The 57,671-nt window shown below is 58.6% G+C and carries 42 protein-coding genes (1 of these 42 running past the window's edge); 9 read left to right on the top strand and 33 right to left on the bottom strand.

Annotated elements, in window-relative coordinates; genetic code table 11:
* The 9 genes from ybiX to DEU53_RS22025 all read right to left on the bottom strand — a co-directional run.
* Positions 1-586, bottom strand: the 5' portion of a protein-coding gene (ybiX, locus tag DEU53_RS22060; RefSeq protein WP_110868364.1) for a PKHD-type hydroxylase YbiX. It extends 92 nt beyond the left edge of the window; the window shows 586 of its 678 coding nt (coding positions 1-586); the start codon lies at positions 584-586; its stop codon lies off the left edge, out of view.
* A 50-nt stretch (positions 587-636) separates the two neighbouring features.
* Positions 637-2,922 (bottom strand): catecholate siderophore receptor Fiu, encoded by a 2,286-nt coding sequence (locus DEU53_RS22055; protein ID WP_110868363.1) that lies wholly within the window; start codon positions 2,920-2,922, stop codon positions 637-639.
* Positions 2,923-3,277: 355 nt separating this feature from the next.
* Positions 3,278-3,445 (bottom strand): hypothetical protein, encoded by a 168-nt coding sequence (locus DEU53_RS23105; RefSeq protein ID WP_167391193.1) that lies wholly within the window; start codon positions 3,443-3,445, stop codon positions 3,278-3,280.
* Positions 3,446-3,577: 132 nt separating this feature from the next.
* The gene (locus tag DEU53_RS22050; protein ID WP_110868362.1) at positions 3,578-4,990 is read right to left on the bottom strand and encodes an EmmdR/YeeO family multidrug/toxin efflux MATE transporter; all 1,413 of its coding nucleotides are present in this window, start codon (positions 4,988-4,990) and stop codon (positions 3,578-3,580) included.
* 120 nt (positions 4,991-5,110) lie between these two features.
* Positions 5,111-5,860, bottom strand: coding sequence for an ABC transporter ATP-binding protein (locus DEU53_RS22045; protein WP_110868361.1), 750 nt, complete (start codon positions 5,858-5,860; stop codon positions 5,111-5,113).
* The gene (locus DEU53_RS22040; RefSeq protein ID WP_110868360.1) at positions 5,853-6,728 is read right to left on the bottom strand and encodes an ABC transporter ATP-binding protein; all 876 of its coding nucleotides are present in this window, start codon (positions 6,726-6,728) and stop codon (positions 5,853-5,855) included. Before DEU53_RS22040 ends, DEU53_RS22045 begins: the two co-directional genes overlap by 8 nt.
* Entirely contained in the window at positions 6,721-8,001 is a 1,281-nt protein-coding gene (livM, locus tag DEU53_RS22035) for a high-affinity branched-chain amino acid ABC transporter permease LivM (RefSeq protein WP_101762800.1), read from the bottom strand. The genes DEU53_RS22040 and livM overlap by 8 nt, the downstream gene beginning before the upstream one ends.
* 10 nt (positions 8,002-8,011) lie before the next feature.
* The gene (locus DEU53_RS22030) at positions 8,012-8,926 is read right to left on the bottom strand and encodes a branched-chain amino acid ABC transporter permease LivH (RefSeq protein ID WP_110868359.1); all 915 of its coding nucleotides are present in this window, start codon (positions 8,924-8,926) and stop codon (positions 8,012-8,014) included.
* 82 nt (positions 8,927-9,008) lie between these two features.
* Positions 9,009-10,124, bottom strand: coding sequence for a branched-chain amino acid ABC transporter substrate-binding protein (locus tag DEU53_RS22025; protein ID WP_101762802.1), 1,116 nt, complete (start codon positions 10,122-10,124; stop codon positions 9,009-9,011).
* A 400-nt stretch (positions 10,125-10,524) separates the two neighbouring features.
* Between DEU53_RS22025 and DEU53_RS22020 the strand changes: the two genes are divergently transcribed.
* Positions 10,525-11,973 (top strand): AMP nucleosidase, encoded by a 1,449-nt coding sequence (locus DEU53_RS22020; RefSeq protein WP_110868358.1) that lies wholly within the window; start codon positions 10,525-10,527, stop codon positions 11,971-11,973.
* A gap of 50 nt (positions 11,974-12,023) precedes the next feature.
* On the opposite strand, the gene DEU53_RS22015 is transcribed toward DEU53_RS22020, so the two are convergent.
* From DEU53_RS22015 to DEU53_RS22970, 3 genes are all read right to left on the bottom strand, one after another.
* The gene (locus DEU53_RS22015) at positions 12,024-12,560 is read right to left on the bottom strand and encodes a hypothetical protein (RefSeq protein ID WP_233501835.1); all 537 of its coding nucleotides are present in this window, start codon (positions 12,558-12,560) and stop codon (positions 12,024-12,026) included.
* A gap of 261 nt (positions 12,561-12,821) precedes the next feature.
* Complete coding sequence (locus DEU53_RS22010) at positions 12,822-14,120, bottom strand: NCS2 family permease (RefSeq protein ID WP_008105472.1); 1,299 nt, start codon at positions 14,118-14,120, stop codon at positions 12,822-12,824.
* Between the two features lie 61 nt (positions 14,121-14,181).
* A complete protein-coding gene (locus tag DEU53_RS22970; RefSeq protein WP_137386057.1) occupies positions 14,182-14,451 on the bottom strand; it encodes a hypothetical protein in 270 nt (89 codons plus the stop codon).
* A gap of 80 nt (positions 14,452-14,531) precedes the next feature.
* Between DEU53_RS22970 and DEU53_RS22005 the strand changes: the two genes are divergently transcribed.
* Positions 14,532-15,278 carry a response regulator gene (locus DEU53_RS22005; RefSeq protein WP_110868357.1) on the top strand — a complete coding sequence of 249 codons (747 nt, stop codon included), beginning with the start codon at positions 14,532-14,534 and terminating at the stop codon, positions 15,276-15,278.
* Here the strand turns inward: DEU53_RS22005 and DEU53_RS22000 are convergent.
* The 6 genes from DEU53_RS22000 to DEU53_RS21975 form a co-directional block, all read right to left on the bottom strand.
* Positions 15,215-16,264 (bottom strand): carbohydrate kinase family protein, encoded by a 1,050-nt coding sequence (locus tag DEU53_RS22000; protein ID WP_110868356.1) that lies wholly within the window; start codon positions 16,262-16,264, stop codon positions 15,215-15,217. The genes DEU53_RS22005 and DEU53_RS22000 overlap by 64 nt on opposite strands.
* Positions 16,265-16,268: 4 nt before the next feature.
* Entirely contained in the window at positions 16,269-17,129 is an 861-nt protein-coding gene (locus tag DEU53_RS21995) for a ketose 1,6-bisphosphate aldolase (RefSeq protein WP_101762806.1), read from the bottom strand.
* Positions 17,130-17,140: 11 nt separating this feature from the next.
* Positions 17,141-17,824, bottom strand: coding sequence for a D-lyxose/D-mannose family sugar isomerase (locus DEU53_RS21990; RefSeq protein WP_110868355.1), 684 nt, complete (start codon positions 17,822-17,824; stop codon positions 17,141-17,143).
* Positions 17,825-17,940: 116 nt separating this feature from the next.
* Positions 17,941-18,879, bottom strand: a complete 939-nt coding sequence (locus tag DEU53_RS21985) for an ABC transporter substrate-binding protein (protein ID WP_101762808.1) — start codon at positions 18,877-18,879, stop codon at positions 17,941-17,943.
* 221 nt (positions 18,880-19,100) lie between these two features.
* Positions 19,101-20,084, bottom strand: coding sequence for a ribose ABC transporter permease (locus DEU53_RS21980; protein WP_101762809.1), 984 nt, complete (start codon positions 20,082-20,084; stop codon positions 19,101-19,103).
* A gap of 10 nt (positions 20,085-20,094) precedes the next feature.
* Positions 20,095-21,600 carry a sugar ABC transporter ATP-binding protein gene (locus DEU53_RS21975; RefSeq protein WP_101762810.1) on the bottom strand — a complete coding sequence of 502 codons (1,506 nt, stop codon included), beginning with the start codon at positions 21,598-21,600 and terminating at the stop codon, positions 20,095-20,097.
* A 144-nt stretch (positions 21,601-21,744) separates the two neighbouring features.
* Here DEU53_RS21975 and DEU53_RS21970 point away from each other — a divergent pair, with 144 nt between their 5' ends.
* Positions 21,745-24,333 carry an ATP-binding protein gene (locus DEU53_RS21970; protein ID WP_110868354.1) on the top strand — a complete coding sequence of 863 codons (2,589 nt, stop codon included), beginning with the start codon at positions 21,745-21,747 and terminating at the stop codon, positions 24,331-24,333.
* Here the strand turns inward: DEU53_RS21970 and phnE (DEU53_RS21965) are convergent.
* The 13 genes from phnE (DEU53_RS21965) to phnF form a co-directional block, all read right to left on the bottom strand.
* Entirely contained in the window at positions 24,287-25,171 is an 885-nt protein-coding gene (gene phnE, locus DEU53_RS21965; protein WP_110868353.1) for a phosphonate ABC transporter, permease protein PhnE, read from the bottom strand. The two genes, DEU53_RS21970 and phnE (DEU53_RS21965), sit on opposite strands and share 47 nt — an antisense overlap.
* Positions 25,168-26,031 carry a phosphonate ABC transporter, permease protein PhnE gene (phnE, locus tag DEU53_RS21960; protein WP_110868352.1) on the bottom strand — a complete coding sequence of 288 codons (864 nt, stop codon included), beginning with the start codon at positions 26,029-26,031 and terminating at the stop codon, positions 25,168-25,170. Before phnE (DEU53_RS21960) ends, phnE (DEU53_RS21965) begins: the two co-directional genes overlap by 4 nt.
* A 237-nt stretch (positions 26,032-26,268) precedes the next feature.
* Complete coding sequence (gene phnD, locus DEU53_RS21955) at positions 26,269-27,195, bottom strand: phosphonate ABC transporter substrate-binding protein (RefSeq protein ID WP_110868351.1); 927 nt, start codon at positions 27,193-27,195, stop codon at positions 26,269-26,271.
* A 26-nt stretch (positions 27,196-27,221) separates the two neighbouring features.
* Positions 27,222-28,052, bottom strand: a complete 831-nt coding sequence (gene phnC / locus DEU53_RS21950) for a phosphonate ABC transporter ATP-binding protein (RefSeq protein ID WP_110868350.1) — start codon at positions 28,050-28,052, stop codon at positions 27,222-27,224.
* Positions 28,053-28,132: 80 nt separating this feature from the next.
* The gene (phnN, locus tag DEU53_RS21945; protein WP_110868349.1) at positions 28,133-28,681 is read right to left on the bottom strand and encodes a ribose 1,5-bisphosphokinase; all 549 of its coding nucleotides are present in this window, start codon (positions 28,679-28,681) and stop codon (positions 28,133-28,135) included.
* On the bottom strand, positions 28,681-29,817 hold the full coding sequence (phnM, locus tag DEU53_RS21940) for an alpha-D-ribose 1-methylphosphonate 5-triphosphate diphosphatase (protein WP_110868348.1): 1,137 nt from the start codon (positions 29,815-29,817) through the stop codon (positions 28,681-28,683). Before phnM ends, phnN begins: the two co-directional genes overlap by 1 nt.
* Positions 29,814-30,518: a phosphonate C-P lyase system protein PhnL gene (gene phnL / locus DEU53_RS21935; protein ID WP_222233639.1), complete on the bottom strand. Its 705-nt coding sequence runs from the start codon at positions 30,516-30,518 to the stop codon at positions 29,814-29,816. The genes phnM and phnL overlap by 4 nt, the downstream gene beginning before the upstream one ends.
* 14 nt (positions 30,519-30,532) lie before the next feature.
* A complete protein-coding gene (gene phnK, locus DEU53_RS21930; RefSeq protein WP_110868346.1) occupies positions 30,533-31,294 on the bottom strand; it encodes a phosphonate C-P lyase system protein PhnK in 762 nt (253 codons plus the stop codon).
* Positions 31,284-32,132 (bottom strand): alpha-D-ribose 1-methylphosphonate 5-phosphate C-P-lyase PhnJ, encoded by an 849-nt coding sequence (locus DEU53_RS21925; protein ID WP_110868345.1) that lies wholly within the window; start codon positions 32,130-32,132, stop codon positions 31,284-31,286. Before DEU53_RS21925 ends, phnK begins: the two co-directional genes overlap by 11 nt.
* Positions 32,125-33,201, bottom strand: a complete 1,077-nt coding sequence (locus DEU53_RS21920; protein ID WP_101762820.1) for a carbon-phosphorus lyase complex subunit PhnI — start codon at positions 33,199-33,201, stop codon at positions 32,125-32,127. The genes DEU53_RS21925 and DEU53_RS21920 overlap by 8 nt, the downstream gene beginning before the upstream one ends.
* Entirely contained in the window at positions 33,201-33,776 is a 576-nt protein-coding gene (gene phnH, locus DEU53_RS21915) for a phosphonate C-P lyase system protein PhnH (RefSeq protein WP_110868344.1), read from the bottom strand. The genes DEU53_RS21920 and phnH overlap by 1 nt, the downstream gene beginning before the upstream one ends.
* Positions 33,776-34,222, bottom strand: coding sequence for a phosphonate C-P lyase system protein PhnG (gene phnG / locus DEU53_RS21910; RefSeq protein ID WP_110868343.1), 447 nt, complete (start codon positions 34,220-34,222; stop codon positions 33,776-33,778). The genes phnH and phnG overlap by 1 nt, the downstream gene beginning before the upstream one ends.
* A complete protein-coding gene (gene phnF / locus DEU53_RS21905; RefSeq protein ID WP_110868342.1) occupies positions 34,219-34,935 on the bottom strand; it encodes a phosphonate metabolism transcriptional regulator PhnF in 717 nt (238 codons plus the stop codon). Before phnF ends, phnG begins: the two co-directional genes overlap by 4 nt.
* Before the next feature lie 311 nt (positions 34,936-35,246).
* On the opposite strand from phnF, the gene DEU53_RS21900 reads away from it, so the two are divergent.
* From DEU53_RS21900 to DEU53_RS23015, 6 genes are all read left to right on the top strand, one after another.
* Complete coding sequence (locus DEU53_RS21900) at positions 35,247-37,430, top strand: EAL domain-containing protein (protein ID WP_110868341.1); 2,184 nt, start codon at positions 35,247-35,249, stop codon at positions 37,428-37,430.
* 213 nt (positions 37,431-37,643) lie between these two features.
* A complete protein-coding gene (locus DEU53_RS21895; RefSeq protein WP_110868340.1) occupies positions 37,644-39,071 on the top strand; it encodes an Ig-like domain-containing protein in 1,428 nt (475 codons plus the stop codon).
* A 424-nt stretch (positions 39,072-39,495) separates the two neighbouring features.
* Positions 39,496-45,225 carry an Ig-like domain-containing protein gene (locus DEU53_RS21890; RefSeq protein ID WP_110868339.1) on the top strand — a complete coding sequence of 1,910 codons (5,730 nt, stop codon included), beginning with the start codon at positions 39,496-39,498 and terminating at the stop codon, positions 45,223-45,225.
* Positions 45,226-45,324: 99 nt separating this feature from the next.
* Positions 45,325-46,626: an Ig-like domain-containing protein gene (locus DEU53_RS21885; protein ID WP_110868338.1), complete on the top strand. Its 1,302-nt coding sequence runs from the start codon at positions 45,325-45,327 to the stop codon at positions 46,624-46,626.
* Positions 46,627-46,947: 321 nt separating this feature from the next.
* Positions 46,948-49,662: an Ig-like domain-containing protein gene (locus DEU53_RS21880; RefSeq protein ID WP_110868337.1), complete on the top strand. Its 2,715-nt coding sequence runs from the start codon at positions 46,948-46,950 to the stop codon at positions 49,660-49,662.
* A 323-nt stretch (positions 49,663-49,985) separates the two neighbouring features.
* Complete coding sequence (locus DEU53_RS23015; RefSeq protein ID WP_158527646.1) at positions 49,986-55,328, top strand: Ig-like domain-containing protein; 5,343 nt, start codon at positions 49,986-49,988, stop codon at positions 55,326-55,328.
* A gap of 197 nt (positions 55,329-55,525) precedes the next feature.
* Here DEU53_RS23015 and DEU53_RS21870 read toward each other — a convergent pair whose 3' ends face one another.
* A complete protein-coding gene (locus DEU53_RS21870; protein ID WP_110868336.1) occupies positions 55,526-56,371 on the bottom strand; it encodes a GNAT family N-acetyltransferase in 846 nt (281 codons plus the stop codon).
* 114 nt (positions 56,372-56,485) lie between these two features.
* Entirely contained in the window at positions 56,486-57,445 is a 960-nt protein-coding gene (gene cbl, locus DEU53_RS21865) for an HTH-type transcriptional regulator Cbl (protein WP_101762578.1), read from the bottom strand.
* Positions 57,446-57,671: the final 226 nt, after the last annotated feature.

Raw genomic sequence — 57,671 nt, 5'->3', positions numbered from 1 at the left:
GAATATTGCGATCCAGCTCGAACAGCATGGCACGCTGTTTATCGTCGCGCACCATCGACTGAATCCACAGGAATGAAGCGACGCGCGCACCCTGGGTAACCGGCGTGACGCAATGCAGGCTGCTCGACGGATACAGCACCAGATGGCCCGCTGGCAGTTTCACCTTGTGCTGACCATACGTGTCTTCAATCACCAACTCACCACCTTGGTAGCTTTCAGGTTCGCTGAGGAACAGCGTGGCGGAGAGATCGGTTCGCATCCAGCCCGCCGCGCCGTTATGGCGTACCGCGCCATCGACATGAAAACCGTAGGTTTCGCCCTGCTCATAACGGTTAAACAGCGGTGTGGAAATCGATCGTGGTAATGCAGCGGAAAAGAACAGCGGGTTGTTGTTCAGGGCCTGCATCACCGCGGTTTGCAGCTGATCGTACAGTGGCGTGCGGGTATCGATCTGCTGATTGTTTTTCACCGTCGCGCCCTGGCTGCCGACCGTCGCCCTTCCGTCGATCCATTCGGCCTGTTGCAGCAGCGTGCTAAAACTCGCTACCTCTTCCGGCGTCAGTACAGCAGGAATGTGATACATCATCGCGTTGTTCTCTCAAAAATTGTGGGGCGCGCACGCCCCACGACGTTAACTTAGAAATGCACGTTTGCCGTCAGCAGGAAAGTCCGTGGCTCGCCTGGATGGTAGCGATAACCGCTCTTATTGATTGACGCAACATAGTTGGTATCAAACAGGTTGTACACGTTGAGCTGCAGATCGAGGTTGTTGTTCACCTTGTAGCCCAATTTGGCATCGGCGACCCAATAACCTTCGGTGTGATCCGGCGTACCGACCGCACCATCGCTGCCGCGACGCAGGCTGCCCACATAACGCGCACCGGCACCGACTGAAATCGCATCGGTTGCCTGATAGTTGGTCCACAGCGTAAAGGCGTGCTTCGGCGTGTAAGCCAGCGCAGAAGATCCATCCTGCGATACGCTATCCCCTTCGGTCACTGACGCATGCTGCAGGGTATAGCCGGCGATCACTTCCCAATCTGGCGTGATGTTGCCAGTGGCTGAGAGCTCATAGCCTTCCACACGTTTTTTACCGGCTTGCGAATAGGTGCCGTCGTCGTTAGCGGTGACTTCATTTTCAATATCGGTACGGAACAGCGCCGCGTTCAGCAACAGACGTTTATCCAGCACCTGCCATTTGGTGCCCACTTCGCTGGACTTGGCTTTCTGCGGTTTGAAGTCGGTGCGGTTCGCGCTGTTGCCGGTGCCGCCCGCGGCCAGTGCAAAGCTGCTGCCACCTGGCGGTTGCTGAGAAATGGCATAGTTAACATACACGTTGCCCTGCTCGGTCAGACGATAAAGCGCACCGGCTTTCCAGTTCACCAGATTGCCCGATTTCGCGGTATCCACGGTGGTAACCGGCGTATTGCGCGGCACGCCAGCTGGGCACGTCAACGCACCGCGTCCGGTGCCGCCACAGGCGGTCGCGCTGTCATACTCAGTGTGATAGTTATCGAGACGAATGCCGCCGTTTAGTTCAAAACTTTTGGTTATCGCGAGCGTATCAAAGGCGTAAATGCCTGCGGTATCGGTTTGCCCGTTAGCATTGGCACCATTCCTGTCCAATCCACCCACCGAAATGCTGCTGATGGGATGGTAGATATTAACCGATGGCGGCGTGATCGCATTGACGCCGTAGTTGGTTTGATTTTCACGCGTAAACTCCACGCCCGCGCTGACATCGTGCCCAACCGAACCGGTGTAAAACTTCGAGGTGATGTTGGTTTGGTTGGAGAGAATGCGGTTGCTGATGTCTTTGGTGTTCGCCAGGCGCGACCAGCTCCAGCTATTCACATCGTTCCGGTTCGGGGCAGTGATATTGGTGGCGCCGCCCATCACCGCCGTCAGCAGATATTCCTGCTTCACGCGTGACCAACGCGTGGTGTTGCGGATGGTGGTGCTGTCGTTAATATCGTGCTCGAAGCGTATGGTGGCGCTGTCGGTGGTCGATTTATCAAAGTCAGAATCGGTGCCGTAATAGTTACTGGTCGCGACTTTGCCAGAATTGTTCAGTGCCGATGTCGCCGCATTCGGCGCCGAATAGCCCGGCAGGCCAATGGTTGGAATGCCGCCATCGGGCGTATTATTTTGATGCACATGCAGATAGTTGAGGTACAAGCGCGTTGCAGTATCCAGACCCAACGCCAGCGATGGCGCTACGCCATAACGCTCGTTCTGCACGTTATCACGCGCCGCATCGTGAGTTTTCTCACCCATCAGATTGAGGCGGAACGCGGCGTTGTCATTGATCGCCTGGTTGTAATCCAGCGTGCCGCGACGCATCCACGCGCTGCCAACGCTGACTGAGGCGTCGAGCCCGCTATCGAGGCGCGGCTGTTTGCTGATCATATTGATCGAACCTGACGGCGCGCTGCGTCCGTAATCGGTGCCCGATGGCCCTTTAATCACTTCAACCTGCTGAGTGTTGAAGGTATCGCGCGTCACGCTACCAATATCGCGAATACCATCAACGTAAATGCTGTTGGAGGTATCAATGCCGCGCATATACACCGCATCACCGGTTGTAGAACTGCCGTTTTCCCCCGCATAGAACGCGCCCACGCCCGGCACGTTTTTCAGCGCGTCGGTAAGATTGGTTACGCCCTGATCTTTAATCACCTGATCCGGAATCACCGTCATGGTGCGGGTGGTATCCACCAGCGGACGATTGAATTTCGGATCGGCAGATGCGTTGGGGGCATACAGCGATGGCGTATGCGCTTCAACCACTAAGGTATCGTCAGATTTTTTGTTGGCATTTTCTGCCGCTAATGCGGCAGCAGGAGAAATACCAATGCAAAGCCCGGTGAACAAGGTCAGGGAATTGAAGCTGCCAAACGGCAGGTTGCGATTTTTATCCATTTTTAAGGGAGTGAGTTTCTTGTAATGATTGACGCGCACATCACATCAGCGGATGGCCTGGCGCAGAAGCATTCCGGCGGCAAGGCGTTGAGCTGGCGTGACACCTAAATGATAACGCCAATGGTTATCATTTACTTTTCTATCTTACACGCACGCCGCGAGTTAGGAATACATTTCTTTACGAGAAAATTACGGAATCAAGACAATTGATAGAGAGTGTGAAAATCTGATGAATTTTTTTGAACGAAGGGTCAAATTTCAGGCATAAAAAAACCCGCTGGCCTGGAGCGGGTTCTTTTATTCAACAGCGCACAGCTCATTCCAGTAGCTGTAGCGAATCACATGATGCAGGCACTCATCTCTCATAATAGCGATACACCGAAGGATGGAACTCAACACCGTACAGCTGGCTGATGGGAATCAGCAGGTCGATATGATTACTGAGATCGAATTCGCGCTCTTCTGCGGGTCCAGTCTCGCCATTGATCAGTTGGTTAAACCACTGCTGCAAGAGGTGTTTCATTGTCAGCTTCTCCACAAATGATTGACGCTGACAGTAAACCGTATTCTCTCCTATAACCAAACCGATTAGTTGTGCGCTTCATTGCCAATTAATGCATATACGTAGAGCCCACAATGGGCACCAGCCAATGCCCTATCCCCTGCTCTTCGCCATCATCTTGCGGTAATTGTTCAGCCATTTGCCGCTGTTGAGTCGCCACCAGAAAAATACGCCGCGCACCGTCCAGTCGAGGAACATGCCGAGCCACACGCCTATCACGCCCATTCCCAACACAATCCCAAGGAAATAACCGGCTACGACGCGGGCGCCCCACATGCTAAACATTGACACATACATGGTGTAACGCGCATCGCGCGCGCCTTTCAGGCTGGCGGGCAGCACCCATGAAGCGGTCCAGATCGGCATAAAGGCGGCATTCAGCCAAATCAAATGCTTGGTAACTGAAATGACTTCCGGATCGCGGCTGTAAAACTGCGCGAGTGTTCCGGCGAGCGGCACGGTGATCAGCGCCAGCGAACACAATCCAATCATCGCCAGCCAGAACACGTGTTTGATTTGCCGTTCAGCCTGCATCACCTGATTCAGCCCCAGCCTGCGGCCGGTAATGATGGTCGACGCCGATCCCAGCGCGTTACCCGGCAGGTTAATCAGCGAAGCAATCGAGAAGGCGATAAAGTTACCGGCGATCTCATTGGTACCCATGCCAGCAACAAAAATCTGCGTCAGCAACTTACCGCCGTTAAACAGCACCGATTCAATACTGGCGGGCACGCCAATGCCCAACACTTCCATCAGAATATTGCGGTCCCAGCGCCGGAAATAGCTGGCGATGGAGATTTTCAGGGCTGGCGTAATGCCGCGATACAGCACATAAATCGCCGCTGCTGCACCGATGTAGCGCGAGATGGTTAAGCCCAATCCAGCACCAACAAAACCCATGCCTTCCCATCCCAGGCAGCCGTAAATCAGCACGCTACTGATCACGATGTTGAGAATGTTCATGCCGCCGTTGATCAGCATCGGGATTTTAGTATTGCCCGCACCACGCAGCGCGCCGCTGCCTATCAGCGCAATCGCCGCTGCGGGATAGCTCCACGCCGAGGTTTGCAGATAGCTCAGCGCCAGCTCTTTCACTTTGGGATCGGCGCTGCCGGCAATCACATCAATGATCAAATGCCCCCAAAACTCGATGGCGATCACCAGCACAAACGCCAGCGCGGTCATCAATCCCAGCGACTGTCTGGTAGCGGCTCGCGCCCGTTTGCCGTTGCGTTTCGCCAGGCTGAACGCCACCACCACCGTGGTGCCGAGATCGATGGCGGCAAAGAAGGAGATGATCACCATGTTGAAGCTGTCGGCCAAACCGACGCCCGCCATCGCTTCTTTACCCAGCCAGCTCACCAAAAAGGTACTGAGGACGCCCATCAGCATCACGCAGAGGTTTTCGATAAAGATGGGCACGGCTAATGGGGTGATTTCTCGCCAGAACAACGTACGGTAAGCGCGGCGCTTGGGATACCACGCCGTGTTTCTGACCGCCCGCATCACTGCTACGTCAGGATTTTGCAAGGGATTACCAAATCACTTTGGAGAGGAAGAAGAGTAATAATGATGATAGGCCACTGAGAATTATGCAAAGTGTTTCCCCTCACCATTTAATCATTATTACAAACTTTTTGTCGCCACCACCGCAGGATCGGCTGCGCCGCCCAAATAGGCGCTGCGCACGTCGTCATTATTGAGCAGCTCTGCGCCGCTGCCGCTCAGGCGAATCTCACCGTTCACCATCACATAGCCGCGATCGGCTAGCTGCAATGCATGGCGGGCATTCTGCTCCACCAGAAACAGCGTCATGCCTTGCTGGGTCAACTCGCGCAGAATGCCAAAGATCTGCTTCACCACAATCGGCGCGAGGCCAAGACTGGGTTCGTCGAGCAGCAACAGCTTAGGTCGACTCATCAGCGCGCGGGCAATCGCCAGCATCTGCTGCTCGCCGCCCGAGAGCGTCATGGCGCGCTGCTTACGCCGCTCCAGCAGACGCGGGAACAGCTGATACATGCGATCTTTGTCCTCTTTAACAAAACGTTCGCCGATAGCGATGGTGCCCATCAGCAGGTTCTCTTCCACCGTCATATCAGGGAAGATGCGTCGTCCTTCCGGGGCCTGCGCAATGCCGCTGGCCGCGATGAAGTGCGTCGAACGCTGGCTGATCGCTTCGCCGCGCAAGCGGATCTCGCCGCTGGCAATGCGCGGCTGACCAAAGATCGACATCAGCAGCGTGGATTTTCCCGCGCCGTTAGCGCCAATCAGCGCCACGGTTTCGCCCTGATTCACCGTCAACGACACCTGTTTCAACGCCTGCAAAGGACCGTAAAACACATCGACTTGCTCAAAAGCCAGCATCGGTTCAGCCATGATCGCTCTCCTCTTCTGCGCCGAGATAGGCGGCAATCACTTTGGGATCGTGACGAATTTGCTGCGGCGTGCCCTGGGCAATCACATCGCCATGATCGAGCACTACGATGTGATCGGAAATGCGCATCACCATGGGCATGTCGTGTTCAATCAGTAACACGCTGATGCGATGGTCGGCGCGCAGACGATGCAAAATCGCGCTCAACGCCTCGGTTTCCACCGGATTCAGCCCAGCCGCCGGTTCATCCAGACAAATCAGTTCCGGTCGCGTACACATGGCGCGCGCGATCTCCAGCCGCCGTTGCTGACCGTAAGAGAGCGTGCCCGCCAGGCGGTTGGCGCTGGCGACCAAATCGACGTTTTCCAGCCAGTAAAAAGCGCGATCCAGCGCGCGATTTTCTGCTTCGCGGTAGCCGCGCGTGTTCAGCACGCCCGCCAGCAGCTGACGATTGACCTGCATATGCTGTGCCACCAGCAGATTCTCAATCACCGACATTTCGCGGAACAGCCGGATATTTTGAAAGGTACGCGCCAGCCCGGCGCGGTTCACCAAATGCGCGCCGCCAAACATCTTGTACCAGAGCCGCGAGCCGAGCCGTGTAGGATTGATCCAGTCACCTGCATGAATTTTTTGCCCCAGCACCTGAATCACATCGGTGCTGCGCTGATTGGCGTTGAGCACAATGCGTCCGCCAGTGGCGCGATAAAAACCGGTCAGGCAGTTGAATACCGTGGTTTTACCGGCACCGTTAGGACCAATTAATGAGGTCACCGAACCGCGCTCCACCGCCAGGCTGACGTCATTCAGCGCCTTGATGCCGCCAAAGCGCATCATCAGGTTGTCCACTTGCAGGATGGCATCACTCATGGCGCACTCCTTTTCGCAGTGGCACGCCAACGCGTGCGGTGCGCACCAGCCCACGTGGCCGCCAGATCATCATCAGCACCATTAGCATGCCGAACAGCAGCACGCGGTATTCGGCAAAGCTGCGCAGCAGTTCCGGTGCCACCGTCAGCACAAACGCTGCCAGCACCACGCCGAGCGTCGATCCCATCCCACCAAGCACCACAATGGCGAGAATCAGCGCCGACTCAAAAAAGGTAAACGAGGTGGGATTAACGAAGCCCTGATAGCTGGCAAAAAACACCCCGGCGATGCCCGCCGTTGACGCGCCCAACATAAAGGCTGAAAGCTTTACCAACACATGATTAAGGCCCATCGCGCGGCAGGCAATCTCATCTTCACGCAGCGCTTCCCAGGCGCGGCCAATCGGCATACGCGTCAGGCGATGCTTGATCCACAGCACCAGCAACACCACCAGAACCAGCACAACATAGATAAAGATAAATTTCATATTCGGGTTGTAAGTGACGTGCAGAAACTCGTGATACGGCACGCCGCCATCGCGCGCGCGGCGGGCAAACTCGAGGCCAAAGAAGGTCGGCGACGGCACGGAAACCCCGTTCGGGCCGCCGGTAAAGGCGACCCAATTGGTCAGCACCAGACGAATGATTTCACCAAAGCCGAGCGTGACAATCGCCAGATAATCGCCGTGCATGCGCAGCACCGGGAACCCGAGCAGCGCGCCAGCAAAAGCTGCCAGCAGCGCCGCCAGCGGCAGCATGCTCCAGAAACCCAATCCGAGATATTGATAGCCAAGCGCCAGGCCGTACGCTCCGATGGCATAAAAAGCCACGTAGCCGAGATCAAGTAATCCGGCGAGCCCAACCACAATATTCAAGCCCAACCCGAGCAGCACATAAATCAGGCCGAGAATCGCCACCGTCAGCAGATATTTACTGGAGAGAAACGGAAAGGCCAGCGCCACGATCAGCAGCAGCGGCAATATCCAGCGCAAACGCGAACGATAGCCGGGCTCGCGCACGTAAACCCCGTCATCGCTGCTGGCAAACTTGCGCATGATGCGCTGACCAACAGGCGCGTGCAGAAACAAACTGAACAGCAAACGCCCCGCCATCACCACCGCCACCAGCAGCGCCACGCGCTGTGGCGACAGTTTGAAGCTGTAACCGTCGAGCACCACGCCAACAATCGGACCAAATACCACCAGCGCTACTAACCCCGCCAGCAGCGTATCGAGCAGCGCCTGGCGCACAGGATTTTGCGTCATTGCATTCATCGGGGCTTCCTCACACTTTAGCGACCAGCGGACGTCCCAGCAGTCCTTGCGGGCGGAAGATCAAAATCACCACCAGCAGCGAAAACGAGAACACATCTTTGTAGTCAGAATTCACCATCCCGGCGAACTGCGCTTCCGCGACGCCCAGCAGCAATCCTCCAAGCATCGCGCCCGGCAGCGAACCGATGCCGCCGAGCACCGCAGCGGTGAACGCTTTGATGCCAATGATAAATCCGGCGTAAAAATCAAAGGTGCCGTAATTCATGGTCACCAGCACGCCGGCCAATCCCGCCATCGCCGCACCAATCACAAACACCAGCGAGATAACGCGATCGGTATTGATGCCGAGAATGGAAGCCATGCGTCGATCCTGCTGCACTGCACGGCAAATACGCCCGAGTTTGGTGTACTGGATAATCCAGGTCAGCAGCGCCATGCCGCATAACGCCGCGATCAGGATGAAGATTTTGGTCCAGGTGATTTGCACCACGCCACCATCAAATTCCATGCGCAACACGCCGGTCAGCAACGTCGGAATGCCCTGCTGATTTGGCCCCTGACTGAGCTGCACATAGTTCTGCAAAATCAGTGACATGCCAATTGCTGAAATCAGCGGCGCGAGGCGCGTCGAATTGCGCAGCGGTCGATAGGCGATGCGCTCAATCGCCCAGCCGTAAGCCGAGGTGACGATAATGGTGAAGATTAAGGTGCCGAATATCAGTAGCGGGAAGGAGTGAATGCCAAAAAAGCTGAGTAGCGATAAGCCAATGGCACACAGATAGGCGGAGATCATATACACCTCGCCGTGGGCGAAGTTGATCATGCCGATAATGCCGTAAACCATGGTGTAACCGATGGCGATCAGGCCATACACGGCACCGAGCGTTAAACCGTTGATCAGCTGCTGTAAGAAAAAGGCGTCCATAATGTCGTCTCGTACTCAATGGGAGCGCACACCTCGCGCGCAATCGCGAATGGCCCCGCACTGTACGGGGCCGCGTGGCACATTACAGCTGGTGATACTTGCCTTTGTCGTCCCATTGATACACGACGTAATCCGACACCTTGAGATCGCCTTTACTATCCCAGCCTTTTTTGCCCATGACGGTATCGACGCTGTTGGCTTTCAGCCAGTCGCTGGCCTTGGCGTTGTCTTTACCGGCTGCTTTGTAAGCGGCGGCCAGCGTCTGCACGGAGGCGTAGGCATACAGGGTGTAACCTTCTGGCTCAAATCCGCTGGCGCGGAATTTGTCGATGACCGCTTTGCCATCGGCGATGGTGCGCGGATCGTTGCCGAAGGTCATGTAGACGCCTTTGGTGTATTGCGGGCCGCCTGCTGCCGTCACCATCTCTTCCGTCACAATGCAGTCACCGGAGAAGAAAGCCGCATTAACGCCCTGCTCACGCATCTGACGCACCAGCGGACCGGCTTCGGGATGACATCCGCCGAAATAGACCACGTCCGGTTTCAGCGCGCCGATCTTGGTTACCAGCGCATTGAAATCTTTCTCACCGCGCGACAACCCTTCATACAGCACTTCTTTTACGCCGCGCTTCTCAAGTGAGGCTTTGGTGGCATCCGCCAAACCCTGGCCGTAAGTGTCTTTGTCATGAATGATGACCACTTTCTTCGCTTTCAGCTTGTCGATGATGTAATCCGCGGCGATAGCGCCTTGCTGGTCATCACGCCCACACATGCGGAATAGGGTTTTCATGCCGCGTTCGGTAATTTTCGGGTTGGTGGATCCGGGCGTGATCGCTAAAACGCCGGCCTCATCATAGACTTCCGAAGCGGGCATGGTGGATGAGGAGCAGAAGTGGCCGACCACCGCCATCACTTTATCCTGATCGACCAATCGGTTAGCGACGGATACCGCCTGCTTCGGTTCACACGCGTCGTCGCCCTGCACCAGCACGATTTTCTCGCCGTTGATGCCGCCTGCCGCATTGATATCCTCCGCGGCCTGGCTTGCGCCTTTCCAGTATTGCGCGCCGTACGTCGCATTAGGCCCAGAGAACGGACCCGCCACACCAATTTTAATATCTGCCTGAGCGTAAAAGGCCACGCTTAAACAACCTGCAATCGCCACCTTCATTGGGTGTTTTATGAATTTCAAAGACATGCTTTCAATCCTCAACGGGTCAGGAACGGAGCCATACCACGGCCTGGGAGAAATCAATTTCTGAAACTTCGGCAGAACAGAGTGCGGCCTCCAACACCCGAAGAGTCGCCATTTATGGCAACCTGCTTTAAGAACGGGATAGATTCATTAAGGCCACGGTTGAAAACTAAGCAATAAGCTCGCCAATACCGCGAAGGTGGACGATTTATTACTCGGGCATCGCTCCAGAACAGGAGACACGCGATGTAACATCCCTGCTGATCATAAACATAGCCGCGGTTACGCCACGCACCAGCACCGTGATGGTGCAGAATGCGGTCGATCACAGATTCTTCATCGTAGCGCAGGGTTTATCCGCTATGCTCTGGTGAAAACGGTCCATGTTTCTGAAGGAGAACCCATGAATACACAACGGAACGGATTGAGCAGCCAGCAAGCGCTGGACGAACTAGAACGCCTGTACGACGCAGCCGTTGACGCGCTGCGCAACGCCATTCGCGATTTCACTGCCACCGGACAGTTGCCGGATGAGGCCGCGCGTCAGCAAGGGCTGTTTGTTTATCCGCAGCTGCGCATCACCTGGCTGGGTGAAGGTCCGCAGCAAAATCGCACCCGCGCGTGGGGACGTTTTACCCATACCGGCAGCTACAGCACCACCATCACGCGCCCGGCGCTACTGCGGCACTATCTCAGCGAGCAGCTGCAGATGCTGGAGAAGGAGTACGACGTGCTGATTGAGGTCGCGCCTTCACAGCAGGAAATTCCTTATCCTTATGTGATTGACGGCTTGTCACTGGACCGCTCAATGAGCGCCAGCATCGCACGCCATTTCCCCACCACCGAACTGTCGCAAATCGGTGATGAAACCGCCGACGGCCTGTTCCACGCCAATGCGATTTTCCCGCTGTCGCACTTTGACGCCCTGCGCACCGATTTCTCACTGGCACGCCTGCGCCACTACACCGGCACGAGCGTAGAGCACTTTCAGCCGTTCGTGCTGTTTACCAACTACACGCGCTACGTCGATGAGTTCGTGCGCTGGGCGATTGAGCAGGTGCAGGATCCCACCACGCCTTACGACAGCCTGGCCTGCGCCGGTGAAGTGGTGATCACCGCCGATACGCAAGACCCGACGGCGATGATGTCCGATCTGGCGTGGAAGAAGCACCAAATGCCGGCATGGCACCTGACATCACCGAATCGTCGCGGCATTACGCTGGTGAACATTGGCGTGGGCCCATCCAATGCCAAAACCATCTGTGACCACCTGGCGGTGATTCGTCCGCACGCCTGGCTGATGATTGGCCACTGCGGTGGACTGCGCGAAAGCCAGACCATCGGCGACTATGTGCTGGCGCATGCCTACCTGCGCGACGACCACGTACTGGATAGCGTACTGCCGCCAGATATCCCAATCCCCAGCATCGCCGAAGTGCAGCGCGCACTGTATGACGCCACCAAAGCGGTCAGCGGCATGCCCGGCGAAGAAGTTAAACAGCGCCTGCGCACCGGCACCGTGGTCACCACCGATGACCGTAACTGGGAGCTGCGCTACTCCGCTTCGGCGCTGCGCTTCAACCTGAGCCGCGCCGTAGCGGTTGATATGGAGAGCGCCACCATAGCCGCGCAGGGTTATCGCTTCCGCGTGCCTTACGGCACCTTGCTATGCGTATCCGATAAACCGCTGCATGGCGAGATCAAGCTACCGGGCCAGGCAAACCGCTTCTATGAGGGCGCAATCTCTGAGCACCTGCAGATTGGCATCTGCGCGGTAGAACTGCTGCGAGCTGAAGGCGACAAGCTGCATTCGAGGAAGCTGAGAACCTTCAACGAGCCGCCGTTTAGGTAATCATGATGAGTTCTGGCCCATGAAGGGCCGGAACCGTGCAGTAAAGCGCGTCATGACATTTTCAAAACGATATTCTGCACAAACCACGCCAGCACCAGAAGGCCGGTCGGTATCATGATTTTCCAGGTGATGCTGTTGTTGAAGGCAGATATTCTATCTTCCAGCTGATTGAATCTCTGATCAACTCTTTCGAACTTCTCATCAATCCTTTCAAACTTCTCATCAATCCTTTCGAACTTCTCATCTATCTTTCCAAACTTCTCATCTATCTTTTCGAACTTTTTATCGAATTTGTCTTCCATCCGCTCAAACTTTTTATCGAGACGTTGTTCAAGCGCCCCCAGCTCGCCCATAATCTCCACACGCATCACGCCCTGCTCGGCCCTGACCTTTTCGATATCCGCTTTAGTCGCAAAATGCTCTGAACGCGCAGTTAGCACAGCAACATCCATCTGAATCTGCTGCGTGGTTTTTTCCAGCTCTTCAACTCGTTTGGTGAGTTGTTCCATTTGATGATCTCCTTTGTTACCAACGTCAAAAATAAGCGGTGGGAACACACGAGTTGTATTGCTAATGGGGTAATCCATCACCGAATCCTCTTCCATCGCGCAGCTCAATCTTTCCACCACACTGTTAGTGAAACAGATTTGCGCAGCGTTAACATTCCACGATCCCGCCATTCACAGCACATTTTTTGCGGGCAGGTTCAAATAACACGCACAGCCTGGGCTGTTTTGAGAGGTAAGGAAAGTGAGCATCAAAAAGGATTGCGAAGTGTCACGCAGAAAATAAACGAAGGGATGCAACAGCAGACACGGAAGCCCGAGCGGGCTTCCGTTAAGCAACATTTACGCGCTCAGCCAGCCCAGTTTGATAACAAACAGAATCGACAAAATGATCAGCGCCGGGTTGACCTCTTTGGTGCGGCCGCTCAGCAGTTTCACCACCGTCCAGGTGATGAAGCCGAACGCAATACCGTTGGCGATCGAGTAGGTCAGCGGCATGGTCAGCGCGGTCACGGTTACCGGCGCGGCGGTGGTGATATCTTTCCAGTCAATATCCGCCAGGCCAGACGCCATCAGCACCGCCACAAACAGCAGCGCTGGTGCGGTGGCATAAACCGGTACGCTGCCCGCCAGCGGCGAGAAGAACAGGCTCAGCAGAAACAGAATCGCCACCACAATCGCCGTCAGGCCGGTGCGGCCACCGGCGCTGACGCCGGCAGCAGATTCCACATAGCTGGTGGTGGTTGAAGTACCAAGCAGCGAGCCGAACAGCGCGGCGGCGCTATCTGCGATCAACGCACGGCCCATTTTCGGCACGTTGCCCTGCTCATCCGCCAGACCGGCGCGCTTGGTCACACCCAGCAAGGTGCCGGTGTTATCGAACACGTCCACGAACAGGAAGGCGAAGATTACGCTCACCAAACCGACGTTAAAGGCACCGGCGATATCCAGCTGCATAAAGGTTGGCGCGATAGAGGGCGGAGCGGAGAACACGCCGCCAAACGGTGTCAGGCCAATGCCCATAGAAATGAAGGTCACCACCAGAATGCCGATCAGCACCGCACCGGTAACGCGACGCGCTTCCAGCACCACAATGATGAAGAAGCCGAGCAGCGCCAGCAGCGGACCCGGTTTGGTCAGGTCGCCCAGGCCAACCAGCGTTGCTGGGTTATCCACCACGATACCCGCGCCTTCCAGCGCGATAATCGCCAGGAACAGACCGATACCGGCACCAATACCGGCACGCAGCGGCAGCGGAATACTGTTAATAATCCACTCACGGATTTTGAAAAGCGACATGGCAAAGAAGATCACCGCCGACAAGAACACCGCGCCCAGCGCGACTTGCCAGGTGTAACCCATATGCAGCACCACGGTGTAGGTGAAGAAGGCGTTGAGGCCCATGCCCGGTGCAAGTGCAATCGGATAGTTAGCGATCAGGCCCATTAACACACAGCCAATCGCCGCCGCCAGACAGGTCGCCACGAAGACCGCACCTTTATCCATGCCGGTTGCGCCGAGAATGCTCGGGTTAACAAACAGGATGTAAGCCATTGCCAGGAAGGTGGTGATACCCGCAATGATTTCGGTGCGAACCGTGGTGTTGTGCGCTTTTAGTTTGAAGAGTTTTTCTAACATCATCATCTCTCATGAGCGGAGTCGGCACGAATGCGCGCGCTCCTTGCCAATGTGGTTTACATGCTTATTGTTGTTTTGAAAGCGAAGCAAACTGGACAACAGGTTGTGAAACCTTGCGCTTTCCCCTGTCCATATAGCAATAGCTATGCCACTCCCCTACGCAATCGATTACGTTTTCATTTGCGGCTGCGGCTAAGATTATTCTGAACCAGAATGAGGCGCGATTATGGTGCATTGCACCAGCGCCGCGCAATCGTTTTCCTACCTGACGATGGTTTGGCAAAAAGAGTGCGGCACTGCACGCTTCCGCACTCTGCCAGGCGATGGCGCTCACGTTTCTGTTGCCTTAATCAGCAGGTAAAAAACATCGGGTTACACTGCTTTTAACCCTTTCGTAACAAAAGAGGCGCATCCATGAAGCCCGCGATTCTGGTGGTCGATGATGATCGTGCAGTGTGCGAATTGCTGCACGATGTGTTGAATGAACATGTATTTACCGTTTATTGCTGCCATCAGGGTAAAGATGCGCTAGCCCTGCTCACGCTACACCCGGAAATTTCACTGGTGATGCTGGATATGATGCTGCCAGACACCAACGGCTTGCTGGTGCTGCAACAGATGCAGCGGCAGCGTCCCGATCTGCTGGTGATCATGTTGACCGGCATGGGTTCGGAAGCGGATATGGTGGTGGGGCTGGAGATGGGCGCGGATGATTACATCGCCAAGCCGTTCAACCCGCGCGTGGTAGTGGCTCGGGCACGCGCGGCGCTGCGACGCTGCGGACGGCTGGCGCAGCCGGAAGCGTTAGCAGATGAAGGTTGGCAATTTAACGGCTGGCGCCTCGACGATGCGCGCTGCCAACTGTTCAATCCGCAGCGTGAAAGCGTGCCGCTAACGCAAGGTGAATACACGCTGCTGCGCGCGCTGGTGGCGCATGCGCGCAAAGTATTAACCCGCGATCAACTGCTCGAACTGACGCACAGCGAAAGCCTTGAGGTGTTTGATCGCACTATTGATGTACTGATTATGCGGCTTCGACGCAAGATAGAAATCAATCCGCATCAACCGAACCTGATCCGCACCATTCGCGGTCTCGGCTATGTTTTCTCCGCCGACGTGATGCGTCCGGCTTCTTCGGCACGTGAAACGCAAATCGCCTGATCCATCCAGCGCTGCATCTCGGCTAATGGCCGCGTGCCGTCCAGCGCGTTGGCAGCATGCAGATTAAAACAGGCGCAGGTGTGCGCCAGCTTCAGCGTTTCCGTCAGCGACCAGCCTTCATGGCTGGCATAGAGCACACCGGCGCAAAACGCATCGCCCGCCCCCACGCTGCCAACGATCTCTTCTGGCGCTAAGCACCACGCCGGTTGCCAGCGCTCTTCGCCGTCCGCTTGCTGGCCCCACGCGCCTTCGGGTGCGTGGATCACCACCCGCTGACGTACGCCTTGCTGCATTAGCCAGGTAGCCGCCTCGGCAAAAGCTTCGGGGGCGGCAAGCCCGTGCGGCGTGCGCAAACTGATGCCGGTGAGTGATTGCGCCTCCAGTTCGTTGATCACCAGATAATCGAGCCAGCGCAGCGCAGGCACCACCAGCGGTCGATATTCGCCCACGCGCGATACCAAATCGAGGGAGGTGAGATAGCCGCGCTGCTGCATCTGCGCCAGCAGCCGTGCGCTGCGCGTGCCGTATTGATCGTCCGGCACATCAAGGCTATCCAGCAGCAGTAAATACCCGAGATGGAAGATGCGATGGGACGTGAAGACGTCGGCGAAGTGCGCCAGATCGAGCTTGCCATTGGCGCCGCGCGCATGGAAGAAGGTGCGCTGGCCATCCGGCGTGGTCATCACCTGCGTCATCGCCGTATTGATGCTTGCGATGCGCTGCACAAACTGGCGGTCAATGTGATGATCGTCCAGCAGTTGCAGAATGTAGTCGCCGTCGCTGTCCTCGCCCACCATGCCGACGCCCGCCAGCGGCAGATTCAGCTGCATGCGCGCCAGCGTAAACAGTACGTTGAGCGCCGCGCCGCCGCTGCACTTCTCGCTGTGCTGAATCTCGGTTAGCCAACCTTGTTCCGGCCAATGGCTGATGCGCTGCACGTGATCCACCAGCATGCTGCCGGCACCGATGATTCCGTTACGCACCATGCGGTTATGCCCTCCCGGCGCTGCCGAATACCTGCATCTGCTGCGCCACCACGTTGGCGATGTCGCGCTCTACCGCCATCAACAACTCAGCAAAGGCGTCGTAGCGCGCATCGCGTTGGGCGATCTGCGCTTCAATCGCCCCAAGCGCCGCCTGCGACATGCCGGTATAAAAATTGATTTTGTTGATGCCAAGGCTGACGGCGCGGCGGAAATCCGCGTCGCTAATGCCGGAACCGCCATGCAGCACCAGCGGAATGCCGGCCGTCGCGCGAATCGCTGCCAGCCGGTCGAAGTCGAGTTTGGGTTCGCCTTTGTATTTGCCGTGCGCATTGCCAATCGCCACCGCCAGGCAATCAATGCCGGTGGAGTGCACAAAATCAGCGGCCTGCGCCGGATCGGTAAATTTATCGCTGTCGGCCTCGCCAAACAGCGCACCGCCTTCATCGCCGCCCACCGCACCGAGTTCGGCCTCCACCGACACGCCGAGCGCGTGACACATCTTCACCACCTCGCGCGTCTGGCGCACGTTCTCCTCGTAGCTGAGCGTCGATCCATCGAACATGACCGAGGTGAAGCCAAGGCGAATCGCCTGCATCACCGCCTCAAAATGCAGGCCATGATCGAGATGCAGCACCACCGGAATAGCGTGCAGCGCCGCTTCGGTGCGCACCGCGGCGACCAAATGCTCGAGGCTGACATACTTAAAATGCACTTCAGCGATGCTGATAATAAACGGCGAGCGCTGCCGCTCAGCGGCCTGATAGAGCGCGCGCAGGAAATGGGTGTCGAGGACGTTAAACGCGCCAAGCGCGTAGCCGTTCTGTTGCGCATGGGCCAAACCCTGCGCCAGTGAAATCAGTGCCATATCAGGCTCCTTTAGGCCAGCCAGCGGTGATATTCGTTACACAGCAGCCAGCGTGGTGCTTCATCTTCATCCAGCGGATTGAAGCGCGCCAGCGGCGTGAGAAACACGTTGTCATGTTCGTCGTCATTGGGCATCGAGACTTCACCCACCAGCACATCGCCGTAGCCCTCTTCGCCCCAAAAGCTGTGCCAGATGCCCGGCAACAAGGTAACGCTTTCGCCCGGCGATAAACGCAGCTGCGAACCGGCGGCGTGGGTTTGGCGGATGCCATCGAGTGTGACGTTAACCGCCGTATCAGCCAGCTGATTGCCCGCACGGTTATGCAGCGTGACGATCAGATTGCCGCCGCCGCGATTGATAATGTCTTCCATCTTTTGCGGGTGATAATGCAACGGCGTGACCTGCCCTTCGCGCACATGCATGATTTTTTCGGCATAAGGTTTGGCCCACGGCTGGCCACCCCGCGAACCGTTGCGCAGTGTGAACAGGGTTAAACCGGTTTGATTGAAATCGTCAGCGCCGAAGCTGGTGACATCCCAGCCAAGATGCAGCGCCAGCAGTTCATCGGCGTCATGTTTATCGAGCGCGCGCCACTGGCTGAGGCCGTAATCGGCCCACGGCGGCAGATGCACATCCTGACGCATAAAGAATTCGCGGGTGCGTTGTAAGATCGCATTCACTTCTGAGCGTTGCATCTTCTCCTCCTTTCCACGCTGTCCCTCACCCCAGCCTTCTCCCGCAAGCAGGAGAGGGCGCTATTTGTCCCCTCTCCCATTTATGAGAGAGGGTTAGGGTGAGGGACAGCGGCTGCTTACTTCACCGTCCAGCCTTTGTAGCTGCTGACGCTGTTACGATCGATCATCGTCACCGGAATCAGTACCGGCTTATCTGGCGCGGGCTTGCCCTGCAGGATGTCATAGCCGATCTCCACCGCTTTCGCCGCCATCACCTGCGGGTCCTGCGCTGGCGTGGCCACGAACAGCGAGCCTTTGCGTTTCAGCGCCTCTTCACCGTCTGGCGATCCATCGACGCCGACAATAAAGAACTCATTGCGTTGCGCCTGTTTCGCCGCCAGATCGGCACCAATTGCCGTTGGGTCGTTAATCGCGAACACTGCATCGATCTTCGGATTGGCCGACAGCAGGCCGGTCATCACTTCGAGGCCACCTTCGCGGCTGCCTTTGGCGTTCTGGTTGTAGGAGAGCAGCTTGATGTCCGGATGGGTTTTCAGCTCGGTCATGCAGCCTTCGACACGGTTCTGCACCGCAGAAACCGGCGGTCCATTGATGATCACCACGTTGCCTTTGGCCTTCAGGCGGTCGGAGATGTATTTACACGCCATGGCACCGGCGGCGGTGTTGTCAGAGGTGATAGTGGCGTTAGCGCCGTCTGCCGCCACGTCGACCGCCACCACCACAATCCCGGCATCACGCGCACGTTTTACCGCGGGCGCGATACCTTTGGAATCGGCGGCGTTAAGGATGATCATGTCCACTTTAGCGGCGATGAAGTTGTCAATCTGCCCCACCTGCTGGCCGAGATCGTAGCCGCTGGAGACCAGCGTTACGTTGACTTTGTCGCCCGCCAGTTCACGCGCTTTCAGCTCGGCACCTTTGGTGATCTGCACGAAGAACGGGTTGGCGAGATCGCCGACGGTCACACCAATGGATTTCAGCTCTTTGGCCTGCACCAATGGCGCGCTCAAAAGCGTAGCCGCCAGCAGTCCGGTTAGAATCGGATTAAAACGCATAGTCGATGTTCTCCTGCTTTTTGGTTTTTATGATTAGTGCTCGCTGTCCCCCATCCCGGCCTTCCCCCGCAAGCGGGGGAAGGAGACGTTGCCACATGCAGCTTCAGTACGAGCATGTGGCAGCATCTTCCTCCCCCATTAATGGGGGAGGACCGAGGAGGGGGACAGCCAGCACAGTCTGGGACAGCCAGCACCTTCTAAAACAGCCAGCACCTTGTAACTCAACCCACGTGATGCCGCGTCCGGTACTTATCGATCAACACCGCGATAATGATCACCGCGCCCTTAATCACTAACTGCCAGAAATAGGAGACGCCCATCAGCGTCATCCCGTTATTCAGCGTGGCGATAATCAGCGCACCAATCAGCGTGCCGGTGATGGTGCCGATGCCGCCGACAAAGCTGGTGCCACCGAGGATCACCGCCGCTATCGCATCCAGCTCGTAACCGACGCCAAGGTTGCCGTTGGCGCTGTAGAGCCGCGAGGCGCTCATCAATCCGGCCAGCCCCGACAGCAAGCCGCTCATGGCGTAGACAAACAGCAGCACCACGCTGACTTTGATGCCGGTCAGGCGCGCCGCCTGCACGTTGCCGCCAACGGCATAAATGTGTACGCCTAAGGTAGTGCGGCGCAGAATGAACCAGCACAGCGCGATCACCGCAAAGGCGATGATGATCAGCCACGGCACCGGCCCGAGATAGCCGTTGCCTATCCATTCAAAGTTGATGTCGGAGTTGATCACCGTGGTGCCGTTCGCTAGCAGATAAGCCGCGCCGCGCATCGCGGTGTAGGTGCCGAGCGTGACAATAAAGGGCGGCAGCCCCGCCCACGCCACCAGAATGCCGTTGAACAACCCCATAATCAGCCCGGCACCTAACGCCGCCGGGATCGTCAGTGACGCAAATGCCGGATCGAGCGACACCGCCATCGCCACCACCGCCGTGGTGCCGAGCATCGATCCCACCGACAAATCGATGCCGCCGGTGAGAATGACAAAGGTCATGCCCGCCGCCAGCACGATGTTGATCGAGGCCTGACGCGTAATGTTGAGCAGATTGCCCTCGGTGAAGAAGTTCGGCGTGACAAAGCCGAACACCGCCACGATCAGGATCAGAATCGGCAGGATGCCGACGGTTTGCAGCAGGTCACTCATTAACGCGCGCTTGAGGGTGGGACTTTTTACGCGTGCGGATTCACTGGTCATTGCGCTCTCCTCAGGCCTGAACCGGCTGCGCGCCGGTGGCCAGTGTCATAATGTTTTCCTGGCTAATCTCTGCCCCACTCAACTCACCGGCGATGGCGCCTTCACGCATCACATAAACGCGGTCGCTCATGCCCACCACTTCCGGTAACTCGCTGGAGATCATTAAAATCGCCACGCCCTGCTGCGCCATCTGCTGCATCATGCGGTAGATTTCGCTCTTGGCGCCGACATCAACGCCGCGCGTCGGCTCATCGAGAATCAGGATGCGCGGTGCAATCGCCACCCAGCGTGAAATCAGCAGCTTCTGCTGATTACCGCCGGACAAGCCGCCCGCGCGTACCTGCGCATGCGGCACGCGGATGTTCAGCGCATCAATCGCCTCGCTGGCAATCTTCTGCCCTTTGCGCCGATTGAGCAGGCCGTAGCTGGCGTCGCGTTCCAGCGTCGCCATCACAATGTTGTCCTGCGCCGCCAGTTCAAGGAACAAGCCCTGCTCTTTGCGGTTCTCGGTGAGAAAACCGATGCCGCGTGCGATGGCGTCGCGCGGCGAGTGAATCTGCACTTTCACGCCGTCGATCCAGATCTCACCGCCGCTCGGTTGATGCACGCCAAAAATCAGCTGCGCCAGTTCGCTGCGCCCGGCACCGACCAGCCCCGCCAGCCCGACAATCTCGCCGGCACGCACCGACAGGCTGCTGGGACGCACTTTGTGTTTATCGCACAGGTGATTGACGGCGAGACGGATGTCGCCGAGCGGAATATCGCGGTCTTTGTTGAACAGATCGCTGAGCGGCCGCCCGACCATCATGCGCACCAGCTCGCTGGCGTTAAGCTGCTCGCGCGTCAGGCTACCGACGTACTGCCCGTCACGCAGCACGCTCACGCGATCCGATAGCTCATATACTTCCGCCATGCGATGGCTGATGTAGATGATCGCCATGCCTTCACTGCGCAGCCGTTTAATCAGCGCAAACAGCTGCTCGGTTTCACGGTTGGAGAGTGCGGCAGTCGGCTCATCCATCACCAGAATGCGGCTGTTGCGGTGCAGCGCGCGGGCGATTTCCACCTGCTGCTGCTCGGCAATACTCAGGCGGCTCACCAGATCGGTGGCGCTGAACTGCGCACCCAGGCGATCAATCACCCGCTGCGCCTCTTCCGCCATCTGGCGACGCTTCACCAGGCCTCCACGCGTGATTTCACTGCCGAGAAAGATGTTCTCCGCCACCGTCAAATTGGGTGCCAGATTGATCTCCTGATAAATCAGGGTGATGCCTGCCGCCAACGCCTCTTTTGGGCCTTTTATGACATACGGCTGGCCGTCGATAAGAATTTCCCCGCTGCTGGCGGTATAGGCGCCGGCCAGAATTTTCATCAAAGTACTTTTGCCCGCGCCGTTTTCGCCCATCAGCGCATGCACTTCACCGGGCCAGACCGTGAGATCCACGCCCTTGAGCGCATAGAAGTTGCCGAAGCGTCGGGTGATTCCCCGCATGGAGAGTATCGGTGTGGCATCCATTTACAGACTCCTGCTGGCGAAGGTTGCAGCGAGTAAAACCTGCTTAGATAAATGGAAAATGTCAGCGGCCATTCATATTTGTCATATTTCGCCCCGATCGCGCTTCTATACTCGCCAGCAGTTGAGCGGTAAGGAGTGGCAGCCATGAGTCACAGTCTGCACTGGCACGCGGGCGCGCGCAGTCGCCTGCTGCTGTTTAATCTGCTGGTGATGTCGGTGACACTGGCGGTGAGCCTGGTCGCGATTTTTGGATTTCGCCACGCAGGTCACATTCAGGAACAGGCGCAGGCACAAACGCTGGCCGATATGAACGGCAGCCTGGCGCTGGCGCGCGACACCGCCAATGTGGCCATTGCGGCGGTGCGGTTATCGCAGGTGGTCGGTGCGCTGGAGTATCAGAGTGAATCGGCGCGCCTGCAGCAAACGCAGCGGGAACTGCAACAGTCGCTGAGCTTGCTGGCAAGTGCGCCGCTGGCGGCACAGCAGCCGCAGCTGCTAGCGCGTATTCGTGAGCGCAGCCAGACGCTGGAACAAACCATTAATCAATTGCTGCGCGCCGGGCATCAGCGCCATCTGCAGCGCAACGTGATGCTGAGCGGCTTGTGGCAATCGCAGCTGTTACTCAATCGCATTGACCTGCTTACGCGCACCGATTCCCCTTCTGCCGCGCTGCGTCAGCAAACCCACAGCTTATTCAGCGTGGCGATTCAATCCAGCGCGCCGCAGGCCGCAGTGCAGCAATTGCCTTCCGTGCTGCGCCAGTGGCAAACGTTAAGGCTTAACGGTGTGCTGAATACCCAGGTGCAGCGGCTGATCGCCACCAGCACGGATTTGCAGCCGGTGGCGCAGCAGCTGGAGCAAAGCGATATCGCCATCGCCTACGCGACTTATCGCATCAAAGCGCTGGTGGCGATGCTCAACGACGACATCACCCATTACGTGCAGCTGGTGGCGCAACAGAGTGACGCCCGCAGCGCGGTGACGCATGAAGAGCTGGATTCGATCATCGGCTTTATCGGCCTGTTTATGTTGCTGGCGCTGCTGATCACCGGTTACGCCGGTTACTACATCTACCGCAATCTCGGTTCGAGTCTGACCGCCATCGCCCACGCCATGACGCGGCTGGCGCAGGGTGAAAAGAGCGTCAACGTGCCGGGCCTGGCGCGGCGCGATGAGCTGGGCGATCTGGCGCGCGCCTTTAACGTGTTTGCGCGCAATACCGCGTCGCTGGCGCACACTTCGCGCCTGCTAAAAGAGAAAAGCAACCAGCTGGAATCGACCTTTCTCGCCATGCGCGACGGCTTTGCGCTGTTCGATAACAGCGGTCAGCTGGTGGTATGGAATGCGCAATATGCCGAGCTGCTCGGCATCGCGCCGCGCGAACTGCATCGCGGTTTGCACTATCAGCAGCTATTAAAACGCGTTGATGTCGAGCTCAACGGATTAGCTGATGCGCAGGAAGTGCGGCTGGCGGATGGCCGCACGCTGGAGTTGCGCTTCAGTCCGGTGCCACGGCGCGGCATGGTGAATACCGTGCTGGAGCGCACCACACGCAAGGCGCTGGAGGAAGCGCTGCTGCACAGCCAGAAGATGAAAGCGGTGGGACAGCTGACCGGCGGACTGGCGCACGACTTCAATAATCTGCTGGCGGTGATCATCGGCAGCCTGGCGTTAACCGTCGATCAGCTGCCGCCCGGCACGCTCGCCAGCCGTATCGAGCGTGCGCGTCAGGCCGCCGACCGTGCGGCGCAGCTGACGCAGCGCTTGCTGGCCTTCTCACGCAAGCAGGCGCTCTACCCGCGCGCGGTGTCGGTGGTGGAGCTGGTGGATAATCTGCATTCGCTGCTGCAGCACGCGCTGCTGCCCGGCCAGCAACTGGTGATTGATGCGCAGCGTCCCGGCTGGCCAGCGTGGATCGATGCCGGACAGCTGGAGAACGCGCTGATCAATCTGGTGGTCAACGCGCGCGATGCCATGGCGCAGCAGAGCGGCGAAATCCGCCTGCGTATCTGGAATCAGCGTAAACAGGAAGCCGACGGCAAGCGCGATCGCGTTACCATTGAAGTGATCGATCACGGCTGCGGCATGTCGGCCGAGGTGCGTGAACAGGTGTTTGAGCCGTTCTTCACCACCAAAGCCATCGGCAGCGGCAGCGGTTTGGGCTTATCGATGGTGTATGGCTTTGTGCGGCAATCCGGCGGCCAGATTGAGCTGGAAACCGCGCCGGGACAAGGCACCACCGTGCGGCTATTATTGCCGCGCGCGCCCGAAGCGGCGCAACCGCTCAGCGTGCCGCCGCCGCTGGTGCCGCAGGCCAGCAACGATCGGCTGGTGTTGGTGCTGGATGATGAACCGACGGTGCGGCAAACGCTGTGCGAACATCTGCATCAGCTGGGTTATCTGACGCTGGAGTGTGGCGACGGCGAAAGCGCGCTGAGGCTGCTGCGCCAGACGCCAGATATCGATCTGTTAATCAGTGATTTGATGCTGCCGGGCGGCATTAACGGCGCGGATGTGATTCGCCAGGCGCAGGCGCAGTGGCCGCATCTGGCAACGGTGTTGATCAGCGGTCAGGATCTGCGCCAGACGCAGGTCACGCTGCCGCTGTGTGAGCGGCTGGCAAAACCCTGGCATCAGGCGCAGCTGGTGCAGGCGCTGGAGCGCGCCTGGCAGCGCAGTGAACGGCTCAGTCGCGCGCGGCAGGCTGCCACAACGGCACCCCTTTCCCCGTGATGTAACGTTTACGCAGCTTGCTGGAGACAACATCCATGACCATCACCACCGCCACCAGAATCAGGGTCAGGAACATCACCACATCCCAGTTCCACAAACGCATGTTCTCGGCATACACCAGGCCGACGCCACCCGCGCCAACAAAGCCCAGCACCGCTGCGGAGCGGGTGTTGGACTCAATCTGATACAGGCTGAGCGCGAGGAAGGTCGGGAACGATTGGGTGAAAATGCCGTAGCGATGTTTTTGCAGGCTGTTCGCGCCCACCGCGCTGAGACCGCGACTCGGCGAACGCTCCACCGCTTCGTGCCCTTCAGCGTAGAGTTTGCCGAGCAGGCCGACATCCTGCATCACGATCGCCAGCACGCCGGCCAGCGGTCCCATGCCGACGGCACGCACGAAGATCAGCCCCCAAATCGCCATGTCGATGCCGCGCAGCACATCCAGTACGCGACGCACCACCAGCGCAATCGGACGCGTCAGCGGATCGTGCATTACGTTACGTGCCGCCAGGAACGAGACCGGCAAGGCGATCAGTGACGCGGTCAGCGTGCCGGAGAACACAATCGCCAGCGTAATCCCGACTTGCGTGAAGTAGTAAGCAAACGGCCAGTTGAGGAAGTCCTGCCAGACAAACATACGCAGGAAATAGCGGCTGAGCTGCTGGCAGCCGATGAGAAAACGGCTCCAATCAATGCCAAAGAACTCGAAAAAGAACAGGTAATAGAGCGCGATGGCCAGCGCCACCAGCGCAACGCGGCGCAGATAGCGATTTTGCGCAGCAAACAGGGCGGCATGCTCCTGCTTGAGTTTGGCGACATCCGGCGCTAAGGCGATCATGCTGCGTCTCCTTCCACTACGCGGCGACGCAGCCAGCCGGATAGCGTATCCAGCAGCGACACCACCACAATGATCAGCAACAGCGTGATGCTGACCTGATCGTAACGATCGAGTTTGATATTGGTCATCAGCTCTTGCCCGATACCGCCCGCGCCCACCAATCCGAGGATGGTGGAGGAGCGGAAGTTGATCTCCAGACGCATAAAGCTGTAGGAGAGAAACGTTGGTTTGACCTGCGGCCAGAAGGCAAAGCGCATGCGCTGCAGTTTGCTGGCACCGCACGCCGCGAGGCCGCGCACCGGTTTATCCGAGGCGCTCTCAATCGCTTCGTAGAACAGTTTGGTCAGGCTGCCGACGGTGTGCAGCGCCAGCGCGAGGAAGCCAGGAATGGCCCCAATGCCAAACGCCATCACGAACATCACCGCCCACGCCAGTTCGGGCATGGTGCGCAGGAAGGCGACAAACGCACGGATCGCCATGCGCAGGCTGCGTGGCGTTTGAGTGTTGTCGGCGGCGAAGAACGCCAGCACGCCAGCCACCGCCACCGCCACGATGGTGGACGACAGCGCCAGTTGTAACGTTTCCCAGATCAGCGGCAGCTGGTAGTGCAGGCGATAGCCCCAGTAAGCCAGCGATCCCTCGGTTTTGCCGTCAGCGAACAGCAGCGGGAGATGCAGCACCGGCAGGGTTTCGCCAATGTAATCGAAAAAGTGTGGCAGCGACTGCCAGACGGTGAGCAGGTTAAATTCCGCCATCTTGCCCGCGGCCAGATAGAGCGCCAGTAACAGCAGCGACCACAGCAGCGAGTCGCGCTTTTGCTGGCGGCGGATGCGTTGGTAGTAGTGTTCGAAATCGGTCAAGGGGGGATTCCTGTTGGTTGGGGACTTGCTGGATTGTGCTCGTTGGAGGGTGCTTGCTGGATTGTGCTCGCTGTCCCCCTCCTCGGTCCTCCCCCATTAATGGGGGAGGAAGATGGTGCAAAATGCAGCTCCGAAGTCGCATGTGGCAGCATCTCCTTCCCCCACTTGTGGGGGAAGGCCGGGATGGGGGACAGCCAGCACCAACCGAGGAAGGTAACAGCAAGCACCCCACCACAACTAACCGCGCGTACCCTTCATCAAATCACGCTTCATATCGATGATATTCTGGTAATCCGCCACGGTAGCTGGGCCGATGTGCTGGGCACCGCCAACCGCTTTAACAAAGCAGCCGTGATCTTCTTTATCCAGTTTCTTGATGGTGGCCACCACTTTCGCTTTGAAGTCAGCGGGCAGATTATTGCTCACCAGAATCGGACCGTTCGGGATCAGCGGCGACTGCCAGATAATGCGGATCTGCTTCATCAGATCCGGATGATCCATACGAATCAAACGACCAAAGGCACCCGAGGTATAACCGGTTTCGCGGTCACCAATCAGCGACGTCCAGGTTACTGCGCCTTCGAACTGGCCGTTCAGCACGCCGAGGATGTCCTGCTCGTGACCGCCGGAAAAGGTGACGCTGGAGAAGGTGTTGTTGTACTTATCGTCCACCGTGCCGCCAAACTCTTTCTTGAACGCCTGGTTCGGCATCAGGAAGCCGGAAGTGGAATCCGGATCGGCCATGCCGAACGATTTGCCTTTCAGGTCTTCCAGCTTTTGGTACGGGCTGTCGGCTTTCACGATCACCACCGAGTGATAACCCTGCGAACCGTCTTTGTCGTCCACCACGATGCCCACCACATCCACCGCTTTCGGGTTCTGCAGATAAACCGAGGCAAACGAGGCGGGCGACATGCTCAGCACCAGGTCGATTTTGTTACCCAGCAAGCCCTGAATCACGCCTGAATAGTCAGACGAGTTGCGCAGTTTGGTATCCACCTGCAGCTCTTTATCGAAGAAATCTTTCACGCATTGGTTATCACCAATCTGCTGCGTGGCGTTCTGGCCGCCAAGAATCCCGAGGTTCAACTCTTTTGGTGCATCCGCTGCGTTTGCGCCAAATGCCATCGCAATAGTCAGTAAAGCTAAAGAAGTCAGTTTCATTCTTAGGTTTTCTCTTGCCGTGGGAGTTAGTGGAGCTGGTTAATTTCGTCGCCGTACAGCTCATGCATCAGGCCGTCGGTCAACCGGGAAGGATGTCCATCAAACAGCACTTTGCCGCGCTGAATACCGATGACGCGGGTGCAGTAGCTTTTTACCAATTCAATTGAGTGCAGGTTCACCATTACGCTGATGCCCTGCTCGCTCACCTGACGCAGCACGTCCATGATGCGCTTGGTGTTTTTCGGATCGAGTGACGCCACCGGTTCGTCCGCCAGCAAAATGCGCGGGTTCTGCATCAGCGCCCGGCAAATCGCTACGCGCTGCATCTGGCCGCCAGAGAGATTTTCCGCACGCTGCAGCGCCTGCGGCAGCATGTTCATCCACTGCAGCAGTTCGATTGCGCGGGCGCGGTCGGTTTCGGAGAAGACTTTAAAGAACGATTTCAGCGTCGAGGTCTGGCTTAAACGACCGAGCAGCACGTTGGTCAGCACGTCGAGGCGCGGCACCAGACAGAAGTCCTGGAAGATCATGCCGCATTCGCTGCGCCATTCACGCATCTGGCGGCTGTTCAGCGTCACCACATCGCGATCCACTTCGCCGTGGCGATTGCTGAGGATCGCGCCCTGTGAAGCGCTGATGGTGCCGTTGAGCATGTGTAACAGTGTCGATTTGCCTGCGCCCGAGCGGCCAATCACCGCCACCAGCTCGCCCGCATGCAGATCGAAGCTGACGTTATCCAGCACCTGGTTGGCGCCGTACGCTTTGCACAATCCCTGCACCGACAGCACCTTGTTGCCCTGCCCGGTAACGTGCGGGAAAGGATTGTCGACGACGGTTTTCAGTAATGCCTGTGCCATGTTGCACTCCATCTCTTCTGAGCTGTTGATTGCTCGCTATTACGGGCAAAACGGATGAAAGCTTGATGACAGTAAAATGATTAAACGGTGACAGCGGCTGGAGCGGTCAGCAACTGGCGCAGCGTTAGCAGTGTTTCGCTCAACGCACCATCATTATTCAACGCATAACAGTGCGCGGGCAGCGGTTCGGCGGCACGCGCCAGCCGTTGCGCGATCTCCGCTTCTGTCTCGCGCCCACGCTGCCGCAAACGCGTCTCCAGCACCGCTGGCGAAACCTGCAATACCAGCGGCAGCAGCTGCGTGCCGTAATGCTGCTGCACCATCGGCAGATGCAGGCGCGAGCCGTTCACCAGCACGTTCATTCCGCGCGCCAGCCACAGATCGATCTCCTCGCCCAGCCCGTAATACATGCCGTGCGCCTGCCAGCTGACGGCGAACAACCCCAGCGCCTCGCGCCGTCGAAACTCGGCTTCGCTTAGCGCCACGTGGTTCTCGCCGCCCGCATCGGCGGCGCGCGTAATGTAGCGATGGGCGATCAGCAAATTCTCCGGCGGCGCTTCACGCAGCGCGTTCAGCAGGCTGTCTTTGCCCGCGCCCGAAGGCCCGGTAAGCCAGATCAGGCGCGCCATCAGAACACCCGCTTGCCTTGCGACCAGACGTGACGAATGTGCGAATGACCATGATCGGTATGCACCAGCACCAAATCGGCACGCAGTCCTTCGGCGATGCGCCCGCGATCCTGCAGGCCAATTGCCCGCGCCGGATTGTGGGTCACCAGCGCGGCCGCCTGCGGCAGCGTCAGCGTGTTGCGCTCATCGGCCACCAGCCGAAACACCGCGTCGAGCAAGCTGGCGGGATAGTAGTCGGAGGAGAGAATATCCAGCAGGCCGTGGCTGGCGAGTTCTGCCGCCGCCACGTTGCCGGAGTGCGAACCGCCGCGCACGATGTTGGGCGCGCCCATCAGCACCTGCATGCCGCAGTTGCGTGATGCGCGTGCCGCCTCCAGCGTGGTGGGGAATTCGGCGATGGCGCTGCCGACCGCATGCGATTCGGCAACGTGCGCCGCCGTGGCATCATCGTGGCTGGCCAGCGGAATGCCGCGTGAACGGCACAAGCTGGCGATGGCGTTGCGGTTAGGCGTGGAGAACTCGGCGGCCAGCGCCAACTGCTCACGCTCAAACTGATCCATCTGCTCGTCGTTGAGCTGATATTTGCCCTGATAATAGGTGCGATACATCTCCAGCGAGGCGTACTGGCGCTGGCCCGGCGAGTGATCCATCAGCGACACCAGCGACAGCTCCGGCGTGTTGATCAGCGCTTCAAATAGCGGCAGCGTGGTGTTATGCGGCAGCTCGCAGCGCAGATGCAAATGGTGATCGGCGCGGTTAATGCCTTTGCGATTGCTGTCCTGAATCGCGTCGATCATTTTGGTGAGATTATCCAGACGATGGCCGCCATCGCGGACGTCGCCGACGCCAATCGCATCCAGCACCGTGGTGATGCCGCTGGCGGCCATCAGCGCATCGTGGCTGCTCATCGCCGAATAGGCGGGCCAATCCACCTTCGGACGTGGCGCAAAGAACTTGTCGAGGTTATCGGTGTGCAGCTCCACCAAACCCGGCAGCAGGAAGGCGTTTTCGCCATCCAGCGCGCCCGGCTGTTGGCTGACGCTGTCGCTAAAGCTGGCGATGCGCCCGTCACGGATTTCCAGCGATCCCGTTACCACTTCGTTTTCCAGCACCAGCTGGACGTTGTTGACGATCATGCTTCTGCTCCTGCTTGCATTGGCTGCATGACGTGCAGGCGATCGGCCACGCGTGCGCGCACCGCTTCGTCATGGAAAATACCGACAATGGCGGCACCGCGGGCGCGCGCCTGTTCAATCAGTTCCACCACCGCAGCACTGTTGGCGCTGTCGAGCGAGGCGGTTGGCTCATCCAGCAGCAGCACCGGATAGTCGGCGATAAATCCGCGTGCGATGTTGACGCGCTGCTGTTCGCCGCCGGAGAAGGTGGACGGCGCCAGTGACCATAAACGCTCCGGCACATTGAGGCGCGTCAGCAGCTCTTTGGCGCGCTTTTCGCAGAAGGCGCGCTCGGTGCCGCGCTCCAGCAGCGGCTGCATGACGATCTCCAGCGTGGGCACGCGCGGGATGACGCGCAAAAACTGGCTGACCCAGCCGACGGTGTGGCGGCGAATCGCCAGAATCTGGCGGGCGGGCGCGTTGGCCATGTCGATCCATTCGCCCTGATGTTGCAGCCAGATGTGACCGCTGTTGGCCTGATAGTTGCCGTACAGCGCGCGCAGCAGCGTGGATTTGCCGCTGCCGGAGCGGCCATGCAGCACCACGCATTCGCCGCCGCTGACGTCAAGATTGGCGTCCTGCAATACCGGCAGCGCGGCGCCGCTTTGGTTGTGCAGCACAAAGGTTTTGCTCAGATGCTCTACGCGCAGTAAAGGTTGCATAGTGATGTCCGCCATTAGTTAAGCACCGATGAAACCAGCAGCTGCGTATACGGATGATGCGGATCGTCCAGCACCCGGTCGGTCAACCCGCTCTCCACCACGCGCCCCTGCTTCATCACCAGCAGGCGATGCGCCAGCAAACGCGCCACGCCGAGATCGTGCGTCACAATCACCACCGCCAGATTCAACTCGCGCACCAGCGTGCGCAGCAGATCCAGCAGGCGCGCCTGCACCGACACATCCAGCCCGCCGGTTGGCTCATCCATAAACACCAGCGTCGGCTGCGTCACCAGGTTGCGCGCAATCTGTAAACGCTGCTGCATGCCGCCGGAAAAGGTGGTGGGCAGATCGTCGATGCGGTTAGCGGGGATCTCCACATCCTGCAGCCAGCGCATCGCCTCTTTACGGATATCACCGTAATGCCGCTGACCCACCGCCATCAGCCGCTCGCCGATGTTGCCGCCCGCCGTGACTTGCGGACGCAAACCATCCAGCGGATGCTGATGCACCACGCCCCATTCGGTGCGCAGCAAGCGGCGGCGATCGCTCTCGCTCAGCTGGTAGAGATCCTGCGCGCGATAAAGAATGTTGCCCTGCTGCGGCGCTAAGCGTGCCGACAGGCTGCGCAGCAAGGTGGTTTTGCCCGATCCGGATTCCCCAACAATGCCTAACACTTCGCCAGGATAGAGTTCAAAACTCACCTCTTCAAACCCTTTGCCGGGCGCGTAAAGGTGCGTGAGATGGTTGACCGCAAGCAGCGGCTGTTCACTGTGCATGCTGTTGTTCCTGCTGCTGGTGGCAAAAATCGGTATCGGAGCAGACAAACATGCGCGTACCGTCGTCATCCATCACCACCTCGTCGAGGTAGCTGTGGCGCGAACCGCACAGCGCGCAGGGTTCTTCCCACTGCTGCACGCTGAACGGGTGATCGTCGAAGTCGAGGCTTTCCACTATGGTATACGGCGGCAGCGCATAGATGCGTTTCTCACGTCCGGCACCAAACAGCTGCAGCGCCGGCATCATGTGCATTTTGGGGTTGTCGAATTTGGGGATCGGCGACGGATCCATCACGTAGCGATCGTTGACCTTCACCGGATAGGCATAGGTGGTGGCGATATGGCCGTAGCGGGCGATATCTTCATACAGTTTCACCTGCATGATGCCGTACTCCTCCAGCGCGTGCATGGTGCGGGTTTCGGTCTCACGCGGCTCGATAAAGCGCAGCGGCTCAGGGATCGGCACCTGGAAAATCAGGATTTGATCTTCTTCCAGCGGCGTTTCCGGAATGCGGTGACGCGTCTGGATCAGCGTGGCATCACGGGTCGCTTCGGTGGTGGCCGCGCCGCTGACGCGCTGGAAGAAGCGACGAATGGATACCGCGTTGGTGGTGTCATCCGCGCCCTGATCGATCACTTTCAGCACATCGGCATCGCCAATAATACTGGCGGTGATCTGAATGCCGCCGGTGCCCCAACCGTAGGGCATCGGCATTTCACGTCCGGCGAACGGCACCTGATAACCGGGAATCGCCACCGCTTTGAGAATCGCGCGGCGGATGGTGCGTTTGGTCTGCTCATCCAGATAACCGTTGTTGTAGCCGGTTAACTCACTCATGGTTCTGCTCCTGATGCGGTTGGCGCAGTTGTTTCAGCAGCTCAAGCTCCGCCTGGAAATCGACGTAGTGCGGCAGTTTGAGATGCGAGACAAAGCCCGCCGCTTCGACGTTGTCGGCATGCGACAGCACAAACTCTTCGTCCTGCGCCGGGCCGGCAATGCGTTCGTGGTACTCCGGCGCCTGCAACGCGCGATCCACCAGCGCCATCGCCATCGCTTTACGCTCGGAACGGCCAAACACCAGGCCGTAACCGCGCGTAAAGTGCGGCGCGCTGTCAGTTTCGGTGGTGAAGCCGTTCACCATCTCGCATTCGGTCAGCAGGATTTCGCCAATCTCAATCTCAAAACCCAACTCTTCCGGGCAGATTGACACGCTGAGATAACCGGTACGAATTTCACCGGCGAACGGATGGTTGCGGCCGTAGCCGCGCTGCGTCGAGTAGCCGAGCGCCAGCAGAAAACCTTCGTCGCCGCGCACCAGCTGTTGCAGCCGTGCGGCGCGCGTTGCCGGATAGCCTGGCGGTTCGCGGGTGATGTCGCACGGCTCGCTGCCGTCATCCTCTTCGCGTGCCGCCAATCCTTCCGCCGTCATCATGCTGAACACGTGCGGACAGTGTTGTGGCAGCGCCTGATCGTCACGCGGCGCGGCGGGCGTTTCGCCATTCGCCAGCAGGGTGAAATCGAGCAGGCGATGGCTGTAATCGTAGGTTGGGCCGAGCACCTGGCCGCCCGGCAAATCTTTGTAAACCGCTGAGATACGGCGTTCGAGGCGCATCTCAGCGGTTGCCAGCGCCAGGCTATCGGCGAGACGCGGCAGCGTGGTGCGATAGGCGCGTAGCAGGAAAATCGCTTCCACCAGATCGCCGCTCGCCTGTTTAATTGCTAAAGCCGCCAGCTGCGGATCGTAGATGCCGCCTTCGGTCATCACGCGATCGACCGCTAAACCCAACTGTTGCGCCACCTGATCGCAGCCCAATTCGGCGACCTCGCGATCGCCACGACGCAGATCGGCCTGCAGCTGATGGGCGCTGGCTATCGCCTTTTCGCCCCCTTTGACCGCAACGTACATCAGCACACCTCCACGTCGGTGGTGCGTGGCAGCGCCATCATCGCTTCACCGCAGGTGAAAATCAGATCCACGCCCTGTGGGAACGGATGTGGGCGCTCACGCAGATAGTGCAGAATCGCCTCCGGCAGCTGCGGTGCAACGGCGCGCGGCTCACGTAAGCCGGGACCGGACAGGCGCAGCGTTAAGCCACCACTCAGTGACGGCACTTCCACAATCAGCGTGGTACTTTTTTCCGGGGACATGTTGTCGCCAGAGGCGAACAGCGCCGGATCGGGATTGGCCGCCGCGTGCGTCAGCGCAAAAGGAGCATCGCGTTCATCGACAATCGGCACGCCGGTGTGGAAACGCAGGTTGCTGCGCACCACGTCATTATCGATGCGGCCATCCAGCCACAGCGCGCTCTCCTGATCGACCAGCGTCAGCAGCACCGCCGTGGCCGCCGGTGAGAGATCGCCCCAGCCCTGTTGCAGCGGCAGCGATACCATCACACCCGGCTCACTCATCGCTTTCAGGATGCGGCGAAAAGCTCGTTGGGCATCGGCCACCGGATGGGTAAAACTTGCCAGTAAAGTCATCAGTTATCTCCGCGAACCAGCGTAAAGAAATCCACTTTGGAGCTGGCGATTTCACGCGCGCGCAGCTGTCGCTGCTCTTCACGCAGAGCCGCCAGCGGGACAATCAATTTTTCCTGCAACAGCGCCTGGGTTTCCGGCTGTTGCAGCAGCGCATCAATTAGCGCGCAGCGTTCGGCGTGCGCTTTGTCGCGCCCCAGCACGTAGCTAAAGCCGAGCGTGCCGTCGTGCAGCTTCACCACCGCACGCGTCACCGTGGCATCGCCCATCACAAAGCGCTTACCGCTGCCGCCCATGCGCGCCTGCAGGCGGGTTAAGCCGGTTTCTGCCGGACGGATGCGTTCAAAATCAGTGTTGATACGTAACGGCTGCCAGTGCGCTTCAAGCTGGCTGGCTTCACTGTGCGCCAGCACCGAGAGCCAATGCTGGCGGGCGGTTTGCTGTGTCATTCGTGCTCCAGAGTCAGTTCAATCATGTCGCCACGCGTCAGGCTGACGGAGTATTCCGCTACCTGACCGTCGCTGTGTTTATTCAGGGTGCGCACACACAGCAGCGGCGACTGCAGCGCAATCTCCAGCTGCTTGCACTCTTTGGCTTGTGCACGACGCGTGCTGATGCGGGTTTGGCTGCGCGTCAGGCTCAGGCCAAGCTGCTGCTGCATAAAGTCGTGCAGCGAACCGCTGTGGAACTGTTGCAGCGCTGGCCACCAGTTGAGTTGCGCCAGGAAGTGGTTAATGACGCACACCGCCACGCCATTGACGCGGCGCAGCGTGCGCAAGTGGATAACGTTGTCGCCTTCGTTGACACCCAGCGCGCTCGCCACATCGCTGCTCGCCGGACGCAGCACCGCCAGCAGACGCTCGCTGGTGGGATGGCTGCCCTGCTCCATCAGGTTCTGGCTGAAGCGCGCCTGCGCATGCAGCGGATAATCGTACGGCCGCATCAGCACCAAAATCCCCACGCCGTGACGCCGTTGCAGCAGGCCTTTATTGACCAGCTCATCCACCGCGCGCCGCAAGGTGTGACGATTCACTGCGTAGTGATCGGCCAGCTGCTGTTCAGAAGGCAGATAATCGCCGCAGCGATAGCGCTCCTGCAGCGCCAGCTCCAGTTGGGCGGCAACGGCCTGATAAACAGTGGTCGGATGTCTGGATATCTCCATCACGCTCAATACCTCATTCGCATTGGTTGAGGAACGCAGCGGGCTTGCTGCGGGATGGCGATTACATTGCGCATGTCAGATGACAGCGCCGTGACGGCTCAATGACGGGCGGATGAATTTGTTTTAGGGCAGCAGAATTGCAGCGAAACGTACGGTGTTTTTAATAAATTATTTTTAACTGTTCTGTTTGTGACAGCATTCAAAAAATTAACGCTAATTTACATCACGCTTTCAGCTCCCATACAGAATACAGCCTGCGGATGTTCTGCTAGGTTAAAGGATGAACCCTTCTTGTCAGGCCAACTTTTAAAATGATTAACGCAATAAAACTATCGGATGGTTTTCGCCGCAACTTTGTGCGTGAAGTTATTTTGCCGCTGCTGGCAATTTTGCTTCTGACCTTTGTCGGCGCGGGCGTGGGTCTGTTCTGGGGCACAGCGTTAAGCAATAACGAAGCGCGCGATCAGCAACAGCGCATGATCCAGGCTTCGTTTACCCAGAGCCTGACGGAACATCTGCGCCAGCTGCGCAGCCTGACGCGCTGGTCTCCGCTGGCCGATCAGCTGGCGTCGTCGCATCCCGATCAACGCTGGCTGACGCAAAATGTCGGCGGCTGGCTCTATGACATGTTTGATCACCAGCTGGTGGTGCTGCTGGACCGCGACAACCAGCTGATCAACGTGTGGCGCAATGGCCAGCCGGTGCCGGACAAACGCATCGGACCTTATCTGCAGGACATGCTGAACAGTCCGCTGGTGCAAAACAGCGATGTGGTAGCCGGCCCCACCGATCACGCCGATTTCGTGCGCATCGGTCAACGCGCCGCCGCGCTGGCGGTGGGCGATATCAGCAGTACCAAACAGGCCGGGCGCTATCGTCTGGTAAGCATTAAGTTTCTCGACGATGGCTATCTGCGCAACCTCGCCGATCGCAGCCAGCTGCGTCAGTTGCATTTCAGCGACAGCGAGCCAGCGGGGAAAACCAAAGCGCGCTATCTGCTGAACTCACAACAGGGCGAACCGGTCGGTTACCTCAGCTGGAATCCCGATAAGCCCGGCGCGCAGATGTTACGCACCCTCGGCCCGTCTACCTTGCTGTCGGTGATCCTGATTACCGTGCTGTGTTTGGTGATGGTGCGCCGCATCTGGACCTCGTCACTCAAGCTGTCGCAGTCGCTGCTGAAACTCGGGGCCAGTGAAGCGCAGGCGCAGCATCTGGCCTTTCATGATGTGTTAACCGGTTTGCCCAATCGTTCCCTGGTGGAAGATCGCTTAACCCAGGCGCTGGCGCTGGCCGGACGCCACGATCAGCGCGTGGCGCTGCTGCTGCTGGATCTTGATCGCTTCAAAAATATCAATGATACCTACGGCCATCACGCCGGCGATGAGTTGATCATTGAGGTGGCGCGCCGCCTCAATGAGATTGTGCGCACCAGCGACACCGTGGGCCGCATTGGCGGCGACGAGTTCATCATCGTGATGCCGGATGTGGAGAATATTGGTCAGGTGCAATCGCTGGCGAAACGCATCATCAGCCGCCTGAGCGAGTCGTATCAGCTGGTGGGCAGCGAGCTGTGGGTAGGCGTCAGCATCGGTCTGGCGCTGGCGCCAAAAGACGGTATTGATCGGCTGGAGCTGATGCGCAAAGCGGATATCGCGCTTTATGACGCCAAAAACCACGGACGCGGCCAGTATCGCCAGTTCGAAAAAGTGATGGATGAATCGCTGCGCACCCGTCAGCAGATGGCGGCGGATTTGCGTCAGGCGCTGGTGAAGTTTAGTGGATTAGCGGTGTGGTATCAGCCGCTAATGGATATCAGCGGCCAGCAGGTGGTGGGTCTGGAGGCGCTGTTGCGTTGGCATCACGCCATGCGCGGCGACGTTGCACCGGGTGATTTCATCGCCATCGCCGAAGAGACCGGCATGATCATCCCGCTCGGCGAATGGGTGCTGCGCGAAGCCTGTAAAACGTCGCTCAAGCTGCCGGATATTGTGGTGGCGGTGAACGTCTCGCCGGTGCAGTTCCGCGCGGTGAATTTTGTTGAGCGCATCATCCATATCGTGCAGGAAGAAGGTGCCGATCCGCAGCGCATGGAGCTGGAGATCACCGAAGGCGTGCTGATCGAAGATGAACACGAGGCGCGCAACAGCATCATTGCACTGCGCGAAGCCGGCTTCCGGATTGCGCTGGATGATTTCGGTACCGGCTATTCAAGCCTTAATTACCTCAGCAGCTTCCCGGTGGACAAAATCAAGATTGACCGTTCGTTTACTCAGTCGCTGGGCGTGGCGCAGAACTCTACCGCGATTGTGGAATCGGTGGTGCGGTTAGGTCACGCGATGGGCTTAACGGTGACCGCTGAAGGCGTGGAAACCGAAGGCCAGAAAAACGCGCTGGCCGATGCAGGCTGTAATCAGCTGCAAGGCTATTTGTTTAGCCACGCGGTGCCGCTGGATGACATTTTGACCATGTTGCCGCCCGCTTCCCGCCCTTAACGCTCCCGCGCGGCGGCCGCCGACTGCCGCGCTTTTCTCGCTCACGCATTGAAAAGCCGCATGCGCATCGGGACCATTCTCGTACCCTGATTAACGCGTTTAACCCATCCTCTCGTCTGTGCGCTTGCCAGCCCAAGCCGGACCGGCATGTTGCCCGCCCGTTTCGGCAAGCAAGGCGTCAATCCCTTCTTTTACTCTGTTAAGGAACTACAGATGAACACACGCTATCCGGATTACACCCTCGACACCGACCGCGCGTCGCGTGAAAACGGTTCAACCGCCTATATCGCGCTCGATAATTCAACTTATGTGATTGAGCAAACCGCCACCAAAACCCTGAGTAGCTTCCCTGAAAGCCTCGTCAGTGACACACCGGTAAGCTACGCGCACCAGCCTTCGTCTTACGCTTATGGCGTAAAAGCGATCACCCCGGTTATTCGCTATGCCTGGGATGACGTTGGACAGGAGCAAGGCGTGCGTGCCAGCGGCAACCGCACCGATGATGCCGCTCCGACCCTGCGCGGCACCGGCCCGGCGAACACTTACATGGACATTATGTTCACCAATGGCAGCGTAACCCGCTACAACGGTATCACCACCGATGCTGACGGTAACTGGAGCTGGACGCCACGCGCCGATTTGGCCGATGGTACCTGGACATTTAAAGTGCAGGCCGACGGCCAGGACACATGGAGCAATGCGTTCACGCTGATCATCGAAACCCCGGCGGCACCGGACGCGCTGATTACCCACATCTACGATAACGTGGGCAGCGAGCAAGGCGAGCGTTTCAGCGGCAGCATTACCGATGATGCGATGCCGACACTGCACGGCACCGGACCGGCTAACACGCTGATTGATATCCTGTATACCGATGGCGGCAGGGTGCGCACCAACAGCACCTTCACCGACAACGAGGGCAACTGGAGCTGGACGCCCTGGCAGAATCTGAATGACGGCTACTGGACGTTCCAGGTGCAGGTTGAGGGCGCACCGAGCTGGAGCCAGAGCTTCGCGATCACCATTGATACGCCAGAAGGCCGTATGGCGATGCGCGACGCTGAGATCTCCCATATTACGGATAACGTCGGCAGCGATCAGGGTGACCTTTACAGCGGCAGCATCACTGACGACGCGTTGCCAACCCTGCATGGCACCGGTCCGGCTAATACGTTGATCGATATTTTGTATACCGATGGCGGCAGGGTGCGCACCAACAGCACCTTCACTGACAACGAGGGCAACTGGAGCTGGACGCCCTGGCAGAATCTGAATGACGGCTACTGGACGTTCCAGGTGCAGGTTGAAGGCGCACCAAGCTGGAGCCAGAGCTTCGCGATCACCATTGATACCTCAGCAAATACAGCAAGCGGTGATGACGCGTTTGACAACGCGTTAACGTCACTGAGTTTTGGCGATCTGCTGTCCGTTGTTGATAGTGACGTATTGATTGATAACGGTAAAACGCAGTACATGCTGGACAGCGACGCCAACAACGTGGTGAAGCTGGAGGATATTTTGTCCGGCAACGATATTGACGGCTGGCAACAGCAGCAAGGCACCCTCACCGTTGCGGGCATTCAATACGATGTTTATCAGTACACGGATGAGACCGAATTACTGGTGCAACACGCCGTTTAAACGCTGATGATTTAGCGGCGCTAACTGAGCATCGCGACTACCAAGCCATACAGCCTTTGCTGTGTGGCTTTTTTGTTTGTGGGCGGCGTGAAAAAGCTGCCCGGTACAAAACAGGACGACACCATGATAGGACTCAAGAACAGTCGGTTATTGAATTATGATTTCACCGCTGCGGGCACCTGTTTTCCGCACCCGCCGTTGCGCGGCCAAACGTAATCATCACTCAGAATCTGCACGTCATCGTTTTGGCGTGATTTATCGCGCGTGCCAGAGTTTCTCCCCTTGCGTTCCACCAGGAATTTTCCTTCTTTGCAGACGGTTCTTGATACAGGTCCGTAACACGTTGCTCTACCATCCCCGCCGCTGTGCGATGTCGTGTAAACCGCGACGCACCTAATTTGACAACACATTATGGACGATACCTATGAATGATTTATTAGCCCGCAGCCCGGTGATATATCGCGAAAGCGCCGACGGCAAACTGGTGTTTGGTAACAAAAACGCGCTGGAGCCCGGCGGCTTTATCGAGCTGGTGATTGGCACCGACACCTTCCGCGTCCCGGTAAACGACAAAGGCTTTTACCGCTGGGAAGCGCCGACGCCCTACGCCGACGGCGAGTACAGCTTCTCCATCCGCCACTTTGACGCCGCCGGCAACCGCAGCACGCCGACGCTCGGCATCCAGATTGTCGACACCACCCCGCCGGACGCGCCGGAGCTGGTTAACCTCTACGACGACCAGGGCGCCGTGACCGGCAGCTTTGACCCCGGCAAGGCCACCGACGACAAACGCCCGACGCTGACCGGCATCGCGCAGAAAGGCAGCACCGTTTACCTGCTCAACGACAAAAATGAAAAAATCGGAAGCGCGGTGGCGGACAAGGTCACCGGCAAGTGGGTGATGGAGCCGGCGCAGGACCTGCAAGACGGCATTAACAGCCTGCGCCTGATGGCCGAAGAGACCTTCGGCGGCAAGCTGCGCGCCGGCGCGCCTTCGGCGGCGTTTGACATCGTGATTGTTGGCGACAACGCCACGGTTACCATTACCGATGCGTTTGACGACGCGGGCAGCTTCACCGGGGCGCTCGGCAACGGCGCGCTCACCGACGACGCCACCCCGACCCTGCGCGGCGAGGTCTCCATCGGCAGCACCGTTATCGTCTATTACCGCCTCGCCGGCAGCCCGACCTGGGCCGGCAGCGCCACCGCCACCGTCAGCGGCGACACCTGGACCTGGACGCCGGGCAGCAACCTGCCGTACGGCCGCTATGAGTTCCAGGCCAGCACCGGCGACGTCGCCTCGGCGCTGTTTGAGCTGGAGATCGTCAGCCCGTCCGATATCGTCCTGCGCCCCCGCTTTGAAACGGTTATCGACGACTTCGGCGATGCCACCGGCCTGCTGGAAAGCGGCGCCATCACCGACGACGCCACGCCCACCTTCCAGGGCCGGGCGGAAGCCAACAGCCAGGTGGTGATCCGCTATACGCTGGCGGGCGGCGCTGCTGCCTCCGTCACCGTTGACGCCGACAGCACCGGCCGCTGGAGCTGGACGCCGGACACTGAGCTGGCCGCCGGCCAGTGGTCGTTCGACGTCAAATCTCTGGGGCAGACGCACTGGAACGACAGTTTTGATCTGATCATTGTTTCCGAAAGCGACGGCGGCTTTGCGCCCGTCATCGATTACGCGGTGGATGATTTCGGTCCCGTGACCGGCAACCTCGCCAGCGGCAGCAGCACCGACGACAGCACGCCAGCGCTGCACGGTCGCGCCGAAGCCAACAGCCTGGTGATCCTGCGCTACACCCTGGGCGACGGCCACTATGCCAGCGCCAGCATAAAAGCAGATGCAGGCGGCAACTGGTCTTGGACGCCGCCGGAGCTGGCCAGCGGCAGCTGGACCTTTGAGGTGAAGAAAACCGGTCAGATGGACTGGAGCAGCTTTACGCTCACCATCGATCCCAATGCCGATCGCAACGCCAGCATCGACAGCGCGCTGGATAACGCGGGCCCGGTAACCGGCAGCCTGAGCAGCGGCGCATCCACCGACGACACCACGCCAACCCTGCGCGGCACCGGCCCGGCCAGCAGCGTTATCACCCTGCGCTACAAGCTCGGCAACGGTAGCTATACCCTCGACAGCGTGAGCGTGGATGCAGACGGCAACTGGTCGTGGACGCCGGATACGCTGGCGAAGGGCAGCTGGACCTTTGAGGTGCAGAAAGCCGGCCAGAGCGACTGGAGCAGCTTCCGGCTGACCATCGATCCGGACCTCGATCGCTACCCGACCATCGACAGCGCGCTGGATAACGCGGGCCCGGTGACCGGCAGCCTGAGCAGCGGCAGCAGCACCGATGACACCACGCCAACCCTGCGCGGGACCGGCCCGGCCAACAGCGTTATCACCCTGCGTTACAAGCTCGGCAACGGTGGCTACAGCGTCGACAGCGTGAGCGTGGATGCAGACGGCAACTGGTCATGGACGCCGGATACGCTGGCGAAGGGCAGCTGGACCTTTGAGGTTCAGAAGGCCGGCCAGAGCGGCTGGAGCAGCTTTAAGCTGACCATCGATCCGGCGCTGGACCTGAAGCCAACCATTGACAGCGCCTGGGACGACTTTGGCGCGGTAACCGGCAGCCTGACAAGCGGTGACACCACCGATGACAACACGCCAACCCTGCGCGGTACCGGCGTGGCCGGCACCATCATCCACTTCCAGAACGGCCTGGCGGGCGGTTCCTGGGTTAATGTGGGCAGCACCGTCGTTAAAGCGGACGGCACCTGGGAGTGGACCTCACCGGTGCTGAGCAAAAACGGCACCTGGGAGTTTCACGCGAAGGCGCAAAACGGCGACGTTATCAGCGGCTGGACCGGGAAATTTATTCTGAAGTACGTTGCTGCCGCCGGACCGGTGATTACCGATGCGCTGGACGACGTCGGCCCGGTAACCGGCAGCCTGAGCAGCGGCGCGTCCACCGATGACAGCACGCCAACCCTGCGCGGCACCGGCCCGGCCAACAGCACCATCACCCTGCGCTACAAGCTCGGCAGCGGCAGCTACGCCTCTACCACGGTAAACGTTGATGCAAATGGTGACTGGTCATGGACGCCGGATACGCTGGCGAAGGGTAGCTGGACCTTTGAGGTGCAGAACGCCGGCCAGAACGGCTGGAACAGCTTCCAGCTGACCATCGATCCGGACCTCGATCGCTACCCGACCATCGACAGCGCGCTGGATAACGTCGGCCCGGTGACCGGCAGCCTGAGCAGCGGCAGCAGCACCGATGACACCACCCCAACCCTGCGCGGCACCGGTCCGGCCAACGGCACCATCACCCTGCGCTATAAAATGGACGGCGGCAGCTACGCCTCCACCACGGTGAGCGTGGACAATGCAGGCAACTGGTCATGGACGCCGGATACGCTGACAAAAGGCAGCTGGACCTTTGAGGTGCAGAAAGCCGGGCAGAACGACTGGAGCAGCTTCACGCTGACCATCGATCCGGACCTCGATCGCTACCCGACCATCGACAGCGCGCTGGATAACGCGGGCCCGGTGACCGGCAGCCTGAGCAGCGGCGCGTCCACCGATGACACCACCCCAACCCTGCACGGCAGCGGCCCGGCCAGCAGCACCATTACGCTGCGCTACAAGCTCGGCAGCGGCAGCTACGCCTCCACCACGGTGAGCGTGGACGGCAACGGCAAGTGGACGTGGACGCCGGATACGCTGGCAGAAGGCAGTTGGACCTTTGAGGTGCAGAAGGCCGGCCAGAGCGACTGGAGCAGCTTCACGCTGACCATCGATCCAAACCTGGATCGCAACGCCACCATCGACAGCGCGTTCGACAACGTCGGTCCGGTGACCGGCAGCCTGAGCAGCGGCGGCAGCACCGACGACACCACGCCGACCCTGCGTGGCAGCGGCCCGGCCAACAGCACCATTACGCTGCGCTATAAAATGGACGGCGGCAGCTACGCCTCCACCACGGTGAGCGTAGATGTTAACGGCACCTGGTCGTGGACGCCGGATACGCTGGCAGAAGGCAGCTGGACCTTTGAGGTGCAGAAGGCCGGGCAGAACGACTGGAGCAGCTTCACGCTGACCATCGACCCGGTTCTCGATCGCTACCCAACCATCGACAGCGCGCTGGATAACGAGGGCCCGGTGACCGACACGCTGCGCAGCGGCGACACCACCGACGACAGCACGCCGACCCTGCGCGGCACCGGCGTGGCCAACAGCGTCATCACCCTGCGCTATAAGCTCGACAGCGGCAGCTACGCCAGCACCACAGTAAACGTGGACGGCAACGGCAAGTGGACGTGGACGCCGGATACGCTGGCCAGCGGCAGCTGGACCTTTGAGGTGCAGAAGGCCGGCCAGAACGGCTGGAGCAGCTTCACGCTGACCATCGACCCGACCGTGGACCACGATGCCGTGATCACCAGCGCCTGGGATGATTTTGGCGCCGTGACCGGCACCATTGCCAACGGCGGGATCACCGACGACAGCACCCCGACGCTGCGCGGCACCGGCCCGGCCAACAGCAGCATCACGCTGAAGTACAGCAACGGCGACCGCAGCGCCGGCATCATGGTTAAAGTGGATGCCAGCGGTAACTGGACGTGGACCGCGCCAGAGCTGGAGGAGGGACACTGGACCTTTGAGGTGAAGAAGACCGGCCAGGAAAGCGCGAGCCGCTACGAGCTGACCATTGATGCCAACGCGGACCGCAACGCCAGCATCGACAGCGCGTTCGACAACGTCGGTCCGGTGACCGGCAGCCTGAGCAGCGGCGCGACCACCGATGACACCACGCCAACCCTGCACGGTACCGGCCCGGCCAACAGCGTTATCACCCTGCGCTACAAGCTCGGCAACGGTGGCTACACCCTCGACAGCGCGAGCGTGGATGCAGACGGCAACTGGTCATGGACGCCGAATACGCTGGCGAAGGGCAGCTGGACCTTTGAGGTACAGAAGCCCGGCCAAAACGGCTGGAGTAGCTTTACGCTGACCATTGATCCAACCGTGGATCGCAATGCGACTATTGACTACGCCTATGATAATTTTGGTGAAGTGAAAGGCATGATCGCGCGTGGTGGTATCACCGATGACGCCACCCCAACCCTTTCCGGTACCGGCCCGGCCAACAGCGTGATCTCCTTACGTTATAAGCTCGGCAGCGGCACCTACACTACGACCAGCGTCAGTGTCGATGCCAGCGGCAACTGGAGCTGGACGCCGGATGCGCTGGCGAAGGGCAGCTGGACTTTTGAGGTGCAGAGGGCCGGTCAGAGCGACTGGAAAAGCTTCCAGCTCACCATCGAACCTACCGCCGACCGCAAGCCGATCATTGAAAGCGCATGGGATGACTTCGGTGCCACCACCGGCCTTATTGCCAATGGCGGCACCACCGATGACAGTACGCCGACCCTGCGCGGCACCGGCGCGGCGAACAGCACGATATTGCTGCGCTATTTCCGCCTGGCCACCATGTATGAAGACACCATCAACGTTGACGCCAGCGGTAACTGGACATGGACTGCGCCAGAGCTCATTGACGGCCAGTGGACCTTTGAGGTGAAAAAACAGGGAGATTACAAATGGAACAGTTATGAGCTGACCATTGATTCCAACGCGGACCGTGACGCCACCATCGACAGCGCGCTCGACAACGCGGGTCCGGTGACCGGCAGCCTTGCGAGCGGCGCCACCACCGATGACACCACGCCAACCCTGCGCGGCAGCGGCCCGGCTAACAGCGTCATCACGCTGCGCTATAAACTCGGTAACGACAGCTACGCCTCCACCACCGTAAACGTGGACGGCAGCGGCAAATGGACGTGGACGTCGTCCGCGCTGGCGAAAGGCAGCTGGACCTTTGAGGTGCAGAAAGCTGGCCAGAGCGACTGGAGCCGCTTCCAGCTGACCATCGATCCGACGCTGGATATGCAGCCCATCATCGACGATGCCTGGGATAATTTTGGCGCGGTCACCGGCAGCCTGAAGAGCGGTGACACCACCGACGATAGCACGCCTACCCTGCGCGGACGTGGCGTGGCCGGCACCATCATCCACATCGAGAGATGCCTCTCGGGTATGCAGTGGGCGAGCATGGGCAGCACCGTGGTGAAAGCCGACGGCACCTAGGAGTGGACCTCACCGGCGCTGAGTAGCAGCAATACGTGGAACTTCCAGGCCCGCGCGCAGACTGGCGATCATTACAGCGCGTGGAGCGACAAATTCGTAGTGGAATACGTCGCGGCAGCGCCTGGCGCGCCTGTCATCACCGATGCGTTTGACGATTTTGGTACCGAGACCGGCAGCCTCGCCAGCGGTGATACTACCGATGACCAGACGCCGACCCTGCGCGGCACCGCACAGGCAAACAGCGTGGTGATGATCCGTGCACAGCATGCGGCGGGTGAGAAAATCTTCAGCGTGAAAGCCAGTGCGGATGGTAACTGGAGCTGGACGCCGGAAAAGACGCTGGCGAAGGGGGACTGGGATTTCCAGGTAAAAAATTCTGGCGCAGAAAGCTGGGGTCAAACATTCGAATTGAATTTGGATAGAGGCCCTGTTAAAAGTTCAATAATTGATTTTGAGAGATTTGATGCGGGTGATGTTGAACCTGGAAATAAGTATTTTTTTGAGGATGATTATATTTTCCGAGTATCTGATTTTTGGGGAGATTATAAACTCTCTCATGTAGTTGACACGCCAGATGATGCGCCTGATATTTTTGGAGATAAATGTTTTGTTATAGGAGAAGCTACTGTAGCCGCCGTAGGACACAATACCACTACAGGTGGTCGTCTGTTCGATAATTTCAAATGTGACATTTGGAACAGAGCAGATTATGACATTAGAATAGAAGGCTTTTATATATCATACAAAAAAAATGGTCATCCGCAGGATTTTACAATTATCATAAAAGCTGGGGAAGTTTTGTCGCTAAATATGCAAGATTATTTTGAAGATAAGTCCCTACAGCCTGAGATATATCATATAACTTTCAAGTTTCAGCAATACATGCATGATCTTTATATAGATAATTTAACTATTGAATATAGCCCTGACGCAATGGTACCTTCAGCGGATAAAGTAGAAAACCTCGTCCACGTCCTTGACGGCGTCGACGCATTAACCGAGCACGCCATCATCGGCAGTGAAACGCAGGTGGATACTTTGCAATTAACCGGCAAAGATCAGCTGCTCGATTTATCTCAGCATCAAGCAGAGATTCAGTCGGTGGAGATCTTCGATATTCGCGGCAGCGGGGATAATACGCTGAAAATCGATCTGGATGCGCTGCTGCATTACGGCGAAAAAGATCTGTTTATCGAAGACGGTAAAACCCAGCTGATGGTAAACGGCGATGCCGGCGATGTGGTGCAGCTGAAAGATATTCTGCCGGAAGGCAGCGATATCAGCGAATGGCAGCATCAGCAAGGCACGGTGACGGTTGCGGGCGTGGAGTATGAAGTGTACAGCCACGGCGACGACGCGGAACTGCTGGTGCAGCAGGGGGTGAAAACCGAGCTGATTTAACGGTTAGATCCTCTATTATCTGTCTGGAAAGCCACCGAAATTCGGTGGCTTTTTTTTGTTGTTTACCCACTCAGAACCTTCGGGCACCGCGCCCCGGCGGGCATTACACGGCCAGCCTCTGCGGCTGCGGTTAACTCATCTGGCCGTATCCGCCCGCCCGGCCCTTTCCCCTTCTCTCTCTCCGTTCCTCCAAAAGTTTTCCTCCTTTGCAGACGGTTCTTGATACAGGCCCATAACATGCTGCTCTACCATCCCCGCCGCTGTGCGATGTCGTGTAAACCGCGCCAATCCTACTTTTACTAAGCATTATGGACGATACCTATGAATGATTTATTAGACCGCAGCCCGGTGTTATATCGCGAAAGCGCCGACGGCAAACTGGTGTTTGGTAACAAAAACGCGCTGGAGCCCGGCGGCTTTATTGAGCTGGTCATCGGCACCGACACCTTCCGCGTCCCGGTGGACGACAAAGGCTTTTACCGCTGGGAAGCGCCGACGCCCTACGCCGACGGCGAGTACAGCTTCTCCATCCGCCACTTTGACGCCGCCGGCAACCGCAGCACGCCGACGCTCGGCATCCAGATTGTCGACACCACCCCGCCGGACGCGCCGGAGCTGATTATTCTTTACGACGACCAGGGCGCCGTGACCGGCAGCTTTGACCCCGGCAAGGCCACCGACGACAAACGCCCGACGCTGACCGGCATCGCGCAGAAAGGCAGCACCGTTTACCTGCTCAACGACAAAAATGAAAAAATCGGCAGCGCGGTGGCGGACAAGGTCACCGGCAAGTGGGTGATGGAGCCATCGCAGGACTTAAAAGACGGCATTAACAGCCTGCGCCTGATGGCCGAAGAGACCTTTGGTAAACAGCTGCGCGCCGGCGCGCCTTCGGCGGCGTTTGACATCGTGATTGTTGGCGACAACGCCACGGTTACCATTACCGATGCGTTTGACGACGCGGGCAGCTTCACCGGCGCGCTCGGCAACGGCGCGCTCACCGATGACGCCACGCCGACCCTGCGCGGCGAGGTCTCCGCCGCTGACACCGTTATCGTCTATTACCGCCTCGCCGGCAGCCCGACCTGGGCCGGCAGCGCCACCGCCACCGCCAGCGGCGACACCTGGAGCTGGACGTCGGGCAGCAACCTGCCGTACGGCCGCTATGAGTTCCAGGCCAGCACCGGCGACGTCGCCTCGGCGCTGTTTGAGCTGGAGATCGCCAGCCCGTCCGATATCGTCCTGCGCCCCCGCTTTGAAACGGTTATCGACGACTTCGGCGATGCCACCGGCCTGCTGGAAAGCGGCGCCATCACCGACGACGCCACGCCCACCTTCCAGGGCCGGGCGGAAGCCAACAGCCAGGTGGTGATCCGCTATACGCTGGCGGGCGGCGCTGCTGCCTCCGTCACCGTTGACGCCGACAGCACCGGCCGCTGGAGCTGGACGCCGGACACTGAGCTGGCCGCCGGCCAGTGGTCGTTCGACGTCAAATCTCTGGGGCAGACGCAATGGAACGACAGTTTTGATCTGATCATTGTTTCCGAAAGCGACGGCGGCTTTGCGCCCGTCATCGATTACGCGGTGGATGATTTCGGTCCCGTGACCGGCAACCTTGGCAGCGGCAGCAGCACCGACGACAGCACGCCGACCCTGCGCGGACGCGCCGAAGCTAACAGCATAGTCATGATGCGCTACTGTCTGGACAGCGACAATTACATCACCGCCAGCGTGGTAGCCGATAGCAGCGGTAATTGGCAATGGACGCCTAACGTTGAGTTAAGCGAAGGTCGCTGGGTCTTCGAAGTACAACATCCAGGTCAGGCTGACTGGAATAGCTTCACTTTAACCATCGACTCTCATGCCGATTTCCGTCCTACCATTGAATATGCCATTGATAACGTTGGCCCATACATGGGCAGGCTCGAAAATGGTGTTAGCACGGATGATACTACTCCAACCTTACACGGAACGGCGGAAGCAGACAGTATTGTATTTATCCAGACAACCTATAAAGAAACGACAAGAATTTACAGTGTGAAAAGCGGCGCTGACGGTAAATGGCAATGGACCCCGCCATCAGCGCTTGCAAAAGGTGACTGGGATTTTCAAGTCAGTAATAAATCTGATAAAGATTGGGGTAATAAATTCGAACTCAACGTGGATTATGCTGGAACAATAACGCCAGAAGCGACTAGATATTACGATAATGTCGGCGCCAATCAAGGCTGGAAAGTATGGACTGGAGGGAGTATTACCAATGATCCTACCCCTTTGCTTGAAGGTACCTATTTGCCGAATCAATCATTTTATCTTGTTTACACGTCACGAAACGGTCAAGTTGTTCAACAGGTAACGGCTAATAGCAATGGCATTTGGCAATATCAAATAACGACACCTATGAAAGATTTTGATGCTTATCATTCAACACCAATAGATTGGACCACCCGATCTGATGGCTCATATTCAAACTTAATCCGTTACCTGCACCACAGTACCACTGTGCCTGAAAATCAAACACCATGGACAGGTATCAAAACATTGGAGCAGGATTCAGGCGAAGCCTTAACGCTTGATGATGCTAAGAGCGAATCAGAGTCTAGTTATAAGTTTTCAAGCTCGACAAATTCGAATGATCCATTATCAAATACTCAGTATGGTATTAATAATGTCGTTACATATGAAAACCATCACCAAACACTCGATTTATCCACGAATGATCCGTCATTTAAAAACATAAATATTGTAAATATTTCTGGCAACGGAACGAATGTTCTTAAATTGGATCTTTCTTCACTTCTTCAGCATAGTGAAAAAAATCTATTAATTGATAATGGTAATAAACAATTGGTGGTACAAGGGGACCACGGAGACACAGTTCAACTCGAAGATATTCTGCCAGAAGGCAGCGATATCAGCGAATGGCAGCATCAGCAGGGAACCGTGACGGTCGCGGGCGTGGAGTACGAAGTGTACAGCCACGGCGATGACGCGGAACTGCTGGTGCAGCAGGGGGTGAAAACCGAGCTGATTTAACGGTTAGATCCTTCTAAATCTGTCTGGAAAGCCACCGAAATTCGGTGGCTTTTTTTTGCTGTTTAGCCACTCAGAACGTGCCGGCACCGTGCCCCGGCCTCCGTTACACGGCCAGCCTCTGCGGCTGCGGTTAACTCATCTGGCCGTATCCGCCCGCCCGGCCCTTCCCCCTTCTCTCTCTCTCCGTTCCTCCAGGAGTTTTCCTCCTTTGCAGACGGTTCTTGATACAGGCCCGTAACACGCTGCTCTACCATTCCCGCCGCTGTGCGATGTCGTGTAAACCGTGCCGCACTTACATTGACAACACATTATGGACGATCCTTATGATTGATTTATTTGCACGCAGCCAGACCCTTTACTTTGAAAACGCCGACGGCAAGCTGGTGTTTGGTAACAAAGAGAAGCTGGAGCCCGGTGGCTTTATTGAGCTGGTCATCGGCACCGACACCTTCCGCGTCCCCGTAGACGACAAAGGCTTTTACCGCTGGGAAGCGCCTTCCGCCTACGCCGACGGCCACTACAGCTTCTCCATCCGCCACTTTGATAACGCCGGCAACCGCAACCCGCCGACGCTCGGCACCGTGATTGTTGACACCAGCGCCCCCGCCGCCCCTGAACTGCTTAACCTCTACGACGACCAGGGCGACAAAACCGGCAGCTTCGACGCCGGCAAGTCCACCGACGACAAACGCCCGACGCTGACCGGCATCGCGCAGAAAGGCAGCACCGTTTACCTGCTCAACGACAAAAATGAAAAAATCGGCAGCGCGGTGGCGGACAAGGTCACCGGCAAGTGGGTGATGGAGCCGGCGCAGGACTTAAAAGACGGCAGCAACAGCCTGCGCCTGATGGCCGAAGAGACCTTTGGTAAACAGCTGCGCGCCGGCACGCCGTCTGCGCCGTTTAACATCATTACCGGCAACGGCAGCGCGCAGGTTGAACACACCGGTGACGCCGCCGCCGCGCCGGTCAGCGAGGCCGCACCGGCCGCCACCGAACCGCTGGCCCGCAGCAAGACCCTCTACTTTGAAAGCGCCGACGGCAAGCTGGTGTTTGGCAACAAAGAGAAGCTGGAGCCCGGCGGCTTTATTGAGCTGGTCATCGGCACCGACACCTTCCGCGTCCCGGTAAACGACAAAGGCTTTTACCGCTGGGAAGCGCCGACGCCCTACGCCGACGGCGAGTACAGCTTCTCCCTCCGCCACTTTGACGCCGCCGGCAACCGCAACCCGCCGACGCTCGGCACCATGATTGTGGATACCACCGCGCCGGACGCGCCGGAGCTGATTAACCTCTACGACGACCAGGGCGCCGTGACCGGCAGCTTTGACGCCGGCAAGGCCACCGACGACAAACGCCCGACGCTGACCGGCATCGCGCAGAAAGGCAGCATCGTTTACCTGCTCAACGACAAAAATGAAAAAATCGGCAGCGCGGTGGCGGACAAGATCACCGGCAAGTGGGTGATGGAGCCATCGCAGGACTTAAAAGACGGCATTAACAGCCTGCGCCTGATGGCCGAAGAGACCTTTGGTAAGCAACTGCGCGCCGGCGCGCCTTCGGCGGCGTTTGACATCGTGATTGCCGGCGACAACGTCACGGTTACCATTACCGATGCGTTTGACGACGCGGGCAGCTTCACCGGCGCGCTCGGCAACGGCGCGCTCACCGATGACGCCACGCCGACCCTGCGCGGCGAGGTCTACGCCGCTGAAACCGTTATCGTCTATTACCGCCTCGCCGGCAGCCCGACCTGGGCCGGCAGCGCCACCGCCACCCTCAGCGGCGACACCTGGAGCTGGACGCCGGGCAGCAACCTGCCGGCCGGCCGCTATGAGTTCCAGGCCAGCACCGGCGACGTCGCCTCGGCGCTGTTTGAGCTGGAGATCGTCAGCCCGGCCGATATTGCCCTGCGCACCCGCTTTGAAACGGTTATCGACGACTTCGGCGATGCCACCGGCCTGCTGGAAAGCGGCGCCATCACCGACGACGCCACGCCCACCTTCCAGGGCCGGGCGGAAGCCAACAGCCAGGTGGTGATCCGCTATACGCTGGCGGGCGGCGCTGCTGCCTCCGTCACCGTTGACGCCGACAGCACCGGCCGCTGGAGCTGGACGCCGGGCACCGGGCTGGCCGCCGGCCAGTGGTCGTTCGACGTCAAATCTCTGGGGCAGACGCACTGGAACGACAGTTTCGATCTGATCATTGTTTCTGAAAGCGACGGCGGCTTTGCGCCCGTCATCGATTACGCGGTGGATGACTTCGGTCCCGTGACCGGCAACCTCGGCAGCGGCGACAGGACCGACGACAGCACGCCAGCGCTGCACGGTCGCGCCGAAGCCAACAGCCTGGTGATCCTGCGCTACACCCTGGGCGACGGCCGCTATGACAGCGCCAGCATAAAAGCAGATGCAGGCGGCAACTGGTCTTGGACGCCACCGGAGCTGGCCAGCGGCAGCTGGACCTTCGAGGTGAAGAAGAGCGGTCAGATGGACTGGAGCAGCTTTACGCTCACCATCGATCCCAATGCCGATCGCAACGCCAGCATCGACAGCGCGCTGGACAACGCGGGCCCGGTGACCGGCAGCCTGAGCAGCGGCGCGTCCACCGATGACACCACACCAACATTGCGCGGGACCGGCCCGGCCAGCAGCGTTATCACCCTGCGCTATAAAATGGACGGCGGCAGCTACGCCTCCACCACGGTGAGCGTGGACAACGCAGGCAACTGGTCGTGGACGCCGTCCGCGCTGGTGAAAGGCAGCTGGACCTTTGAGGTGCAGAAGGCCGGCCAGAGCGACTGGAGCAGCTTCCGGCTGACCATCGATCCGGACCTCGATCGCTACCCCACCATCGACAGCGCGCTGGACAACGCGGGCCCGGTAACCGGCAGCCTGAGCAGCGGCGCGTCCACCGACGACACCACGCCGACCCTGCGCGGTACCGGCCCGGCCAACAGCGTTATCACCCTGCGCTACAAGCTCGGCAACGGTGGCTACACCCTCGACAGCGCGAGCGTAGATGCCAGCGGCAACTGGTCATGGACGCCAAATACGCTGGCGAAAGGCAGCTGGACCTTTGAGGTGCAGAAGGACGGCCAGAGCGGCTGGAGCAGCTTTAAGCTGACCATCGATCCGGCGCTGGACCTGAAGCCAACCATTGACAGCGCCTGGGACGACTTTGGCGCGGTAACCGGCAGCCTGACAAGCGGTGACACCACCGATGACAACACGCCAACCCTGCGCGGTACCGGCGTGGCCGGCACCATCATCCACTTCCAGAACGGCCTGGCGGGCAGCTCCTGGGTTAATGTGGGCAGCACCGTCGTTAAAGCGGACGGCACCTGGGAGTGGACCTCACCGGCGCTGAGTGGCAGCAACACCTGGGACTTCCGGGCCCAGGCGCAGACCGGCGATCACTTCAGCGCGTGGAGCAACAAGTTCGTGGTGAAATACGTTGCGGCGGCGCCTGACAAGCCGACCATCACCGATGCGTTTGACGACGTCGGTCCGGTGACCGGCAGCGTGAAGCACAACGGCTACACCGATGACAGTACGCCAACCCTGTGCGGCAAAGGCGTGGCGGGCAGCATCATTCACTTCCAGAACGGCCCGTGGGATAAGCCGTGGGTGAACGTGGGCAGCACGGTGGTGAAAGCGGACGGCAGCTGGGAGTGGACGTCGCCGGCGCTGGACCACAGCGACAACTGGCACTTCCGCGCGTACGTAGAGAACAGCAACGGCCAAAGCGACTGGTCAGACAGCTTTATTCTGAACTACACCGATCCGACACCGACCATTGTTGACGCGCTGGATGATTTTGGTGCCCAGACCGGCAGCCTGCAGAACGGTGATACCACCGACGACAGCACGCCGACCCTGCGCGGCAAAGGCGTGGCCGGCACCATCATCCACATTCAGAGCAGCCCGCCGGGCGTGCCGTGGGAGCCAGTGGGCAGCACCGTGGTGAAAGCGGACGGCACCTGGGAGTGGACTTCACCGGCGCTGAGCAGCAGCAACACCTGGGACTTCCAGGCCCGGGCGCAGAACGGCGATCACCTCAGTGCGTGGAGCAACAAGTTCGTGGTGAAATACGTCGCGGCAGCGCCTGACAAGCCGGTCATCGTCGATGCGTTTGACGACGTCGGTCCGGTGACGGGCAGCGTGAAGAGCGAGGGCTACACCGATGACAGCACGCCAACCCTGCGCGGGCGTGGCGTGGCGGGCAGCATCATTCACTTCCAGAACGGCCCGTGGAATAAGCCGTGGGTGAACGTGGGCAGCACGGTGGTAAACGCCGACGGCAACTGGGAGTGGACGTCGCCGGCGCTGGATCACAGCGATAACTGGCACTTCCGCGCCTGTGCAGAGAACAGCAGCGGTAAAAGCGCCTGGTCAGACAGCTTTATTTTGAACTACACCGATCCGGCGCCAACCATTACCGATGCGTTTGACGATTTCGGTGCCCAGACCGGCAGCCTCGCCAGCGGTGATACCACCGATGACAACACGCCAACCCTGCGCGGCACCGCAACGGCGAACAGCGTGGTGATGATCCGTGCACAGCATGCGTCGGGGGAGAAAACCTACAGCGTGAAGGCGGGTGCGGATGGTAAGTGGAGCTGGACGCCGGATACGGCGCTGGCGAAAGGGGACTGGGATTTTCAGGTGAAGCAATCCGGAGCGGAGAGTTGGGGAGAATCGTTTGAGCTAAATATTACGAAGGATTATTCAGGTAGAAAAGGAATAGTCGATTTTGAAGATATGTACTTAGGTCCGCGTTATGGTGCAGGAATTCTTTTCAACGGAAATTGCGCACTTGCTTGGGGGGACAGATATCATCCCGAAGTGTTAAGTGCCTATATTATACAAAAGCCAAATGGCGCTCCTGATTATTTTGGAGAGCATTGTCTTGTTCCGAATTGGGCCGAATTAGAAATCCAAGGTGGTAAGATAGTAGATATTGGTTTCGATGTATATAATAGAGGAACTACAGATTTAACATTCCGAATGACTGTAAGCAGTCGTATCGCAGAAACCTATACTATTAAACCTGGCGAAACACTTCATTTTGATCGTGATAGTTACAAGAACACTTTTGATGGAACCAAAACTGAAAGTTTGGTCCTACTCTTTTTTGGACCGGCTAATCAATTCGTTTTTGATAATATATATACTATTGTTACACCACCAAGCACCTCGGCACAGTTGGTAGATGAACCCGAAAACATTGTCCACTTCCTCGATGGCGTCGACGAATTAACCGAACACGCCATCACCGGCAGTGAAACCCAGGTGGATACCCTGCAGTTAACCGGGAAAGACCAGCTGCTCGACTTATCTCAGCACAAAGCAGAGATTCAGTCGGTGGAGATCTTCGATATTCGCGGCAGCGGGGATAATACGCTGAAGATCGATCTGGATGCGCTGCTGCATTACGGCGAAAAAGATCTGTTTATTGAAGACGGTAAAACCCAGCTGATGGTGAACGGTGATGCCGGCGATGTGGTGCAGCTAAAAGATATTCTGCCGCAAGGCAGCGATATCAGCGAATGGCAGCATCAGCAAGGCACCGTGACGGTCGCGGGCGTGGAGTACGAAGTGTACAGCCACGGCGATGACGCGGAACTGCTGGTGCAGCAGGGGGTGAAAACCGAGCTGATTTAGCGGTTAGATCCTCTATTATCTGTCTGGAAAGCCACCGAAATTCGGTGGCTTTTTTTTGTTGTTTACCCACTCAGAAATTTCGGGCGTCGCGCACCGGCTGGCATTGCGCGATAAATCGCGCCGCTACGTTGCGCGGCGGTCACGTCACACATCTTCCGCCGCGATGGCCGCGGCAGCGATCCCCTCTTCATCCGGCATCACCCCATCGCCTGCGTCATCAAACCATAAGCCTGCATCGCGCCGGGCTGTGGCGCCCATGGCGTGCCGCGCACCATGATGGTGGGCGCATCCACCTGCTCCAGACCCAGGGTTTTCAGCCATTGCGCCAGCGGTAACGCGGCGTCGGTATCGATGCGCACAAACTCGCCATGCAGGGTTTGCATCAGGGCGGCAATCAAGGTTTGCGCGCTCGCCAGATTCAACGCAATCACCGGGCCAATCGACCAGCCGTGACCAAAACGGCGCAGGCTGGCAAAGCCCTGCACGCGCTGCTGCGCATCCCGCAATATCCGGGTTTGTGCAGCGGTGATCAGGTGGGTGATTAACGCGGGGCGCCACAGGCCGTGCGCCTGGTGATCGAGGGCGGTCAACGGTTGTGCCTCTGCGGGCAGTGCGGGACGCAGCGTGAAACCGGGTGGCACCGTTAACGCCGGCACCGCCGCCAGCGCGCGCGTCTGATGCTGCAGGATCTGGCCCGCTACCGTAAAACCGAGTTTCTGGTACAGCGGTTTGCCGCTCTCGGTGGCGTGCAGCCGCAGCCGGTAATCAGGGAATTGTTCCAGCAGCGCCAGCATCAACTGTTTGCCGATGCCCAGCCCTTGCCAGCGTGGGCTGACGATGACGAGTCCGATGGTGGCCGCCTGCTCGCCCCAGCGAAATCCCAGCGCGCTGCCGGCGTAGTCGCCCTGATGTTCGGCCACCGTGCCTGCGCCGAACGTCAGCGCCTGCTGCCAGTCTTCGCGGCGATGCGGCCAGTGCAGTTGCTGCGTGAGGACAACGCCGGAATCGATGTCGCGTGGCGTCATAGCGCGTAGCCTGATCATGTTTGCTCCTGATGTGCGGGGAATGCCCCTGTCTTTAGCACATTTCAGGGCGGGGATGAAAGCGGGAACGCGGTTGCGAGGCGGTGCGGCCGGGTTGCGCCGCACCGTGCTGGATCAAATCTGGAAGTCGATGGCCGGTTCGTTTTCGGTTTCGTAGGAGAGCGCCTGACGCTTAATCTCCTCCAGCGACAGGTTGGCATTACAGAGTTCGAGGAACTGCCAAACGTAATTGCGTTGCAGCTGGCCGCGCTTCAGGCCGAGCCACACGGTATTGGCATCGAACAGATGATGGGTGTCGATTTTTACCAGATCTTCGCCTTCGTAAATATCGCACGCCTGATCGGCGAGAATCCCCACGCCAAGACCGAGTTCCACGTAGGTTTTCACCACGTCAGAATCCTGCGCGCTGAGCACGATATCCGGGCGCAGACCGGCGGCCTGGAATGCCCGATCCACCCGCGAACGGCCGGTGATGCCCTGACGATAAGTGATTAACGGATAGCGGCTCAGGCTGGCGAGCGTAATAGGCTGCTGCTGTAACAGTTCATGATCGTGCGGCACCAGCAGCGAGTGATGCCAGCTGAACCACGGGAACGCCGCGAGACTGCTGTTGTTCACTAGCTGCTCGGAGGCGATACCGATATCGGCTTCACCGGCCAGCAGCATGGCGACGATCTCCTGCGGCGATCCCTGATTGAGCTCAAGGCGCACGTTGGGATAGAGCTGGCGAAACGCTTTGATCACGCGCGGCAGGCTGTAACGCGCCTGGGTGTGCGTGGTGGCGATGGTCAGCACGCCGCTGGTTTCATTGGTAAACACATCCGCTAAGCGGCGTACTTTGCCCGCTTCATCAAGGATGCGCTCAGCAATGGTCAACAGCGCCTTGCCCGGTTCGGTCATGCCTAACAGTCGCTTGCCACGACGAATAAAGATTTCTACGCCCAGTTCATCTTCCAGATCGCGAATATGGCGGCTGACTCCGGATTGGGAGGTAAACAGCGTATTCGCCACTTCGGTCAGGTTGAACTCGCAACGGGCCGCTTCACGTATAATTTTAAGTTGCTGGAAATTCACACCCTTTTCTCCTGATTCCTGCCCCTGTTTCGTCCATGTTATGAAGTTGGTGTCATCGCAACAAATAATAAAAAACGGTGTGTTATGCGGAATAGTAATAAGGAGTCGTTTGAAGGACGCCCTCACCCCCGCCCTCTCCCGCTGTACAGTCCGGGGACATGGTGAACACTTGTTCGGGGACATGGTAGACACTTACAACTAAGGCATAAGAACCCGTTTATGGAGT

It is taken from the genome of Pantoea sp. AG1095 (assembly GCF_003208415.1).
GTDB classification, from domain to species: Bacteria; Pseudomonadota; Gammaproteobacteria; order Enterobacterales; family Enterobacteriaceae; genus Pantoea; species Pantoea leporis.
The sequence above is the reverse complement of the archived record's forward strand: the minus strand, read 5'-3'. Positions and strand labels throughout refer to the sequence as shown.

Coding starts and splice junctions, on each gene's coding strand:
- DEU53_RS21980 (WP_101762809.1), bottom strand. CDS start 20,084: ATGACCAGTGAATCCGCACGCGTAAAAAGTCCCACCCTCAAGCGCGCG.
- phnD (WP_110868351.1), bottom strand. CDS start 27,195: ATGAAACTGACTTCTTTAGCTTTACTGACTATTGCGATGGCATTTGGC.
- phnE (WP_110868353.1), bottom strand. CDS start 25,171: ATGATCGCCTTAGCGCCGGATGTCGCCAAACTCAAGCAGGAGCATGCC.
- DEU53_RS21900 (WP_110868341.1), top strand. CDS start 35,247: ATGATTAACGCAATAAAACTATCGGATGGTTTTCGCCGCAACTTTGTG.
- DEU53_RS21995 (WP_101762806.1), bottom strand. CDS start 17,129: ATGGCACTGATTTCACTGGCGCAGGGTTTGGCCCATGCGCAACAGAAC.
- DEU53_RS22015 (WP_233501835.1), bottom strand. CDS start 12,560: ATGGATTACCCCATTAGCAATACAACTCGTGTGTTCCCACCGCTTATT.
- DEU53_RS21920 (WP_101762820.1), bottom strand. CDS start 33,201: ATGTACGTTGCGGTCAAAGGGGGCGAAAAGGCGATAGCCAGCGCCCAT.
- DEU53_RS21895 (WP_110868340.1), top strand. CDS start 37,644: ATGAACACACGCTATCCGGATTACACCCTCGACACCGACCGCGCGTCG.
- phnK (WP_110868346.1), bottom strand. CDS start 31,294: ATGCACAGTGAACAGCCGCTGCTTGCGGTCAACCATCTCACGCACCTT.
- DEU53_RS21925 (WP_110868345.1), bottom strand. CDS start 32,132: ATGAGTGAGTTAACCGGCTACAACAACGGTTATCTGGATGAGCAGACC.
- livM (WP_101762800.1), bottom strand. CDS start 8,001: ATGAATGCAATGACGCAAAATCCTGTGCGCCAGGCGCTGCTCGATACG.
- phnH (WP_110868344.1), bottom strand. CDS start 33,776: ATGACTTTACTGGCAAGTTTTACCCATCCGGTGGCCGATGCCCAACGA.
- DEU53_RS21975 (WP_101762810.1), bottom strand. CDS start 21,600: ATGGATGCCACACCGATACTCTCCATGCGGGGAATCACCCGACGCTTC.
- DEU53_RS22020 (WP_110868358.1), top strand. CDS start 10,525: ATGAATACACAACGGAACGGATTGAGCAGCCAGCAAGCGCTGGACGAA.
- DEU53_RS22040 (WP_110868360.1), bottom strand. CDS start 6,728: ATGAGTGATGCCATCCTGCAAGTGGACAACCTGATGATGCGCTTTGGC.
- DEU53_RS21970 (WP_110868354.1), top strand. CDS start 21,745: ATGAGTCACAGTCTGCACTGGCACGCGGGCGCGCGCAGTCGCCTGCTG.
- phnC (WP_110868350.1), bottom strand. CDS start 28,052: ATGGCACAGGCATTACTGAAAACCGTCGTCGACAATCCTTTCCCGCAC.
- DEU53_RS21880 (WP_110868337.1), top strand. CDS start 46,948: ATGAATGATTTATTAGACCGCAGCCCGGTGTTATATCGCGAAAGCGCC.
- phnF (WP_110868342.1), bottom strand. CDS start 34,935: ATGGAGATATCCAGACATCCGACCACTGTTTATCAGGCCGTTGCCGCC.
- DEU53_RS22050 (WP_110868362.1), bottom strand. CDS start 4,990: ATGCGGGCGGTCAGAAACACGGCGTGGTATCCCAAGCGCCGCGCTTAC.
- DEU53_RS21990 (WP_110868355.1), bottom strand. CDS start 17,824: ATGCAACGCTCAGAAGTGAATGCGATCTTACAACGCACCCGCGAATTC.
- DEU53_RS21890 (WP_110868339.1), top strand. CDS start 39,496: ATGAATGATTTATTAGCCCGCAGCCCGGTGATATATCGCGAAAGCGCC.
- DEU53_RS23015 (WP_158527646.1), top strand. CDS start 49,986: ATGATTGATTTATTTGCACGCAGCCAGACCCTTTACTTTGAAAACGCC.
- DEU53_RS22010 (WP_008105472.1), bottom strand. CDS start 14,120: ATGATGTTAGAAAAACTCTTCAAACTAAAAGCGCACAACACCACGGTT.
- DEU53_RS22005 (WP_110868357.1), top strand. CDS start 14,532: ATGAAGCCCGCGATTCTGGTGGTCGATGATGATCGTGCAGTGTGCGAA.
- DEU53_RS21985 (WP_101762808.1), bottom strand. CDS start 18,879: ATGCGTTTTAATCCGATTCTAACCGGACTGCTGGCGGCTACGCTTTTG.
- phnL (WP_222233639.1), bottom strand. CDS start 30,518: ATGCAACCTTTACTGCGCGTAGAGCATCTGAGCAAAACCTTTGTGCTG.
- DEU53_RS22055 (WP_110868363.1), bottom strand. CDS start 2,922: ATGGATAAAAATCGCAACCTGCCGTTTGGCAGCTTCAATTCCCTGACC.
- phnN (WP_110868349.1), bottom strand. CDS start 28,681: ATGGCGCGCCTGATCTGGCTTACCGGGCCTTCGGGCGCGGGCAAAGAC.
- DEU53_RS22025 (WP_101762802.1), bottom strand. CDS start 10,124: ATGTCTTTGAAATTCATAAAACACCCAATGAAGGTGGCGATTGCAGGT.
- DEU53_RS21870 (WP_110868336.1), bottom strand. CDS start 56,371: ATGATCAGGCTACGCGCTATGACGCCACGCGACATCGATTCCGGCGTT.
- DEU53_RS22000 (WP_110868356.1), bottom strand. CDS start 16,264: ATGGTGCGTAACGGAATCATCGGTGCCGGCAGCATGCTGGTGGATCAC.
- phnM (WP_110868348.1), bottom strand. CDS start 29,817: ATGATCGTCAACAACGTCCAGCTGGTGCTGGAAAACGAAGTGGTAACG.
- phnG (WP_110868343.1), bottom strand. CDS start 34,222: ATGACACAGCAAACCGCCCGCCAGCATTGGCTCTCGGTGCTGGCGCAC.
- DEU53_RS22045 (WP_110868361.1), bottom strand. CDS start 5,860: ATGGCTGAACCGATGCTGGCTTTTGAGCAAGTCGATGTGTTTTACGGT.
- DEU53_RS22030 (WP_110868359.1), bottom strand. CDS start 8,926: ATGGACGCCTTTTTCTTACAGCAGCTGATCAACGGTTTAACGCTCGGT.
- DEU53_RS23105 (WP_167391193.1), bottom strand. CDS start 3,445: ATGAAACACCTCTTGCAGCAGTGGTTTAACCAACTGATCAATGGCGAG.